The 57,296-nt window shown below is 56.7% G+C and carries 49 protein-coding genes, 3 tRNA genes, 1 other RNA gene and 1 pseudogene; 2 read left to right on the forward strand and 52 right to left on the reverse strand.

The features are described from left to right. The 32 genes and pseudogenes from VL688_04225 to VL688_04380 all read right to left on the reverse strand — a co-directional run. On the reverse strand, positions 1 to 3,698 hold a 3,698-nt coding region (locus VL688_04225; protein HTL47253.1), incomplete at its 3' end, for a hypothetical protein. Between the two features lie 376 nt (positions 3,699 to 4,074). After that, a tRNA-Leu gene (locus tag VL688_04230) sits at positions 4,075 to 4,162 on the reverse strand. A gap of 7 nt (positions 4,163 to 4,169) precedes the next feature. Beyond that, a tRNA-Cys gene (locus VL688_04235) sits at positions 4,170 to 4,244 on the reverse strand. Between the two features lie 85 nt (positions 4,245 to 4,329). Continuing rightward, positions 4,330 to 4,800 carry a glycine zipper domain-containing protein gene (locus tag VL688_04240; protein ID HTL47254.1) on the reverse strand — a complete coding sequence of 157 codons (471 nt, stop codon included), beginning with the start codon at positions 4,798 to 4,800 and terminating at the stop codon, positions 4,330 to 4,332. A 53-nt stretch (positions 4,801 to 4,853) separates the two neighbouring features. Next, positions 4,854 to 5,507 (reverse strand): phosphopantothenoylcysteine decarboxylase, encoded by a 654-nt coding sequence (locus VL688_04245; protein HTL47255.1) that lies wholly within the window; start codon positions 5,505 to 5,507, stop codon positions 4,854 to 4,856. Positions 5,508 to 5,518: 11 nt separating this feature from the next. Next, positions 5,519 to 6,103 carry a flavoprotein gene (locus VL688_04250; GenBank protein HTL47256.1) on the reverse strand — a complete coding sequence of 195 codons (585 nt, stop codon included), beginning with the start codon at positions 6,101 to 6,103 and terminating at the stop codon, positions 5,519 to 5,521. Continuing rightward, positions 6,054 to 6,284 (reverse strand): DNA-directed RNA polymerase subunit omega, encoded by a 231-nt coding sequence (rpoZ, locus tag VL688_04255; protein HTL47257.1) that lies wholly within the window; start codon positions 6,282 to 6,284, stop codon positions 6,054 to 6,056. Before rpoZ ends, VL688_04250 begins: the two co-directional genes overlap by 50 nt. After that, entirely contained in the window at positions 6,265 to 6,891 is a 627-nt protein-coding gene (gene gmk / locus VL688_04260; GenBank protein ID HTL47258.1) for a guanylate kinase, read from the reverse strand. Before gmk ends, rpoZ begins: the two co-directional genes overlap by 20 nt. Beyond that, positions 6,884 to 7,753, reverse strand: a complete 870-nt coding sequence (locus VL688_04265; GenBank protein ID HTL47259.1) for a YicC/YloC family endoribonuclease — start codon at positions 7,751 to 7,753, stop codon at positions 6,884 to 6,886. Before VL688_04265 ends, gmk begins: the two co-directional genes overlap by 8 nt. A gap of 184 nt (positions 7,754 to 7,937) precedes the next feature. Next, positions 7,938 to 8,486 carry a helix-turn-helix domain-containing protein gene (locus tag VL688_04270; GenBank protein ID HTL47260.1) on the reverse strand — a complete coding sequence of 183 codons (549 nt, stop codon included), beginning with the start codon at positions 8,484 to 8,486 and terminating at the stop codon, positions 7,938 to 7,940. 198 nt (positions 8,487 to 8,684) lie between these two features. Further along, positions 8,685 to 9,422 carry an orotidine-5'-phosphate decarboxylase gene (gene pyrF, locus VL688_04275; protein ID HTL47261.1) on the reverse strand — a complete coding sequence of 246 codons (738 nt, stop codon included), beginning with the start codon at positions 9,420 to 9,422 and terminating at the stop codon, positions 8,685 to 8,687. An 11-nt stretch (positions 9,423 to 9,433) separates the two neighbouring features. Next, positions 9,434 to 10,423, reverse strand: coding sequence for a dihydroorotate dehydrogenase (locus VL688_04280; GenBank protein HTL47262.1), 990 nt, complete (start codon positions 10,421 to 10,423; stop codon positions 9,434 to 9,436). Between the two features lie 11 nt (positions 10,424 to 10,434). Continuing rightward, positions 10,435 to 11,226, reverse strand: a complete 792-nt coding sequence (locus VL688_04285; GenBank protein HTL47263.1) for a dihydroorotate dehydrogenase electron transfer subunit — start codon at positions 11,224 to 11,226, stop codon at positions 10,435 to 10,437. Beyond that, positions 11,223 to 14,537: a carbamoyl-phosphate synthase large subunit gene (carB, locus tag VL688_04290; protein ID HTL47264.1), complete on the reverse strand. Its 3,315-nt coding sequence runs from the start codon at positions 14,535 to 14,537 to the stop codon at positions 11,223 to 11,225. The genes VL688_04285 and carB overlap by 4 nt, the downstream gene beginning before the upstream one ends. 18 nt (positions 14,538 to 14,555) lie before the next feature. Further along, positions 14,556 to 15,683, reverse strand: a complete 1,128-nt coding sequence (gene carA, locus VL688_04295; GenBank protein ID HTL47265.1) for a glutamine-hydrolyzing carbamoyl-phosphate synthase small subunit — start codon at positions 15,681 to 15,683, stop codon at positions 14,556 to 14,558. Positions 15,684 to 15,699: 16 nt separating this feature from the next. After that, entirely contained in the window at positions 15,700 to 16,974 is a 1,275-nt protein-coding gene (locus tag VL688_04300; GenBank protein ID HTL47266.1) for a dihydroorotase, read from the reverse strand. After that, positions 16,971 to 17,921, reverse strand: a complete 951-nt coding sequence (locus VL688_04305; GenBank protein HTL47267.1) for an aspartate carbamoyltransferase catalytic subunit — start codon at positions 17,919 to 17,921, stop codon at positions 16,971 to 16,973. The genes VL688_04300 and VL688_04305 overlap by 4 nt, the downstream gene beginning before the upstream one ends. Positions 17,922 to 17,923: 2 nt before the next feature. Beyond that, positions 17,924 to 18,469, reverse strand: coding sequence for a bifunctional pyr operon transcriptional regulator/uracil phosphoribosyltransferase PyrR (pyrR, locus tag VL688_04310; protein HTL47268.1), 546 nt, complete (start codon positions 18,467 to 18,469; stop codon positions 17,924 to 17,926). Positions 18,470 to 18,658: 189 nt separating this feature from the next. Further along, positions 18,659 to 19,040, reverse strand: an RNA gene (gene rnpB / locus VL688_04315) — RNase P RNA component class A. 85 nt (positions 19,041 to 19,125) lie between these two features. Further along, the gene (locus tag VL688_04320; protein ID HTL47269.1) at positions 19,126 to 19,482 is read right to left on the reverse strand and encodes a tetratricopeptide repeat protein; all 357 of its coding nucleotides are present in this window, start codon (positions 19,480 to 19,482) and stop codon (positions 19,126 to 19,128) included. A gap of 124 nt (positions 19,483 to 19,606) precedes the next feature. Further along, the gene (locus VL688_04325; protein ID HTL47270.1) at positions 19,607 to 20,797 is read right to left on the reverse strand and encodes an outer membrane beta-barrel protein; all 1,191 of its coding nucleotides are present in this window, start codon (positions 20,795 to 20,797) and stop codon (positions 19,607 to 19,609) included. A 439-nt stretch (positions 20,798 to 21,236) separates the two neighbouring features. Next, positions 21,237 to 21,311, reverse strand: a tRNA-Ile gene (locus VL688_04330). Positions 21,312 to 21,419: 108 nt separating this feature from the next. Further along, positions 21,420 to 23,165, reverse strand: a complete 1,746-nt coding sequence (rpoD, locus tag VL688_04335) for an RNA polymerase sigma factor RpoD (GenBank protein ID HTL47271.1) — start codon at positions 23,163 to 23,165, stop codon at positions 21,420 to 21,422. A gap of 55 nt (positions 23,166 to 23,220) precedes the next feature. Further along, positions 23,221 to 24,999, reverse strand: coding sequence for a DNA primase (dnaG, locus tag VL688_04340; protein HTL47272.1), 1,779 nt, complete (start codon positions 24,997 to 24,999; stop codon positions 23,221 to 23,223). A gap of 3 nt (positions 25,000 to 25,002) precedes the next feature. Next, complete coding sequence (locus tag VL688_04345; protein HTL47273.1) at positions 25,003 to 25,587, reverse strand: CvpA family protein; 585 nt, start codon at positions 25,585 to 25,587, stop codon at positions 25,003 to 25,005. 17 nt (positions 25,588 to 25,604) lie between these two features. Continuing rightward, on the reverse strand, positions 25,605 to 26,921 hold the full coding sequence (mtaB, locus tag VL688_04350) for a tRNA (N(6)-L-threonylcarbamoyladenosine(37)-C(2))-methylthiotransferase MtaB (protein HTL47274.1): 1,317 nt from the start codon (positions 26,919 to 26,921) through the stop codon (positions 25,605 to 25,607). Further along, positions 26,918 to 27,727: an RsmE family RNA methyltransferase gene (locus VL688_04355; GenBank protein ID HTL47275.1), complete on the reverse strand. Its 810-nt coding sequence runs from the start codon at positions 27,725 to 27,727 to the stop codon at positions 26,918 to 26,920. Before VL688_04355 ends, mtaB begins: the two co-directional genes overlap by 4 nt. 127 nt (positions 27,728 to 27,854) lie before the next feature. Next, positions 27,855 to 28,055, reverse strand: a pseudogene (locus VL688_04360) (cold shock domain-containing protein). Between the two features lie 118 nt (positions 28,056 to 28,173). Next, a complete protein-coding gene (locus tag VL688_04365) occupies positions 28,174 to 28,446 on the reverse strand; it encodes an HU family DNA-binding protein (protein HTL47276.1) in 273 nt (90 codons plus the stop codon). Between the two features lie 202 nt (positions 28,447 to 28,648). Continuing rightward, the gene (locus VL688_04370; protein ID HTL47277.1) at positions 28,649 to 32,098 is read right to left on the reverse strand and encodes a DNA polymerase III subunit alpha; all 3,450 of its coding nucleotides are present in this window, start codon (positions 32,096 to 32,098) and stop codon (positions 28,649 to 28,651) included. Between the two features lie 67 nt (positions 32,099 to 32,165). Continuing rightward, entirely contained in the window at positions 32,166 to 33,704 is a 1,539-nt protein-coding gene (gene guaA, locus VL688_04375) for a glutamine-hydrolyzing GMP synthase (GenBank protein ID HTL47278.1), read from the reverse strand. Positions 33,705 to 33,717: 13 nt separating this feature from the next. Then, the gene (locus VL688_04380) at positions 33,718 to 34,878 is read right to left on the reverse strand and encodes a GuaB3 family IMP dehydrogenase-related protein (protein HTL47279.1); all 1,161 of its coding nucleotides are present in this window, start codon (positions 34,876 to 34,878) and stop codon (positions 33,718 to 33,720) included. A 265-nt stretch (positions 34,879 to 35,143) separates the two neighbouring features. Between VL688_04380 and VL688_04385 the strand changes: the two genes are divergently transcribed. Further along, positions 35,144 to 36,097 (forward strand): peptidylprolyl isomerase, encoded by a 954-nt coding sequence (locus VL688_04385; protein HTL47280.1) that lies wholly within the window; start codon positions 35,144 to 35,146, stop codon positions 36,095 to 36,097. 75 nt (positions 36,098 to 36,172) lie between these two features. After that, on the forward strand, positions 36,173 to 36,493 hold the full coding sequence (locus VL688_04390; protein HTL47281.1) for a hypothetical protein: 321 nt from the start codon (positions 36,173 to 36,175) through the stop codon (positions 36,491 to 36,493). Between the two features lie 28 nt (positions 36,494 to 36,521). On the opposite strand, the gene VL688_04395 is transcribed toward VL688_04390, so the two are convergent. The 20 genes from VL688_04395 to VL688_04490 form a co-directional block, all read right to left on the reverse strand. Beyond that, the gene (locus VL688_04395; GenBank protein HTL47282.1) at positions 36,522 to 37,565 is read right to left on the reverse strand and encodes an SUF system NifU family Fe-S cluster assembly protein; all 1,044 of its coding nucleotides are present in this window, start codon (positions 37,563 to 37,565) and stop codon (positions 36,522 to 36,524) included. Then, the gene (locus VL688_04400; GenBank protein HTL47283.1) at positions 37,562 to 38,803 is read right to left on the reverse strand and encodes a cysteine desulfurase; all 1,242 of its coding nucleotides are present in this window, start codon (positions 38,801 to 38,803) and stop codon (positions 37,562 to 37,564) included. Before VL688_04400 ends, VL688_04395 begins: the two co-directional genes overlap by 4 nt. Before the next feature lie 3 nt (positions 38,804 to 38,806). Beyond that, complete coding sequence (locus VL688_04405) at positions 38,807 to 40,093, reverse strand: SufD family Fe-S cluster assembly protein (protein HTL47284.1); 1,287 nt, start codon at positions 40,091 to 40,093, stop codon at positions 38,807 to 38,809. A 12-nt stretch (positions 40,094 to 40,105) separates the two neighbouring features. Then, complete coding sequence (sufC, locus tag VL688_04410) at positions 40,106 to 40,864, reverse strand: Fe-S cluster assembly ATPase SufC (GenBank protein ID HTL47285.1); 759 nt, start codon at positions 40,862 to 40,864, stop codon at positions 40,106 to 40,108. A 22-nt stretch (positions 40,865 to 40,886) separates the two neighbouring features. Further along, positions 40,887 to 42,338, reverse strand: a complete 1,452-nt coding sequence (gene sufB, locus VL688_04415) for a Fe-S cluster assembly protein SufB (protein ID HTL47286.1) — start codon at positions 42,336 to 42,338, stop codon at positions 40,887 to 40,889. Between the two features lie 7 nt (positions 42,339 to 42,345). Further along, on the reverse strand, positions 42,346 to 42,792 hold the full coding sequence (locus VL688_04420; protein ID HTL47287.1) for an Rrf2 family transcriptional regulator: 447 nt from the start codon (positions 42,790 to 42,792) through the stop codon (positions 42,346 to 42,348). Positions 42,793 to 42,907: 115 nt separating this feature from the next. Beyond that, positions 42,908 to 43,309, reverse strand: coding sequence for a PilZ domain-containing protein (locus VL688_04425; protein ID HTL47288.1), 402 nt, complete (start codon positions 43,307 to 43,309; stop codon positions 42,908 to 42,910). Between the two features lie 52 nt (positions 43,310 to 43,361). Further along, the gene (locus VL688_04430) at positions 43,362 to 46,043 is read right to left on the reverse strand and encodes a pitrilysin family protein (protein ID HTL47289.1); all 2,682 of its coding nucleotides are present in this window, start codon (positions 46,041 to 46,043) and stop codon (positions 43,362 to 43,364) included. Further along, complete coding sequence (tsaE, locus tag VL688_04435) at positions 46,040 to 46,564, reverse strand: tRNA (adenosine(37)-N6)-threonylcarbamoyltransferase complex ATPase subunit type 1 TsaE (GenBank protein HTL47290.1); 525 nt, start codon at positions 46,562 to 46,564, stop codon at positions 46,040 to 46,042. The genes VL688_04430 and tsaE overlap by 4 nt, the downstream gene beginning before the upstream one ends. Next, entirely contained in the window at positions 46,506 to 47,429 is a 924-nt protein-coding gene (locus tag VL688_04440; GenBank protein HTL47291.1) for a thiamine-phosphate kinase, read from the reverse strand. The genes tsaE and VL688_04440 overlap by 59 nt, the downstream gene beginning before the upstream one ends. Beyond that, on the reverse strand, positions 47,426 to 48,046 hold the full coding sequence (locus VL688_04445) for a site-2 protease family protein (protein ID HTL47292.1): 621 nt from the start codon (positions 48,044 to 48,046) through the stop codon (positions 47,426 to 47,428). Before VL688_04445 ends, VL688_04440 begins: the two co-directional genes overlap by 4 nt. An 8-nt stretch (positions 48,047 to 48,054) precedes the next feature. Further along, complete coding sequence (locus tag VL688_04450) at positions 48,055 to 49,149, reverse strand: CPBP family intramembrane glutamic endopeptidase (protein ID HTL47293.1); 1,095 nt, start codon at positions 49,147 to 49,149, stop codon at positions 48,055 to 48,057. Further along, positions 49,146 to 49,913, reverse strand: a complete 768-nt coding sequence (locus tag VL688_04455) for a TatD family hydrolase (GenBank protein HTL47294.1) — start codon at positions 49,911 to 49,913, stop codon at positions 49,146 to 49,148. Before VL688_04455 ends, VL688_04450 begins: the two co-directional genes overlap by 4 nt. Before the next feature lies 1 nt (position 49,914). Beyond that, positions 49,915 to 51,483, reverse strand: coding sequence for a methionine--tRNA ligase (metG, locus tag VL688_04460; GenBank protein ID HTL47295.1), 1,569 nt, complete (start codon positions 51,481 to 51,483; stop codon positions 49,915 to 49,917). Beyond that, a complete protein-coding gene (locus VL688_04465) occupies positions 51,480 to 52,331 on the reverse strand; it encodes a hypothetical protein (protein HTL47296.1) in 852 nt (283 codons plus the stop codon). Before VL688_04465 ends, metG begins: the two co-directional genes overlap by 4 nt. Next, complete coding sequence (gene tmk, locus VL688_04470) at positions 52,321 to 52,935, reverse strand: dTMP kinase (protein ID HTL47297.1); 615 nt, start codon at positions 52,933 to 52,935, stop codon at positions 52,321 to 52,323. Before tmk ends, VL688_04465 begins: the two co-directional genes overlap by 11 nt. 19 nt (positions 52,936 to 52,954) lie before the next feature. Beyond that, positions 52,955 to 53,332, reverse strand: a complete 378-nt coding sequence (locus VL688_04475) for a DUF559 domain-containing protein (protein HTL47298.1) — start codon at positions 53,330 to 53,332, stop codon at positions 52,955 to 52,957. Positions 53,333 to 53,384: 52 nt separating this feature from the next. Further along, positions 53,385 to 54,821: a cysteine--tRNA ligase gene (gene cysS / locus VL688_04480; GenBank protein HTL47299.1), complete on the reverse strand. Its 1,437-nt coding sequence runs from the start codon at positions 54,819 to 54,821 to the stop codon at positions 53,385 to 53,387. A gap of 1 nt (position 54,822) precedes the next feature. Then, on the reverse strand, positions 54,823 to 56,454 hold the full coding sequence (locus VL688_04485) for a hypothetical protein (protein ID HTL47300.1): 1,632 nt from the start codon (positions 56,452 to 56,454) through the stop codon (positions 54,823 to 54,825). Continuing rightward, positions 56,451 to 57,296, reverse strand: an 846-nt coding sequence (locus VL688_04490) for a glutamate--tRNA ligase family protein (GenBank protein HTL47301.1), incomplete at its 5' end; no start/stop codon positions are given. The genes VL688_04485 and VL688_04490, both read right to left, overlap by 4 nt.

Below are 57,296 nucleotides of genomic sequence, written 5' to 3' on the forward strand. Positions count from 1 at the left end.
GCGTTGCCCTGGATGAGCCAGCGTTTGCCAAACGTATCCACCTGCACAAGACGCGCCGTATCTTTCTTGCCCGCGGCATCCGTCAGTTCCAAAAGGACGCTTGTCACATTCGGGCTATCGACCTGCAGCACAAGACCGCCCGGGAACGCCGTATTGAAATTGATCGCTTCAACTGTATTCGTCGTGTTCGGATTGTCGTAGGCAATGAAAGCGCCGCCAAAAGCCGTGGCGTTGGCGCCGTTGTAATTGACCGTCGCAAAGGTCTGGCCGAGATTTGTGATCGTCGCCGTAGACCCCGTCGACGAAAAAGCGTTGATCGAAGGTCTCTCTCCCGTCGAAAGAAGAGGAAGTTTCGTGATGTCCGCTTCTGTCTTCGTCGGATCAGGACCGATTTCTTTCGTTACATCAAAATCGCCCCACTGGAGGGTTAATTGGGAATTACTTTCCTGTCCCAGCACCACAAGCGACATCGTAACGATGTCCGCGGCGTTCACTTCGTCAAATTGCGAAGGCAAAACCTTCCAGCGTTGGCCGAAGCCCAGGATATTCGTGAGCTTCACGGAATCCACGTTCCCCTGCGAATCGGTGACTTCCATGACCACGTCCGTGATATTGGCGCCGGCGCTATCCAATTGAAAAATCAAACCATTCGGATACAGCGTATTCAGATTGATGGATTCGATGCTAAGCGTCGACGGATTATCGTAATTGACAAACATGCCGCCGAAAGAGTTGCCGTTGACGCCGTTGTAGGTCAGGCGCGCCAAAGTCTCGGAAAACATCTGGAGATTCGCCGTGCTGCCGTCGCCGCTGGCAAAAGCGGAAAGCGTCGGCCTGGCGCCGGTGCTCGTCAGCGGAAGTTTCGTAATATCTTGCGGCTGGGAATTGGGATCGGGCGGAACGTTTGGCGTAAACGCAAAATTTCCCCAATCCAAAGTCAGCTTCGCGTTGGTTTTCTGGCCGAGGATCACGAGCGAAATAATGGAAATCTTGGTGCGGTCGACTTCGTCAAACTGTGTTGGAAGAATTTTCCAGCGCTGTCCAAACCCAAGAATATTGGTGAGCTGGACGGAATCCACCTTGCCCGTGGCATCGGTCACTTCCAAAATAACATCGCTGATTCCCGTGCCGGGGCTGTCCAGCTGCAGGACAAGTCCGTTCGGAAAAAGCGTATTGAAGTTGACTCCCTCGACCGTACCGGTGCCGGGATTGTCATAGTTGATGTAAAGACCGCCGAAAGAGTTGGAGCCCGTGCCGTTATAGGTGACGCGGGAAAGCGTTTCAGAAAAAGTTTCGAGTGTGGAGGTGCTGCCGTCGGAGCTCGCGAACGTATTGAGCACCGGGCGCTTGCCCTGGCTATTTAAAGGAAGCTTCGTGATGTCCTGCGGCTGTGAGTTCGGATCTGGCGGAATCGGAGGCGTAAAGGCAAAATCGCCCCAGTCGAGCGTTAGCTGCGCATTGGACTTTTGCCCGTGAATCACGAGCGAAATGACGGAAATTTTAGTGCGGTCGACGTCATCAAACTGTGATGCCAGGATTTTCCAGCGCTGGCCGAAGCCCAGGATGTTCGTAAGCTTTACGGAATCGACATTGCCCAGGGAATCGCTGACTTCGAGCTCGATCTCGTTAATCCCGGTTCCCGGGCTGTCCAACTGGAAGATGATCCCATTCGGAAATGTCGTATTAAGATTGATGGTTTCGATGGCGCCCGTGGAAGAATCATCATAATTAATGAAGGCTCCGCCAAACGCGTCACCATTAATACCATTGTAAGTAATGCGGGAAAGGGTCTGGGAAAACTGCTGGAGCGTCGCAGTTGAACCGCCGCTCGCAAAAGTCGTAAGCGCCGGATGCTTGCCCTGGCTATTTAAAGGAAGCTTCGTAATGTCCTGCGGCTGCGAATTCGGATCGGGCGGGATCGAAGGAGTAAAAGCGAAATTACCCCATTTAACTTTGATGGCCTGATTGTTAGCCTGCCCTTTGACGACCAGGGAGAAAATTACGGCCTTGGTCGGATCAATCTTCTCGAATTGATTCGGCCGAGCGACCCAGCGCCGGGCCGTCCCATCGATGCTGACGAAATTCACGAAGTCGCGGTTGCCGTTAACGTCGGTGATTTCCAAATTAACCGAAGTAAGAGAGCCTCCGCTATTGTCCATCTCGAGGATTATTCCGTTCGGGAAAAGAGTGTTCAAATTGACGGTTTCAACGGTCCCGGTCGAAGGAAGGTCGTAGCTGAAGTACGCGCCGCCGAAAGAACCCGCGCCCGTTCCATTGTACTGGAGCGTCAAATCCTTAGACGAAGTGAGGACAACGTTAGCGGAAGAACCGTCACTGCTGGCAAACGTATTGAGAATGGGTTTGGTCGCGTCCGCTTTCGCAGGCACAGGGGTCACGTCATTGGTCGTTTTCGTGGGATCGGGCGCGAGGTTCGGCGTAAAGCTCATGCCGCCCGTCGTAATATCGAAATAACCCGTGCCCGGATGCGTGGGCTGCGTTTCGCCGATGAAAATAATTTCTTTGATCGCATTAAAATTAATGCCGGCCAATTCGGATTTGAGAATGGTGTAATCCTGGGGCGTCGAAGTGACGGCAATGACTTTGGAAGCCGAATTGTTGTTCGTGTCTTTGAATTCGATCTTGATCGTCGTAAAGCAGGAAGCGCTGCAGCAAAAACCGTCGCAGCGCGGATTCGTGCTCATGCGCCAGGTAAATTCCGTAAAACCGCTCAAATTCTGGGGGCCGTATTCGGAAGCGCCGAAATTTAAAACCGCGCCCTGGAAACCGCCGTTGGAAACGTCAAAATCAAAACGAAAATTGGAGGTTGATTGCGGCTGGTTGTTCCACTGCGACATGAACGGAGCTCCGCCGCCGTTGAAAAATCCAAGGACCGGAAATCCGGGAAAAACCGTCGGGCCCTGGGAGACGAGAGGCTCGGCATATTTTTTATCGAAATCGCGTTCGTTGTATTCGTCGACCGCCTTGATAAATTCGCTCAGGAGATTGCGCGTATCTTTCGTGGACTGGTCCGGCGAATAATACTTCTGGAACTGGCTGACAAGATAATCAAAACCAAAAGGCTCTTTTTCGTTCAGGACCGATTTGCCGTCGTACTGATAGGCAAATTCATTTCCCTTGGCATCGATGCCATAACTATAAAAAAGAATATCGCCTCCGAATTGTGCGGCAGCCTGGATGTCCTCTAATCCCGGCTTCGGATCCTGTCCGAGCGGATGGTTATGGGCAATCATCGCCACGCGGCCTTCGGCGGCCGCCTTCTTAAGCATGTCTTTGGCGGCTGGATTAAGGAGCACTTCGCCTTGCCTGCCGGTCGTCAGAATGACGGCTTCGCCATCGACCACAAGAATCGCGTGCTCGACGTTCAAGTTCGCCGCGGTCCTGAGATCACGGGCTTCGGGTGCTTTTGCAAGAATGTTTGCCGCAGCATAATCAGTCGTGACATCGCTCAGCGCTTCCTCCATGTCGATGCGCTGACCGTAGTCCCGATATTCCGTGTTCCCTTCACGCGCCGTCTTTTCCGGATACAGAAGAAGATCGCGGGAGAGAAAATCTTCCGTGGTTTCCTTATAATTAGCGCTGCTTTCAGGCTTGGAAGGCGCCGCGGAATCCGCGGTTTTGGTGGCTATGTTCTGCTGAGCCGTGAGATCATCGAGAGGTGTAGCAGCATAAACGGGCACAATCAGTTGCTGTGCGAAGAAAATGAAGGAAAGCGCGGCGGAAAGATATCTCTTCGATACTATATGAAGATGCCACCTTTGGAAGGGTTTACATCTCATATGATCTCCTGGATTACAAGGTTTTAAAATCCTTAAGATAAGCAGTTAAAAGAATTAGCCTGAAAGCGACAAAAGTATAACACTTAATTTTTTTTAAGTCAAACAACCTAAATTGATACGATTTAGGCAGTTACAACATATTTTCAAGAATATAATAACACACAACGCCTTTCTTGCCGTCGGGAGAAACCTGAAAAGAGCCCGGGATAGCGCTGGTAAAAAGAGGTTTCTTCTGTGGTAGAAACCCCGAGCGAGTCGGGAGAAGACTGAAAGAATATGCCCGGAGCCAGACTTGAACTGGCACGGGAGTTTAAATTCCCGACGGATTTTAAGTCCGTTGCGTCTGCCGATTCCGCCATCCGGGCATAAAAATGGAGGCGCGGGGCGGAATTGAACCGCCGTATATCGGTTTTGCAGACCGATGCATTACCACTTTGCTACCGCGCCGTTGAGAGCATGCGAAATGGAGGAAAAAACGGGGATCCAGACTCCCCGCTCGAAGCGTGCTTGCGCGCGCCGTGTTACCCGAGCGTTAACGGAGATACTGTAATTCCTCGCCGGTATTCGGATCAAATTTGTACCGGTCCGGAAACGTCTGGCCAGTCCGGGGATTATATTTGGTATGCATTTCCTGCGTGGCCTGAGCAGGCGCAGCTTGCTGTTGCATCGGTTGCTGCTGAGCACCATAAGGCTGGGGCGCGTACTGGCCTTGATACTGCTGCTGCATCATTTCCTGCCGCAATTCCCTTTTGGTCGCTTCTTTCTGGCGACGCGCAGTTTCACCTAAGAGGGCTCCACTCAATGCGCCCGCGCCAGCTCCGATTGCGGTCCCGACGCCGGCATGTCCCGTCTGGCTGCCGATAATGGCTCCTAAACCTGCGCCCAAGCCGCTGCCTAACAAGGCCCCGCTTTCGCGCTCTGTGACTCCGCCCGACTCCGAGGCACAACCAGCAAAAACAAAAAGGACCATCAGGATCGCAAAATGACTCTTAATCTTTCTCATGGAATGACTACCCTCCTAGTTCACATTTGAAGACGTTTCGGGCAACATTATATTCACTTTTGGATATTCAGGTATGACTTTTTTGCCTTGGCTTCGACCCATTCTATAAGGGCCTTGGCGATATGCGATTTAGGCTGTTTCCTATAGGTTTGGATCTGTCCGCCGGGAGAAAGGAACGCCGTATTGATCCGGCGGTCTCCGAACGGGATATGCGTTTTCGAATAATAATTTGCTACGATCCCATCGAGGTGTTTCCGCTTCAGTTTGGACCGCGCGTTACGGAGCCAATCTTCGGTCTCCAGGCAAAAGCCGATGACGATGCGGCCGCCTTTACGGCGCGCCAAGCCAGCCACGATATCGGGCGTCTGGACCAGCCGCACCTGCCTCATCTTCGTCCTGCGGATTTTATGCGCCTTCTTTTGCGGAAAGGTGAAATCGCATACGGCCGCGACCATGACCAAAACGTCGTGCCGGGGAAATGCCGTTTCGCATTTCTTTTTGAGCTCCGCCGCGCTGGTAATTGAAATAAACCGGGCACCGCGCGGCGCGGGCAATGCGGTAGGGCCGCTGATCAACGTAACATGGTGGCCTTTTTTCTGCGCCGCGCTGGCGAGAGCGTACCCCATCTCACCCGTGGAAACGTTGGAAAGAAAACGAACCGGATCGAGCATCTCTCTCGTGGGGCCGGCCGTGATGAGAACTTTCAAGGAAGAAGGTTTTATTTTTTGCCTGCGCATCGGGCGACGACTTCCAGAATCGCTTTCGTATCGGAAATATGGCCCATCGCGGTTCTGCCGCAAACAAGGTCGCCCTGGATGGGATCGACGATTTCATACCCCACTTCCCGCAAAGTCGCCAAATTCTTCTGCGTGAGGGTATGATAGTACATCTGGTCGTTCATGGCGGGAACGACGATCACCGGCTTCCGAGTGGCGAGCACAATGCAACTCGCCAGGTCATCGGCCATGCCTGCGGCAAGACGCGCGATGAAATTGGCTGAAGCAGGAGCAATGAGGACCGCGTCGGATTCTTCCGCCAGGGACGTATGGATCACATCGTACGGGGTATCCGCGGCGAAGAACTCCCCGTAAACAGGCTGTCCAGAAACGGCCCGCAAGGTCAAAGGGGTCACAAACTCCTGGGCCCCTTTAGTAAGCACACAAGTGACCTTGGCGCCAGCTTCGCGGAGTTCCTTGATCACGTCCCCCGACTTATAAGCGGCAATACTTCCCGAAAGAATCAGAAGAAGGTTTTTACCCTTCAGTTTTTTCGGATTTTTTACCGCGGGTCTTGGGTTCTTCATAGCGAACTTTTCCGCCTGCGATTTCCTGCAGAGCAATCACGGCAACCTTTTTGGAATCCGAAGCGACCAGTGTCTGTGCACCCTGGGTCAATTCGTTGGCGCGCTGTGCCGCCGCAAGTACGAGTTTATAAAAGCTGGGCTTTTCGTTCGTGACCAGCTTTTCAAGAGGAACGTATGGCATGATTTTCAGTTCTCCTTTCCTTTTTTTTTTGGGATACAAACCCTTCGATCTCTAAAACAGTCTGCTCCAAATTTTTATTCATGACGGTAAAGTCATAAAGACGAGCATCTTTGATCTCTTCCTGGGCTGCGGTGATGCGCCGTTCGATCTCCTCGAGGCTGTCGGTCTTCCGCCCTTCGAGCCTGTCCCGCAAAACCTTGATCGACGGAGGCAGCACGAAAATCGTGCAAAGCGGAACTCTTCCCTCCAGAACTTTTTTGATTTTGCGCATGCCCTGAACATCGATGGCCAGGACAAGCGTCTTTCCCTTTTTCAGGGAGTCGGTGATAAATTGTTTCGGCGTCCCATAGAAATAATCAAAAACCTTCGCCGATTCCAGAAGCTCCCCCCGCTCTTCCATGCCTTTAAAGGCTGCGGAGTCGACAAAAAAATAATCTTCGTCTTTCTTTTCGCCGGTACGGGGCGGGCGCGTCGTTGCCGAGATTGACCGGGACCAATCGGGATGCCTTTTGAGCAGGCGGTCAACGATCGTCGTCTTCCCGCATCCGGATGGGGCCGAAAGGATGATAAGGATGCCCTGCTGTTCGCTTCCCTTGGCCTTACTCAATGTTCTGCACCTGCTCCCGGATTTTCTCGAGCTCTTTCTTGATGAAAATCACGTCGGACGAAATTTCAAACACCTGGGATTTGGAACCGATAGTATTGACTTCCCGGTTGATTTCCTGGCATAGGAAATCAAGCTCGCGCCCCATTTCACCTTCGCTTTTAAGGCGATCACGAAAAACGTCCAGATGCGCCTTCAGCCTCACGATTTCTTCGGTAATGTCGCAGCGCTCCGCTAAAAAAGCCACTTCCCTGCTGACCCGCTCCTGGTCGAGATCTTTTTCTTCGATAAGCTGTGCAAGCCTGGCGGTGAGCTTGCTGTGAAGCCGCTTGCTGCTGCCGACAGACTGCTTTTCAATTTTACGCACCGTTTTGCCTATTTGATCGAGGCGCTGAACCATGTCGGCTGCCAGGACTTCCCCTTCGGTCTCTTTGGCCTTGAGCAAAGCCTTCCGCGTTTTGATCAGAACCGGTTCCAAACGCTTCCAGATTTGTTCCTGATCGGCGCTCTTCTTGTCGGGCGAAAAAACCTTCGGTAATGCCAAAACATCCCGCAAGGAAAGATCGTCCTGCAGGTGATATTTTTTTCCTAATTCCCTGGCGGCGTTCAAATAGAACTCGACGACGTTTTCATCAATATTCAGGACCTGTTCATTTTCGTCCTGATTCGCCTGGGAAATACAGACCGATACTTTCCCCCTCTGGATCTTTTCCTGAAAAAAATCCCGGATCCTCACTTCCAGAGGATAGATAAGCGATGGACTTTTAAGGGAAAATTCAAAAAAACGATGATTTAAGGAACGCGCTTCAACCAGCCAGTTTTCCTCTTCGCGCCCCGAACCGGTAATGCGCGCGAATGCTGTCATGCTTCTTATCATAGCGGGAAGTCCGTCGAGAACATGAACCAATGGCCAGATGAGGTTAGAAATTTTGATATTATAAGGACTTATGAAAATTTGTCAAGGTCATGGGGTTAACGACGGATAAGACAGGAGGGAGGACCAAAATCCTTAAGCCAACCTTAAACATCGAAAAGAACTGGCAAAACGGCTAATTTTTAGCAGCCGCCATTTCGAGCCCATGGGCTAATTCAGGGATGGGCTTGTTGAACTGGACCCCGAACCGGGTGCGGCCTACGATTTCCGTGCGGACAATGCGTCCTTCGACTTCATATTCGGTCTTGGCATCCGGATGAAGAAGGACGCGGAGTTTGATCGAAGCTTCTGGGTAGGCTCCCTCTTCGTAAAAAACGCCTTCTGACGCCTCAAAGAGCAATCCGTTTCCACTACAATTCAGGACCGTTCCATCCCCTATCCAGGCCCCTTCTTTTCCTCGAGGAATAATGGCAAAACCCTGGACCATGCAACTTTGCCGCGCGGCATGACGGCGATCCTTACCTTGATAGGTGCGGGAAACAGGAACGGCTTTTCCCAGATAACGATCAATTTCGTCTTTATTGTAGCGCCATTGCTTTCCCACTTTGACCGACATGAGTTTGCCGGCCCTTGTCAGATGATGAACCGTGGATAATGAGATCCTCAAATAATCGCTGACGTCATGGGCATTCATGAATTTTTTGCTTGGCTCACGCGTTTCCATACATTTCCCCTTTTGCCTCACTCACTAACTCCGGCATCCATCGACGGCCCGCGGTTACCGGATGCTTAAAATCCTGAGCGGCTTCATAAAAAACATAACACGTTTGTAACTCCGATACAATGTTCAAGATAGGATTATTTAAGGGATGAAATAAAGTGGGTAGAATAGTTATAAATTGATCAAGTTTGAACTATTATTTTACTGCCGCTGGGGAGGGGTGGCGACGGGTTTCATCGAGGCTAGAATCGTTTCCACCTCTTTGCGGGGGTCCGCAGCAGCGGTGATAGGCCGGCCGATCACCAGGTAATCCGAACCCGCTTGAAGGGCTTGGTTCGGGGTAAAGGTACGCTTTTGATCGCTTTTTTCACTCCCCTCGGGCCTTACTCCGGGGGTCACGATCACAAACTTTTCCGGGAACTTCTGCCTCAGCATCACGATTTCTTGGGGAGAACTGACGACGCCATCTAAACCCGACTCCTGAACTAATGCCGCGAGGCTCAGAACCTCTTCATTCAAGGACCTCATGATGCCCAGTTCTTTCGACAACTCTTGCTCGGAATGACTCGTCAAGACCGTCACTCCAATGACAATCGGACGTTTCTTTCCCGCCTGAACCTGTTGGTCCACGGTTTTGCGGGCGTTGACCATCATTTCTTTACCGCCCAAAGCATGGACGTTCACCATGTCGATCTCATGCTCGCAGACAACGGCCATAGTCTTGGCCACCGTATTGGGAATGTCATGCAGCTTCAAATCTAAAAATACCTTTCCCCCAAAACGGCGGATGATGTCAACAGCCGCCCAGCCATGCGCGGTAAAAAACTCGAAGCCTACCTTATAAAAGGAAATCAGCCCCTCGAGGTCTTTGATGAGCCGTTCGGCAAAATCCAGGCTCGGCGTGTCAAGCGCGACGATAATTTTATCGGCATTTTTCATAAGTGTTCCGTTTATTGCCAGCAGCTTTGGCGCGGAGGAACGTGAAAGGTTCCCCGAATTTGTGAAAGAGACATGATTCCCTGGTTCCGGCAAAACGTCTCGATCCCGCGCAGCACATCCATGGTCGCGGTCGGATTGACGAAATTGGCCGTTCCTAATGCAATGAGGTCGGCTCCCACGATGATGAACTCCATGGCATCGTCGGCCGTTAAAATTCCACCGGACGCGATCACTGGAACTTGGTAATTTTTTTTGACTTCATACACATAGCGCAGCGCCACGGGGCGTATCGCCGGCCCGCTCAAACCGCCGGTGACATTGGCAATCCGGGGCTGGCGCGTCCGGATATTAACGGCGAGCCCTTTGAGGGTATTGATAAGGCTGAGCCCGTCCGCCCCGGCCCGCAAGACTTCTCCCGCAATCTCGATCACGTCTCCCAGCTCCGGAGAAAGCTTGGCCACGATCGGCAGGTCGGTTTCGCCGCGTACCGTCTTGATGATTTTCTCGATCTTTTCCTTTTTCTTCATGCCGGAAACTCCGCCCGCTTCCACGTTCGGGCACGACAGATTGATTTCGAGGGCCTTCACGACCTTCTTGTGCGCATGCAGCGCTTTCACAAGGATTTCAAAGTCGTTCTCTTCTTCGCCGGCGATGTTCACGATAAGCGGCGTTTTGATGCCCGCGAAATAAGGAATTTTATTCTCGATGAAATCCTCGAGGCCTTTGTTCTGAAGGCCGATGGCATTCAGCATCCCGCTCGGCGTTTCGCAGATGCGCGGCATCGGATTTCCGCGGCGGGGCTTTACCGTGATGGTCTTCGTGATGACCGCGCCCAGCTTTTCATAATCCACGCAGGAAGTGTATTCGTCTTTGGTGCCGAACGTGCCGGAAGCCACCGTGACGGGATTTTTAAAAACAAGGTCCTTGATGCGGCAGGTCATGTCCACCGCGGCCGGAGTCTTGGCTTCCTTATTTTTTTGCTTCGGACGGTTCATCGTCATGGTCATACCGTTTACACCAGAGACTGGCGGATCGAATCGAATGCGAAAACAGGGCCTTCGACGCAGGAAGGCACGAGTCCTTTATCGGTCTCGACCATGCATCCCAGGCAAGCGCCGACGCCGCAGCCCATCGTCTCATCGATCGAGGCCTCGCCGGGAATTTCATATTTCCGGGCCAGATCGATGACGGCCTGCATCATCACTTTCGGACCGCAGGTCTGCACAAATAAATTGCGAGGATCCTCTTGCTGGTGGATCAATTCATCCAGAAGGACGGTGACGAAGCCTTTTTTTCCGTAGCTGCCGTCGTTGGTCGCATACAGGACTTTGCCGCTGACTTTCGAGAGCTCGGACTTCGGAAGGACTTCGGCTTTGGATTTACCCCCGATCAAGAGATAGTCCACTTTGTTTTTTTCCGCGAAAAAAACGAGCGGCGGCAGGCCGATGCCGCCCGCAACAAGGACCGTGGTCTTTTTTGCTTTAGGTTTGGAGAACGGATTACCCAGCGGCCCGAGAATCCGCACGCGGCTGCCCTTTCCCTTCTGGGAAAGAATGCCCGTGCCGCGCCCCAGGATTTCGTAAAGGACTTCGACGCGTTCGCCCTTGATGCGGTAATAGCTGAAGGGCCGGCGCAGGAGAGGATCGAACGTCGGCTGGATCTGGAGCTGCAGAAACTGGCCCGGGACTACGCCGCGGGACAACTTCTTCGATGCGAACGTCAGCTTGAAATACTTTTCGTTGATTTTGCGGTTGTCCAGAATGGTAACGACTTCGTCCTGCATCTTGCTCCTGGCCGAGCTCAAACGGTAACCGGCTTCGCCGAGGAAGACTTCAGCCGGCTGTGATAATCCTGGATCGCCCTGACTTCAAAACCATGCCCCCGCACACCTTCCAGGGCCTTGACCGCGGCGCGCGCGGCATTGATGGTGGTGATACAGGGCACATTGAAAGAAACCGCCAGCGAACGGATCTTGGCTTCGTCGAGAACCGGACCTTTCCCGCTCGGGGTGTTCACGACGAGCTTCACCTGGTGGTTGCGGATGAGGTCCGCGACGTTCGGATGGCCTTCGGCGATTTTCAAAATTACTTCCGAATGGATGCCGTTCTTCTTCAGGACTTCCGCCGTGCCGCGCGTGGCGGTGATGGTATACCCCATGTCCTGAAAACTTTTGGCCACGGGAATGATTTTTTCTTTGTCCTTGGCCTTCACGCTGATGAACACATTCCCCTCATGCGGAATGTGGCAGGACGCGCCGTCCTGCGATTTGTAGAACGCATGCGCAAAATCCTCGTCGATGCCCATGACTTCGCCCGTCGATTTCATTTCCGGCGACAAAATGATGTCGACGCCCGGAAACTTCACGAACGGGAACACGGATTCTTTCACGGCCGAATACGGGACGCTGACTTCCTGGGTGAATCCCAATTCCTTTAGCGTCTTGCCGCCCATGATTTTGGCCGCGAGTTTGGCCAAAGGCACGCCGATAGTCTTGCTCACGAATGGCACGGTGCGGGAAGCGCGCGGATTGACTTCCAGGCAATAAACTTCGCCCTGGAAAACGGCGTATTGCACGTTCATGAGCCCGACGATCTTGAGCTCCTTGGCGATCTGCTTGGTCTTCGTGGAAATCTCCTCGATCAGCTCTTTGCTGAGAGAGAACGGCGGAATGGCCGACGCGCTGTCCCCTGAATGGATGCCCGCCTCTTCCACGTGCTCCATCACCGAGCCGATCACGGAAGTCTCACCGTCCGAAATAAGGTCCACGTCAACTTCGATCGCGTCTTCCAGATACTTGTCGATCAGCACCGGATGCTCATCGCTCGCTTCGACCGCCGTGACCATGTACTTTTTCAGGAACGCTTCATCGTACACAATTTCCATGGCGCGGCCGCCGAGAACGTACGAAGGACGGATCACGATCGGGTATCCGATGTCTTTTGAAATGCGGATGGCGTCATTCAAATTATAGGCGATCCCGTTGGCCGGCTGCTTCAGCTTGATCTTTTCGAGCAGCTTCTTGAACTTGTCTCGGTCCTCGGCAATATCGATCGCTTCCGCCGAAGTGCCCAGGATTTTAATGCCATTGGCGGCAAGCCCCTTGGCGAGGTTCAGGGGAGTTTGTCCGCCGAGCTGCACGATGGCTCCCACCGGTTTTTCCCGCTCATAAATATTGAGCACGTCTTCCAGCGTCAGCGGCTCGAAGAAAAGTTTGTCGGAGGTATCGTAGTCCGTGCTCACGGTCTCGGGATTGGAATTGACCATGATCGTTTCGAACCCGAGCTCTTTGAGCGCGAAGGCCGCGTGCACGCAGCAATAATCGAACTCGATGCCCTGGCCGATACGGTTGGGTCCGCCTCCCAGGATCATGATTTTGGGCTTCGCGGACGGGATGGTTTCGTCCTCTTCTTCGTAAGTCGAGTAAAAGTACGGCGTGAACGCCTTGAATTCCGCGGCGCAGGTATCGACGAGCTTGAAAACCGCTTCCACCCCGAGTTTTTTGCGGAGCGCGCGGACTTCGTCTTCTTTCATGTTCCAGAGGAAAGCAAGCTGCCGGTCGGAAAACCCCATGCGCTTCGCATCGCGGAGGATTTCCGCCTGGGCCTGCGTTTTCCCCGTCGCCTCGACCAGCTCTTTTTCCATTTCCACGATTTGCTGCATCTGCGCGAGGAACCAGGGATCGACGAAAGAACGGCGGTAAATTTCGTCGATGGTGATGCCGGCCATCATGGCGTACTTGATGTAGAAAATCCGGTCTTCCATCGGCTTGCCGATGCGGTGCTGGATTTTTTCCATCAGGTCTTTCTTGGAAGGCAGCTCTTTGAAAAAGCTCAGGTATTCTTCCCGCGTCTTCAGCGCCGTGTCGAAAACCTTGTCCTTGCCGTCGGCGCCAAGCCCGAAGCGCTTGGTCTCGAGCGAACGGAGGCCCTTTTGCAGAGCTTCTTTAAACGTGCGGCCGATGGCCATGGCTTCGCCGACCGATTTCATCTGGGAATTGAGGTTCGCATCCACGCCTTCAAACTTTTCGAAAGCAAAGCGAGGCACTTTTACCACGCAATAATCGATCGACGGCTCGAACGACGCCGGCGTGTATTTCGTAATGTCGTTCGGGATTTCGTTCAGCGTATAGCCGACGGCAAGCTTCGCCGCGAACTTCGCGATCGGAAAGCCCGTGGCCTTGGAGGCAAGCGCGGAGGAACGCGACACGCGCGGGTTCATTTCAATGACGACAATCCTGCCGTCTTTGGGGTTGATGGCGAACTGGATGTTCGAGCCGCCGGTTTCGACGCCGATCTCAGAAATGATCTTGCGGCCGGCGTCACGCATGCGCTGGTATTCCTTGTCCGTCAGCGTCTGGGCCGGGGCCACTGTGATGGAATCGCCCGTGTGCACGCCGAGCGGGTCGAAGTTTTCGATGGAGCAGATGACGACATAGTTGTCCTTGATGTCGCGCATGACTTCGAGCTCGAATTCCTTCCAGCCGAGAATGGATTCTTCGACCAGGATCTCTTTCACCATGCTGTACTCGAGGCCGAGGCGCGACGTGCGTTCGAGTTCTTCGCGGTTGTAGCAGATGCCGCTGCCGGAGCCGCCGAGCGTAAAACTGGGCCTGACGATCACGGGATAGCCGATCTTGTCCGCGACGCGGAGGGCTTCGTCGACCGTGTAAGCGAAATCGCTGCGCGGAAGATCGAGGCCGATTTTCTGCATGGCCGTCTTGAACTGCTCGCGGTTCTCGGCCTTTTTGATGGCTTCGTATTTGGCGCCGATCAGCTCGACGCCGTATTTCTGGAAAATTCCTTTTTCATACGCCTGGACCGTGAGGTTCAGCGCGGTCTGGCCGCCCATCGTGGGCAGGCAGGCATCCGGACGCTCCTTGATGATGACTTTCTCGAGGAATTCCAGCCGGAGAGGCTCGATGTAAATGCGGTCCGCCGTCTCGGGGTCGGTCATGATGGTCGCCGGATTGGGATTGATGAGGACGACGCTGTAGCCTTCCTCGCGCAGGGCCTTGCAGGCCTGGGTTCCGGAATAGTCGAATTCGCAGGCCTGACCGATGATGATGGGGCCAGAGCCGATGATCAGGATCTTCTTGAGGTCTTCACGTTTTGGCATACCGTCTCCCGGCGAATTTTAGTGGGATTTATCCACGAGTTCATAAAAGCGTTCAAAGAGATAATCGCTGTCGTGCGGTCCCGGAGAATTTTCAGGGTGATACTGGACGGAGAAGACAGGGTGCTTTTTGTGGCGCATCCCTTCGACCGTCTTGTCGTTCAGGTTCACGTGGGTCAATTCGACTTCATCTTTCGGAAGCGACTCCAGGTCCACGACAAAACCGTGATTCTGCGACGTGATTTCCACGGTACCGGTCTTGAGGTCCATGACCGGATGATTGCCGCCGCGGTGTCCGAACTTCAGCTTGGAAGTCGTCCCGCCGAGCGCGAGCCCGAGAATCTGGTGCCCCAGGCAGATGCCGAAGACCGGCTTCTTGCCGATCAAGCCGCGTACGGTTTCCACGACATAGGGTACGGCCGAAGGATCGCCCGGGCCGTTCGAGAGGAAAACGCCGTCCGGATTTTTCGCGAGGATCTCCGATGCCTTGGTGGACGCGGGAACCACGTCGACCTCGAATCCATGCTGCACCAGCTTGCGCAGGATGTTCGTCTTGATGCCGCAGTCGAGCGCCACTACTTTATAGGCTTTGCGGCCCGCCGGATTCCCCCATTCGAAACCTTTGAGCGGCGGCTCGCGGAAGGAATACGGCTTCGGGCACGTCACATCCTTCACGAGATCGACGCCCACGATGCTGGGAGATTCTTTCGCCTTTTTGACAAGGCTTTCTTTGTTGGAATCGATCGTGGAAAGCACGCCTTTTTTGGCGCCGTGGTCGCGGAGATGCTTCACCAGCTTGCGCGTGTCGATTTCCTGGATGCCGATCTTGTTGTTCTTTTTCAGGTATTCATCAAGCGACATTTCCGAACGGTAATTGCTGAGCACCGGGCTGAGTTCCCGGATGATAAAGCCTTCAGCCCAGCAATGCGTGGATTCTTCGTCCGCCCGGTTGATACCGTAGTTGCCGATGTGCGGGTAGGTCATGGTGACGATCTGTCCTTTATAGGAAGGGTCGGTCAAGATTTCCTGATAGCCCGTCAGCGACGTGTTGAAAACGACCTCGCCGTAGATTTCGCCCTCGGCGCCAAACGCCTTTCCTTCGAAAACCAGTCCGTCTTCCAATGCCAAGAAGGCTTTTTTTGCTTTCATGATGACTCCTCTTAAATTAAAAACGCCACAATTTTCCGCCGCAGAACGTCATGGCAACGCGGCCTTTGAGCTGCTTCTTCATGAAGCAGGAATTTCTCGATTTGGAACGAAGCTCTTCCGGCAGCACGGTCCATCCCCGCTCCAGGTCCACAAGCGTCAGGTTGGCCGTCATGCCTTCGCGGACCCCGCCGAAGTCGGACTGGATGCCCAGGATTTCCGCCGGACGCGTGGACATCATCCGCACGATTTCCTTCAAGGTCCATTTTTCCTCGTGATAAAGCGTGGTGAGGACCACTCCAAGCGCGGTCTCGAGACCGATCGTGCCGAACGGCGCTTCGTCGAACTGCGCCATTTTTTCTTCCTGCGTGTGTGGCGCATGATCGGTGGAGATGCAGTCGATGGTGCCGTCTTTCAGCGCCTTGCGGATGACCTTCACGTCTTCTTCGGTCCGGAGCGGCGGATACATTTTGCAGTTCGTATTATAGCCCTCAAGCTCCTCGTCCGTGAGCGTTAAATTATGCGGCGTGACTTCGGTCGTCACCGGGATGCCTTCGGACTTGGCCCGCCGGATCAACTCCACGGAGCGGGCCGTGGAGACGTGACAGACGTGAAGACGAGCGCCGGTGTAACGCGCGAGCTCGATGTCGCGCGCCACGGCAATCTCTTCGCTGGCCGGCGGAATCCCGCGCAGCCCGAGCTTCGTCGAGCTCAGGCCTTCGTTCATGACGCCTTTGGCCGAAAGCCGGCGGTCTTCGCAGTGGCTCATGACGATGAGGCCCAGCATCGACGCGTATTCCATGGCCCGGCGCATGAGGAGCGAGTCCGCGACCCAGTCGCCGTCGTCGGTGACCGCCACGATGCCGGCGCGCTTTAAATCCGCCATTTCCGTCAGCTCTTTTCCGAGGCGGCCCTTGCTGATCGTGCCCGAAGGAAAGATGTGATACCCGACTTCGCGGGCCTTGCGCAGGATGTTATCCACCACGCTTTGCTGGTCGCAGGGCGGATCCGTGTTCGGCATGGAAACCGATGCGACATAACCGCCTTTCAGCGCGGCCATGGCTCCGGTTTGAATGGTTTCCTTGGCCTCAAAACCCGGCTCGCGGAAATGGGTGTGGAGGTCGATGAAGCCGGGAAACAAATGCTGCCCTTTGCCCTCGATCACTTCCGCCCCTTGGGCTTCGAGCGTCTTGGCGATCTTCACAATCTTTCCATTTTGGACCTGGATGTCCATCACGCCATCAAGTTTGGAAGCGGGATCCACCACGTGAGCGCCCCGGATCAGGAAGTTCATGCGGCCTCCTTAACGACGGGCTCAGCCGAAGCACCGCAGATCAGGTAGAGAATGGCCATGCGGACGGAAAGGCCGTTCGTGACCTGGTCCAGAATCACTGAATACGGCCCGTCCACAACCTCGCTTGTGATTTCGATACCACGGTTCACGGGGCCCGGATGCATGATCAGAACGTCGGGCTTGGCTTTCTTCAAAATCTCGCTGCTGATTTGATAGGCGGTCACGTATTCCCGGATGCTCGGGAAATAGGATTCCTCCTGGCGCTCGAGCTGGATCCGAAGCAGGTTGATCACGTCCGCGTCTTTGACCGCTTCCTGCAGGTTGGTCGTCGCGCGCACGCCGAGTTTTTCCACGTCGCGCGGCAGAAGTGTCTTCGGCGCGCAGACCGTGACTTCCGCGCCCAGCTTCGTGAGCCCCCAGATGTTGGAGCGCGCGACCCGGCTGTGCAGAATGTCGCCGATGAAGCTGATGCGGATGCCTTTGATTTTCTTTTTCTTTTCGAGCACGGTGAACATGTCGATCAGCGCCTGCGACGGATGCTCGTTGATGCCGTCTCCAGCGTTGATCACGTTCGCCTTGAGGTAATTGGCGATGCGGTGCGGCGCGCCGGAAGAAGGATGGCGCATGATAATGACGTCCACTTTAAGCGCTTCGATGTTTTTCGCGGCATCTTTCAGCGTCTCGCCTTTCACGAAGCTGGACGTCTGCGCCGCGATGTGCAGCGTGTCCGCGCTGAGGCGTTTTTCCGCCAGCTCAAACGAGATGCGGGTCCGCGTGCTCGGCTCAAAGAACAGATTGGCGATCGTTTTGCCCTGGAGCGCCGGCACCTTCTTGACCGAGCGCAGAGAAACTTCCTGGAAGGATTTCGCCGTGTCCAAGATGAGCTGGATCTCCGCGGCGCTCAGATCGCGCAGTCCGAGCAGGTCTTTTCTCTCCCATTTTTTCATGGTCATGCCTCTTTGCTCCTGACGATCACGTCGTCCAAGCCGTCCTTTTCACGCAGATGCAGGATCACTTCCTGCTCGCGCGAGGTCGGGATGTTTTTCCCCACGTAATCCGCCTTGATCGGCAGCTCGCGGTGCCCGCGGTCGATGAGAGCCGCAAGCTGGATGAGAAGAGGCCGCCCGTAATCGGTCAGCGCGTCGAGCGCGGCCCTGACGGTCCTGCCGGTATACAGCACGTCGTCCACCAGCACCACCTTTTGTCCGGTAATGTTGAAAGGAATTTCGGTTTGGCGCACTTCCGGGCGCGGGCCGATCTCCCGCAGGTCGTCACGGTAAAGGGTAATGTCCAGGAGGCCCAAGGGAAGCATCACGCCTTCGATGGTTTGAATCTGCTTTTGAAGGCGCTCGGCCAAGTGGACGCCGCGGGTGCGGATCCCGACGAGGGCCAGGTCCTGGGTGCCGTGATGGAATTCCAGGATTTCGTGGGCGATGCGGATGATGGCCCGCTGGATGCCTTCCGCGTCGAGAACAACTTTTTCAGTGGCGCTCATGGCTCACCCGCGGGCAAAAAAAAACCCCGCCCCGGCTGGGGAAGGGTTGAAGAGAAATTAAGTTTAAAGACTTCACTTAAGACTCCTTTTTTGATGTCTCAGCATCAATTTAAAAGGATTTCGACTGCCAAAATTTGTCGAAGTTTAGACAGTTTTGGGCAGGGTGTCAAGAAAGAATTGGGGCCCTCTCTATAAGCCGAGTTCTGTCCACCGGATATGACTCCGGATGGATGATCATCTATCTAGGACCTTGATTGCTCAAGGCCTCCTGCGGCCTACCCTGTGAAGCGCTGCCTTGCGGCGGCTGGAAGCGGGAACTTCCCCCGAAGGACTTCACTCTATTTGGCCTTTCTTCTCGTAGAGATTGCCGCGTTTCACCCCCGGGCACTTTCGCGCCCGAGACTCGTCTCTGTGGCTCTGATCCGTCCCCCGCCGTAAAAGGCGTTGGAGATGGGCGTTACCCATTACGATTCCCTGCGAAGCTCGGACTTTCCTCTCCGTTCCTTAGCCGAAAAAAAGCAACTCAAGACGACGACGAGTATTCGGCAGCGGTTTTCGGAGCGATCATCCGAGAGGGCCCCAATGTCAAAAAGCTAATCTAATCTTAAAGGAAAAAAAGGACGGGTTCAAGACGGGAAAAATCAGGGCTCAGCTTCTCAGGCTGCGGGAGCGGCCGTCTCCAGCTCTTTGAGCTGGGTATTCGAAAAATTCGCCCACACCAGGTCGGGATGCTTTTGGGCGATTTCCTGATAATACTTGCGGGCATCGTCTTTCTTGCCCAGGGCCTGATAGCTTTTAGCCATGTAATACTCGGCGATCACCGCGAGATTTCCCTCGGGGTTTTCGTCCCGGTAGGCCTGGTATTTCTCAATGGCCTTTTCGTATTGCCCTTTGCTATAAAGCCGTTCGGCTTCGGAGTAATTCCCGAAATAGAAGTTTTGCGCTTTGTGGGCGCAGGCAGCGGAGGAGGTCAGGAAGAACACTCCCAGGAGTAAAATTGCGTAACGTCGCATGCTGCCTGCCTTTCAGAGGATTTTTGAGGATTCAGTCTACTTGCCGAGGGGGGAATGTCAAGACAAAACCGCACTGGCCAGTCCAAGGGAGAAGGCGGCCAGTGCGGTTTTGTCTCGGTAAAACTTAGATCACGTACACCATTTCAGCTGAAATGGTCTGCATATCATTATTGGTGCCACCGCCGTACGGAGCCGGATCCTGCGCATGATCATAGCGGTATTCCGCGCGGGACAGGAGGTTGTCGCTCAGCTTGCGCTCATACGTAATCGTATGGCCCCAAAGCTTGCTGCTGATGCCCGAAATGAACGCGTCCGAATCGTGGAAAATCTCGAAACGATAAGCGAGCGCATCCTTCGGCGTAAGCTGGTAACGGCCGTAGAAGTTGTTCGAAACCCACGTGGCCTCGTCCGTAAGTGTCGCGCCGGCGATCTGATTGCCGATGTTGAGTTCGTACATGAACGCGAGCTTGTCCGTGGCTTCGAACTTCACCACGTTGCTGGAGAGAAAACGCGCTCCGCCAACACCATAACCTGTAGACGCATTTTCATTCCCCCAATAAAGGGAGTGGAAAACCGAGACCTTTTCGATGGGGCTGTAGCCGAGACCAAACTCCCAGGTCTTGGCGCTGTTGTTATCCACCGCGTTGCCCCAGCCGTTATTGACGCCGGCATAGACATCGAAGAAATCTTTCCACAGTTTAAAGTTGGTACGAACGCCCGTATGGACGAAAGGAATCGCCAGACCGAACGCGAACGAACGGCTGAGGTTCCAGTTGTCCTGCGGCTCGATCACTTCAGCACCCGCCAGCGTCACGAAACGGCCGGCCTTCAGGCTTACGGAGCTGGGAAGAACTTCGTTGCCTTCCCAAAAGCTGAGAGGCTGGACATATTCCAGATAGCCCTGCTGAAGATCGATGTTGTCTCCGGCAAAACCGTCGGCAGCAACCACGCCGGCATCTTCGCCCATGGACAGGTCCACGCGGAAGCCCGCGCCGCCTTCGGGATTGGCGTCATGACGGAAATTGAGCTCCGCCTGATTGAGGGTGAAGGACTGGCGGTCGGTATCAAAAATACGGCCCGTATTGCCGCCCGTGATCGCATTGTCTCTGCGCGTCAGGTTCTGGTTATACTGCACGTCGATTTGTCCGCCGACCTGAATATCTTCGGCAGCTTTCAAGAGCCCGTTGCCCTGCGCGGCAGCCGGAGCCACGTAGCCGGACTGCTGAGCACCCACGGAGCCGCTGGCAATGGCATCCGAAAGTTTCTTTTCAACATCAGCAAGCTGCTGATTGAGCGTGCGGATCTGATCCTGCATCGCGTTGAAAGCTCCATCATCAGCGAATGACGTACCCGTTACGGAAAAGAGCACCGCTAAGAACAGCGCTCCTGCTTTTATCCTCGTCATAGTTCCTCCCTTTTGGGTGATGTTAAAAAAGAAAACTTTAAAGTTGTTTCCCATTTTACAAATTACGTGCCAACGTTTTCAGCGTTGAACGTGGATAGAATATTAGGAAAATTAAAAAATTTAAAGTTTTTTTTGTACAGAAATGTACTACAGACACAAAAATGTTGTCGGGCCGAATGGAAAACCAGCTCTGTTAGATTCGGCTTTTCGCGAAAAATCCTGAAGTTTTTTTTGCATCGATCTAGACTCGTCTTGACGGGTGTGGGTTTTCGCCGGACCCGGCTTCCTTATAAAGGAGCCTCACAGGAGGTTCAGAGCGGAGGGTTTAAGTTCAGACAGGAATAAGTATTGGGCCTGCCTGGACTTGAACCAGGGACCAAGCGATTATGAGTCGCCTGCTCTAACCAGACTGAGCTACAGGCCCGGAATAAAAAAAGGGATGAAAAAAAGAGACGGGTGGATTCTAAGGAGTTGCGCGATTGATTGCAATATCAATAGAAGAGACGGGACCGCGCGGCCCCGGAGAGAAATCTTAATCGCTGAGCTTGAGCTCAAGGAAGTTTTTCAACTTCCGGGCGCGCGTCGGATGACGCAGTTTACGGAGGGCTTTGGCCTCGATCTGGCGGACGCGCTCGCGCGTCACGTTGAAGATCTGGCCCACTTCTTCGAGCGTGCGGGGATAACCGTCGCCGATGCCGAAGCGGAGGCGGAGAACTTTCTCTTCACGCTCCGTCAGCGTCATGAGCACGTCGTCCATCTGCTCTTTGAGCATGGTGTAAGCCGTGGCATTCGCAGGCGAAACCGCGGATTTGTCTTCGATGAAGTCGCCGAAGCTGGTATCGCCTTCGTCGCCGATCGGCGTCTGCAGGCTGATGGGCTCCTGAGCGATCTTCAAGATGCCCTTCACCTTTTCGACGGGCATCTTCATCACGCGCGCCACTTCTTCCGGCGTGGGCTCACGGCCCGTTTCCTGCACCAGGTGGCGCGACGCGCGGAAAAATTTGTTGATGGTCTCGATCATGTGCACCGGGATGCGGATCGTGCGCGCCTGGTCAGCGATCGAGCGCGTGATAGCCTGACGGATCCACCAGGTAGCATACGTTGAAAACTTATAGCCGCGCTTGTATTCGAACTTGTCCACGGCCTTCATCAGGCCGATGTTGCCTTCCTGGATCAAGTCGAGGAAGGACAAGCCGCGGTTGGTGTATTTTTTCGCGATACTGACGACAAGACGCAGGTTCGCGGCAACGAGGGCTTTCTTCGACTTGGAAAGCTCCTTCTCTTTTTTCTGGATGATCTTGAAGCGCTCGAGGAGTTTCTTCTCAGGCTCGCCCAGTTCTTTCAGGATGCGGCGGTCTTCCTCTTCAATTTTGCCGATCTCGCCGCGCACGTTTTTTTTGCGGAGCTTCGCGATTTCTTCTTCATGGCGGCGCAGGGTCGCGAGCTTTTCGCGGACGTTCGCGATGCACTGTTCGATGATCGCAATGTTCAGCTTGAGATCGGAAAGGATCGGCGCCAGCCCCGCGTTGGTCTTCATGGACTGGAGTTTACGCGCGAGGTTTTTGAGCTTCTTCTTGGTCAGCTCAATCTTGGCTTCCTGGTCCGTTTCGATCATGGATTCCAGGTTGACTTCGTCGGTCAGAATTTTCTGGATGAGTTCGAGCACTTCGAACTTCGCAGCCTTGGTTTCGAAAAAGGCGAGCATGACTTCCTGCTCCGCGTCTTCGATTTTTTTCGCGAGCGCGATTTCCTCGTCACGCGTCAAAAGAGGAATCTGCCCCATCTGGCGCAGGTACATGCGGACGGGATCGTCCATGCGGACGCGGCCGTAATCTTCCGAGATGACCTCTTTGCCTTCTTTTTCTTCCTTGTCCTCTTTGTCGTCCTTGTCGTCATGCATGCTCTTGTCGCGCATGTCGGAGCTGCGGCTGCCATTGTCGGCGCGTCCGCCTTCGGGCTTCGACGTGACCGTAATCTCATTGTCCTTCAGCACGGCGGTGATTTCTTTCATGATGCGGGGCTTGGAAAGGTCCTGCGGAACGAGCTTTTGGATCTGCTGTTCCGTCAAGTGGCCCTGCTTTTTGCCCAAGGCCAGCAGCTTGTCGACAGTCGTGCTCTGGAGCTTCTTCAGCTTCACGGCCATTTCCCCTTTGGACAGCTTGGCTTCCGGCTTCGACGACAGGGCCGAAGCAGAGGACGGACGGGCCTGCCTTTTGGCTTTAACAGCCGGGCGAGCCTGCGCAGAGTTGGGCTTGGAGAAAGATTTTGATTTTTTCATAAAGTTGCTATTATAGCAATGGAAACGAAAGATGCCAGGGAAACTTTTTATTTTCTTATCTCGTTTGCTGTAAAAGGGTTTGATACTCCTTGGTACAGGCCAGAACGCGCTGCTGGTCCCCCTTTTTCTCCGCTTCGACGATTTCCCGCCGCAAGTGTTCCATTTTCCGGGCCGCCGTCTTCTTTTTGATGGAGCGCAGGCAATCCTGGAGCGCCTTTTCTTTTTCCGCATCGCTCCATTCCGCCGAGGCCACTTCCGTAAATTTGCGGCGTGTTTCCGGATCTTCCAGGCGCGTGAGGATTTGCGGGAGCGAAAGATGCTGTCTGCTCGAAAGAGCTCCCGTGATTTGGCGGAAAAGGGCGCGGGAAGCCTCGCTGCCGAAATCCTCTTCCGAGAGTTCTGCCGCGGCGGCAGGCGCGTCTGCGGGATTTTCGAAAAGCAGCGCCAAAAGCATCATCTCGTCGTTTGCCAGCACCGTAACCGGCCTTGCCGGAACTTCCGCGGCGGGCTTCTTGCCCTGGAATGCCGGCGTGGTTTTATTTTTTAATTTTCTCAATTCCGTGCGGAGGGAATTTTCGTCCACACCCAGCGCTTCTGAAAGCCGCCTGAAGTAACGGTCGAGCAGAATCGTGTTCTGCACTTTGAGAAGCGTTTCGAGGCATTCGTTGATGATTTTGACGAGCCCCATGGAATCGGAACGGTTGTAGCGGCGCATGAGGACGGACAATTTGTAATCAAAGAAATCCTGAGCGGAATCGACAAGCTTCTGAAAGGCCTCTTTGCCGAACTGCTTGAGATAATCGTCCGGGTCGTGGCCTTCCGGCATGCGCACGAGCTTCACGTTCATGCCGCCTTCCAGCATGACTTCCAGCCCTCGCAGCGAAGCGGCTTCCCCGGCCTTGTCACCGTCATAGACCACGACCACTTCTTCGCAAAAGCGTTTGAGAATCGTCACATGGTCTTCGGTCAATGACGTGCCGAGCGTGGCGACGGACGCCTTGAAGCCTTCTTCGTAGAGCCGCAGGAAATCGAGATAGCCTTCGCATACGAAGATGCGCGGAAAATCGCGGTCGGTAAAACGCTTGGCAAGATGCAGCCCGAACAATTCGCGCCTTTTCTGAAAGACGGGATTCTCGGGCGAATTCAGATATTTGGGGCCGTCTTCGCCGGCAAGGACGCGCCCGCCGAAGGCGATGATCTTGCCCTGCAGGTTGTGAATGGGAAACATCAGGCGCCCGCGGAAAACGTCGTAGCACGTCCCCTTTTCCGACTTGTTGATCAAGCGGCTTTTGAGCAGCAAGGATTCGGGCACGCCTTTTCGAGCGAGATATTCATACAATCCTTTCCAGCCCGCGGCCGCCCAGCCCAGGCCGAATTCCTGCGCGGATTCGAGGCGGAATCCCCGTTTGACGAGATAATCCCGCGCCGCCTTTCCTTCCTGCGGGTGCTGAAACAGCTTTCGATAATAGTCCGCGGCCAGCCCGTAGATCTCGTAAATCTTCTCGTTTTCCGAGCGGTCTTTTCTCTCGTGGGAAGTGCCTCTTTCGGGCAGCGTGATGTTCGCCCTCTCGGCCAGGCGCCGCAAAGCCTCGGGAAAGCTCAGGTTTTCGTACTGCATCAGAAAACCGAAGACGTTGCCGCCCGCGCCGCAGCCGAAGCAATGATAAATCTGTTTTTCGGAGTTCACCATGAAAGACGGCGTCTTTTCCTGATGGAAGGGGCAGCAGGCCTTGAAATTGCGTCCGGATTTTTTGAGCGGCACGTACTGGCCGATGACGTCCACGATGTTGCTGACGCCCTGCACCTGGTCGATGACGTTGTCTTCGTAGCGCATGGGTTATTTGTCTTCCTTCATGGCCTCGACGGGCTTATAGATCATGTCATGAATCTTTGGGGCGAGCTCCGCCACGTATTTTCCCGAATACGACGTCCCGGCCGGCGTCAGAGGCTTTTTCAAATGCGGAAACGGCAGCAGCAGGATGGCCTGGCAAAAAAGGCTGAAGATCATGAGAAGATGAACGCCGCCCAAAAGCGCTCCGCCCGCGAGCTTGACCGGCGCGGGCATCTGGGTATGGAAAAATTTGCTGAGATATTTATAAAGGAAAGCCAGCGGCACCCAGACCATCAGGATGGCGACGATAAAGCAAACGCCGGGCACGTATTCGGGGGGGAACACGCCTTGGGAATGATGGAGGACAAAGTCGGCTAATTTGTCGTAATGGCCGAGAACGACAAAAATCACAATCATGATCTGGGCGATTTCCGCGATCTCGGCGATAAAACCGTTCTGCAGGCCGTAGATGATTCCCAGAATGATGAAGAGAGCCGCAAACCAATCGACCCATTGCACATGATCGAGAACGACTTTCAGCGCGACGTTCTGCGTGATCTTGTCGAAAAATTGAAAAACGGATTCCAGCATTTTGGCCTCGTCTCAGGTTAAAGGGCGTCGCCGCAGCGGCGCCCCAAAAAGGAATCGGCTTCGAGATCGAGCAGCTCCACAGGAACGATGCTGCCCACGTTCTCTTCCCGGCCCTGAAAAAAAACTTTCAGATAATGCGGGGTCAGGCCCTGAACAAGACCGCCCGCAGCCTTTTTTTCCACGAGCACGGGAAAAGTTCTTCCGACGTACGCCAGCCTTTCCCGGCGGCCCAGCTCCTCGCCAAGCGCGATCAGGAATTTCACCCGTTCGTGCACCGTGGCGGGCGGCAGGTCGGAATAGGCCGCGGCCCGCGTGCCGTCGCGGCGGCTGTAGGGAAACACGTGACACTTGAGCGGCCTGACGTCACGCAGAAGCGCGCGCGTGTTCTCAAAAGATTCTTCAGTTTCCCCGGGAAAACCGGCCATGACGTCCAGCGTCAGTGAAAAATCCGTCAGCTTCGCCTTCAATTCGCGCACGAGATCGATATAAAAATCGCGGCCGTATCGGCGGTTCATGCCGGCAAGCACCGCGTCATCGCCGCTTTGGAGCGGAATGTGGAGATGAGGGCAGCATTTCGGAAGCGCGCGCAGGGTTTCGATGAGCTCGGGCCTGACATCCGTCGGTTCGATGGAGCTGAGCCGCAGCCTCTCGATGCCTTCGATTTCCGAGCACTCTTCGAGCACTTCGCACAAAGCGTTCTGCTTGCCCTGATCAAGGCCGTAAGCGCCGAGCTGGATGCCCGCGAAAACGATTTCGCGGTAGCCCGCATCGCGCAGGCGCCGCGCCTCTTCCACCACGTCGGCAAGCTCGCGGCTGCGCGAACGGCCGCGCACGAGCACGACCTTGCAGAAAGAGCATGCATGATTGCATCCGTCCTGGATTTTGAGAAAGGCGCGGCCCTTGCCCTGGAATGAGGAGATCTTGAGAGGCGTGAACGTTCGCCGCTTCAAACGGACGGCTTCGGCGTCCTGCGCCGCGGGCGCGCCGCAGCCGGCGGAAAGCCGGTCCGCGATTTCGTCTTTGTCGTAATTCGAAAGCACGAGATCGACTTCCGGCATCGCTTCGATCTCGGAGCGGTTTTTTTCCACGTAGCAGCCGGTGACGACGATCCGGGCTTCCGGATTTTCCCGCCGCATGCGGCGGATCCAGTACCGGTTTTCGCGGTCCGCTCCGGAGGTCACGGTGCAGGTATTGATCACCACGAAATCGCAGCCGCTTTCCTGCGTCTCAAGGAAGCCGCGCGCGTCGAGGGCTTCGCGCATGCCCTGGGTCTCGTATTGGTTGACCTTGCAGCCGAGCGTGACGAATTTGACTCTTTTCGATGTCGGGATCATGAATCCTTTTCTTCTTGGGCCCCGGAACTCAGCACGAGCCTGAGCGCCGCGGCCGCGGCAATAAAGGCTGTGTCGCTTTTCAAAATCGTATCCCCAAGGCCCACCATCGCGAAAATCCAGCCCCGGTTTTGGGCCTCGCGCTCCAGGCGCGAAACCTCTTTTTCCGAAAATCCGCCTTCCGGCCCCAGGAAAAGATGCAGGGGTCCGCCGTCTTGATCCTCGCGATAGGCATCGAGCCAGCGGCGGAAAGGGACGGCCTTTTTATGGGGATGAAACAAGAGAACGATTCCGCCGGCCGGGATCAGGCGTTCCGCCTCTTCCAGCGTGACCGGTGGTTTTATTTCGGTAAGCCGCAGGACTCCGGATTGCTTGGCCGCTTCGGCGGCTATTTTATGCCATCGCGCCAGTTTTGAGGACTTCTTTTTTTCCTCGATTTTGACGACGGTGCGTTCGCTGTGGAGCGGGACGAGTTCCTGGACGCCGAGCTCCTGCGCCTTCTGGATGATGTCTTCGAATTTGTCATGGCGAGGAAGCGCTTGGAACACTTTGAGGACGGGGTGAAGTCCGTCGGAAACGGCCAGAGATTTTTCCACGACCAGCCGGGCGCTGCCGTCCGGCGGGAAAACCTCGACGCGGGCCACAGCCTCTTTTCCCGTGCCGTCCGCCACGAGGCAGGAATCTCCCTCTTTGAGACGGATGATGGTTTTGAGATGGCGGGCTTCGTCAGGCGGAATAGAGAAAGACGCCCCGCTGGCGGGTAAGGGAGCGGAAGAAAAAAAACGACGCAAGCGCCGTTTCGACTTCATGGGGAATGCTTTCCGAAATCACGAGCAGCTTGTTGAAAATCGAAGAGCGGGAAGCTCAGGCTTTTTTGGCCGGTTCTTTACCCGGCGCTGCGCCCTGTCCTTCGGCCGCGGCTTTGGGCTTTTTAGTGCGGACGAGATTGGCGGCCTGCGGGCCCCGTTCACCCTCAACGACATCAAAGGTAACTTCTTCGCCCTGCTCTAAGGTTTTGTAACCTTCGGACTGGATGGCGGAATAATGAATGAAGATGTCCTTATCGCCGCCATCTTTTTCCAGAAATCCGTACCCCTTCACATTGGAGAACCACTTCACTTTACCTTTTTCCGGCATTACTTCCTCCCTGTGTTGCCCGCGGCATGGCTAGCCGCCTTGGGTCCGGATTCAAAGCAAACCCGGAGAAACGATGTTAACGCTAAATCCCCGGGATTTCAAGCGCCAATCGGGTCGCTTATTTCACTTTGCTTTTTAAAATCAAACCCGGTTTAAAAACAACGACGCTTTTTTCAGGCACGGTCACTTCTTCGCCGGTCCGCGGATTGCGTCCCACGCGTCCCCGCCTGTTCTTCACCTTGAAGACGCCGAAGTTCCTGAGCTCGACGGTTTCACCGCGCTCGAGACTCTCGACGATCACGTCCAAAGTGCGCTGGACAATTTTTTTTACATCAATCTGGGTGAGATTGGTCTCATTCGAGACTTTCATCACGATATCTTTTTTTGTCACGCCTCACCTCCTGTTGGGCCCGGTATTTTCTGCATCCTTAAATGTTTGCTAATATTGCAGATGCGCAAAAAAGCTAACAGATGCGCCGGGGTGTGTCAAGAAATTTCGAGATATAACTTATGGTACGGCACTAAGTTATATAAATTGAGGAGAACTTTTGGGAAGGCCTGAAGCGGGAAATTGCTTTTCGTAAGTCATTATTCTATCTAATCTTAACTGCACCTTCACCCACCAGGCGATGCAGTTCTGTGAACAGTTCCTCGGAGGTTTCGACCTTCAGTTCTTCGCCCGAATGAAGAACCGCCATTTGTCCCTTGGGATCGCGGAACCGCAAGTATACCGGTGTCATGCCTTTATGGCGCATGAGAAGGAGTTTGATGTCTTTCAGCGTCTCGGGTTCGAGTCCCGTCGTCACCAAATCGATGGAAACCATTTTCGTGAAACGCTTTTGCACTTCGTTGAGCGAAACAATTTCTTCGGCAAGGATCTTGGGCGTATCGTCCCGCAGGTTGATCTTGCCCCGCACAAAAATCGCCGCGTCTTTATTGATGAGGCTCTGCGAATTTTTGTAAGTTTCGGGAAACACAACCACTTCGCAGGAACCGCTCAGATCCTGCATGTTCACGAATGCCATTTTGTCGCCCTTTTTCGTCAGGATTTCCTTGATGGAATCGACAATGCCGCCGAGCGTGACTTCTTCCTGGTCTTTGAACTGGCTCAGATTTTCCGTGGAAGCCGTCGCGTACGTGTCGAGCTGCTTCGCGTACTTCGAAAGCGGATGGGCGGTGACGTAAAAGCCCAGCAGTTCCCGTTCGTAGGCCAGCATCTGCGCTTCCGGCCATTCCGGAATGTCGGGCACGTCGTTCACCTGCTGTTCGAAATTCCCGTTTTCCTGCGCCCCGCCCGCCCCCGCCTGAAAAAAGGAAAGCTGGCCGAGAGTCTTGTCTTTTTGCGCGCTGGATCCCATTTGCAGGGCCCTGTCAATCAGCGCCATGAGCTGGGAACGTTTAAGCTTCCAGGCATCGAACGCGCCGGATTTGATCAGGCTTTCAAGCACCTTGCGGTTGCAGACGCGCAAATCGACGCGGCCCGTGAAATCAAAAAAGTTTTTGAACGGTCCGTCCTTTTCGCGGGCCGCGACGACGGAATCAATCGCGGTGGCGCCCACGTTCTTGACGGCCGCCAGCCCGAAGCGGATGTACGTCCCCGCGCAGGTGAATTCCGACCGGCTTTCATTCACCGACGGCGGCAGCACGCTGATGCCCATTTTTTTACATTCCTCGATATAGCGCACGACCTTGTCCGTGTTGCCCATTTCCGAAGTAAGCAGCGCGGTCATGAATTCCACGGGATAATGCGCCTTGAGGTACGCGGTCTGGTAAGAAATCAGCGCATACGCCGTCGAGTGGGATTTGTTGAAGCCGTAACCGGAAAAGTAATCGATCAGGTTCCAGATTTTTTCCGCGATAGGTTTTTTGACGTCATGCTTCATCGCGCCTTCCAAAAAACCCTGTTTTTCCTTTTCCATGACCTCGGGAATCTTCTTACCGATGGCGCGGCGCAGGCTGTCGGCTTGCGCCAGCGAGAACCCGGCCATGTCGCTCACGATTTTCATGACCTGTTCCTGGTAAAGGATGACGCCGTAGGTCTCTTTCAGCGCGGACTCGAGAAGCGGATGGTCGTATTTGATGAGCGACGGCTTGTGCATGCGCTGGATGAAATCGTCCACCATGCCGCTGCCCAGAGGACCGGGACGGTAGAGCGCCAAAAGCGCAACGATATGATCGAAGCAGGACGGCTTCATTTTTTTGAGCAGATCGCGCATGCCTGAACTTTCAAGCTGGAACACGCCCGCGGAAGTCGCCCGGCACAGCATCTCGTAGGTTTCCTTGTCGTCCCAGGAAAGCTCTTCGATCTTGAGCTCGATGCCGCGGGTCCTTTTCAAAATCTTGATGGTCTGGTCGATCATGGTCAGCGTTTTCAGGCCGAGGAAGTCCATTTTGAGCAGGCCGATCTTTTCCAGATCTTTCATCGTGAATTGCGTGGAGACCTGCTCGTTGGCCTTGAAAAGCGGCACGTATTCGGTCAGGGGCCGGTCCGAGATGACGACGCCGGCCGCATGAGTCGACGCATGGCGGGCCAGGCCTTCGAGAGCCTTGGAGGTTTCGATCAGCTGATTCACGCGGCTGTCGGTTTCCATGAGCTCTTTGAGCTTGGGTTCTTTCTGGATGGCCTGGTTCAGCGTGATGTTGAGTTCCATGGGGATGAGCTTCGCGATCTTGTCCGTATCGGGAAAAGAAAATCCCATCACGCGGCCCACGTCGCGGACGGCAGCTTTTGCCGCCATGGTTCCGAACGTGATGATCTGCGCGACGTTGTCCGAGCCGTAACGGCGGCGCACGTAGTCGATGACCTCGTCGCGGCGCTCGTAGCAGAAGTCGATGTCGATATCGGGCATGCTGACGCGGTCGGGATTCAGGAAGCGCTCGAAGATCAGCCCGTTCTGGATGGGATCGACGTCCGTAATGCCGAGCACGTAGGCCACGAGGCTTCCCGCGGCCGATCCGCGGCCCGGGCCCACGGGAATGCCGTGATCTTTGGCGAAACGGATAAAGTCCCACACGATCAGGAAGTAGCCCGTATAGCCCATCTTGTTGATGACGCCCAGCTCATAGACCAGGCGGGCTTCATAACCGTCCGGGATTTTGCCGCCCGTGCGTTTGACGAGAAATTCCGCGCACAGTTCCTTTAAATAGCCTTCCAGCGTCTTTCCGTCCGGCGGCTGGAAATGCGGCAGGTGGATTTTTTTGAAATCCAGCTCCAGGTTGCAGCGGTTGGCGATCTCGACCGTGTTCCTCAGCGCTTCGGGCATGTCCTTGAACAGCTTTTCCATTTCCTGTTCGGTTTTCAGGTAATACTGGTCGCCGGGATAGCGGAAACGGTTCGGCTCTTCGAGCGTGGCGCCGATGCCGATGCAGATCAGCGCGTCGTGGGCGCCGGCATCCTGGCGGTTGACGTAGTGGACTTCGTTGGTGGCCACAATGCCGATCTCCATGGCCTTGGATAATTTCTGGTAGGCGGGCGCGAGCCGGAGCTCCGGGTCGAGGTTGTGGTTCATGAGCTCGAGAAAGAAATTTTCTTTTCCGAAAATGTCGCGGTATTCGCCGATTGCACGCGCAGCCTCGTCCGGCTGCTCATGCAGCACATAATGCGCGATTTCGCCGCGCAGGCCGCCGCTTAAGCCGATGAGGCCTTTGGAATGCTGCGCGAGCACGTCCTTGTCAATGCGGGGGCGGTAGTAAAAGCCTTCGAGGTAACCAATGCTGGAAAGTTTGAGAAGGTTTTTATAGCCTTCCATGTCGCGCGCAAGAAGCGTCAGAAAAAAGGAAGCTTCCTTGATGCCGTGCGTCTGTTTTTCGAAGCGGGACCCGGGCGCGACGTAGCCCGCCATGCCGATGACAGGCTTGACGCCCTGCTTCATGCACTGCGAATAAAAGTCGATGGCGCCGAAGAGGTTGCCGTTGTCGGTCATGGCCAGCGCGGGAAATTTCAGCTCCACGGCGCGGTGGACGAGGTCCGAGACCTTGCAGGTGGAATCCAGGAGGCTGTATTGCGTGTGGCAGTTTAAATGGACGAAATTCGCGTGCGGCATAAAGCTCCGCTAAGGTCTGGATTTTTTGGAACTTACCTCAAGAGCCGGCGATTAGGATGGCCGGGGCTTACTCCCACTCGATCGTGGCCGGGGGTTTGCTCGAGATATCATAACACACCCGGTTGATGCCGCGCACCTCGTTGATGATGCCGTTGGAGATGCGGGTCAAGACGTTGTCCGGCAGGCGCGCCCAATCCGCGGTCATGCCGTCCAGCGAGGTCACGGCGCGGACGGCCGCGACGTTCTCATACGTGCGCTCGTCCCCCATCACGCCGACGCTCTTGATGGGAAGGAGGACAGCGAAAGCCTGCCAGGTCTTGCGGTAAAGCCCGGCACGCTTGATCTCGTCCATGACGATGCGGTCGGCCTGGCGCAGGACGTCGAGCCTTTCTTTCGTGACGTCACCGATGATGCGCACGGCAAGGCCGGGCCCGGGAAACGGCTGACGGTCCACGATTTCGGACTGCAGGCCGAGCGCGCGCCCGACTTCTCTCACTTCGTCTTTGAAGAGTTCGCGCAGCGGCTCGACAAGCTTGAACTTCATGTTGAGCGGAAGCCCGCCCACGTTGTGATGGCTCTTGATCATGCTGGTCGGGCCGCCGTGCACGGAAACGGATTCGATGACGTCCGGATACAACGTGCCCTGCGCGAGGAATGGCACCTTGCCCAGCTTCCTGGCTTCCTTCTGGAAAACCTCGATGAACACGCGGCCGATGATCTTGCGCTTTTTTTCCGGGTCTTCGATGCCTGCGAGTTCGTTCAAGAAAGGCTTGGTCGCGTCCACGAAATGCAGGTTCATCTTGAAATGCTTCTGGAACGTATCGCGCACGCGCTGGGCCTCGCCCATGCGCAAGAGGCCATTGTCCACGAAGATACAGGTCAGCTGCTTGCCGATGGCCTTGTGGATGAGCACCGCGGCGACAGAAGAATCCACGCCGCCGGAAAGGCCGAGCACCACGCGCTCCTTGCCTACCTGCTGGCGGATGCGCGCGACGGACGACTTGATAAATGATTCCGCGGTCCAATCGCCTTTGAATTTGCAGATGCGGAAAAGGAAATTGGCCAGGAGCTTGGAGCCGAGCGGCGTATGCACGACTTCGGGATGAAACTGAACGCCGTAAATCTTGCGCTGCGGGTTCGCGATGGCCGCGATCGGCGCGCTGGAGGTATGCGCGACGCGCACGAAATCCTTGGGAAGCCTGTCCAGCTTGTCGCCGTGGCTCATCCAGCAGGTCATCTTCTTCGGAAGCCCGTGGAAGAAATCTCCTTTGGAATCGATCGTGAGCTCGGCAAAACCGTATTCGCGCTTGGTCGACTTATGGACCTTCCCCTTCAACAGATGCGCGATGAGCTGCAGCCCGTAGCAAATGCCGAGGATCGGAATGCCGCCGTCAAAAATACGCGGGTCCGGCAGCGGCGCGTCCTTGGCATAAACGTTTGAAGGCGAGCCCGAAAGGATGATCGCGACGGGCTGATGGGAAAAGATCTGCTCGTACGAGGCGTGATACGGCAGGATGATGCAGAACACCTTGAGCTCGCGCACGCGGCGCGCAATGAGCTGGGTGTACTGCGAGCCAAAATCGAGGATGATCAGCGTCTGGTTCATCGATTCGGTAAAACTATTTGCCCATGCCCACGCGCTGCGCGGCCTGGAAGAGCTTGCCTTCGGTCCGGATCGCGGGGGCGATGACGATTTCGGTTAACTGCATTTCGCGGATATTGTGAGCGCCGACATTGCCCATGCACGTGCGAAGGGCGCCGACGAGGTTCTGCGTGCCGTCATCCAGTTTCGCAGGACCGTAAAGAATTTCTTCGAGCGAGCCCGTCGTGCCGACCCGGATGCGCGTCCCGCGCGGCAGGTTGGCGTGCGGCGTGGCCATGCCCCAGTGGAAACCCTTGCCCGGAGCTTCCTTGGCGCGCGCAAAAGCGGAACCGACCATGACGGCGTCCGCGCCGCAGGCGAACGATTTGCAGATGTCGCCGCCGGTGGACATACCGCCGTCACCGATGATAGCGACGTAGCGGCGGGTCTTTTTAAAGTAAACTTCGCGGGCCGCCGCGCAGTCCGCAATGGAAGTGACCTGCGGGATGCCGAGGCCGAGCACGCCGCGGGAAGTGCATGCGGAACCGGGCCCAAGGCCGACGAGAATGCCCGCGCAGCCCGTTTCCATGAGTTCCAACGCCACGGTATACGTCACGCAGTTCCCGAGGATGACGGGAATCTTCATATATTTGCAGAACTTCTTGAAATCGATCGTCTTGTAGGCCTTGGATTCGTGCTTGGTGGTGGTCACGGTGGACTGCACCACGAAGATGTCCGCGCCTGAGTCCATGGCGATCTTGCCGTACTCTTCCGCGCGCTGTGGAATGCTGCTTACGACGCACGGGACTTTCGCCTTTTTGATTTCCTTGATGCGCTTGGAGATCAGATCTTTTTTAATCGGCTCGACATAGAGCTTCTGCACGAGGCGCGTGGCTTCTTCCGGCGAGGCCTTGGCGATGTTCGCCAGAATTTTTTCGCAGTTCTCGTAGCGCACGTAAATGCCTTCGAGGTTCAGCACCGCGATGCCGCCGAGCTTGCCCATGGCGACCGCGAACTTGGGGTCCACGACGCCGTCCATGGCCGAAGCGAAGAAAGGAATTTCGAATTTGCGGTCTCCCAGCTTGAAGCTGATGTCCACTTCGTCGGGATTGATGGTGAGGTCCCCGGGGACAAGGGCGATTTCGTCAAACCCGTAAGCGCGGCGGGCTTTGCGGTCGCGGCCAATAAAGACAGACATGCCTTACTCCTTTTCTAAAATGGGTTGAAGCGTGTTGACGGGAGCATGCGGTTGAATGCGGGGGAGAAGGGCCCCGAAAACTTCAGAAACGGGGCTGCAAAAAGTGCTTTTTCGAACCGAAGGTGTTTCCATTGCCGTATATTACAGAAACACTTTTTGCGTGTCAATCCCGCAGACAAGCGGATTTCGGCCGGGTTCGAGCCCGCAGTTGAGACTTGAGACGGGAAGGTTTTCGTGCTAGCTTAGGCGCCTCGAAAGGTGGCTCATGCTCGACATTTTACGGAAAAATACCAAGTCCATCATCTGGGTCGTGGTCGGCTCGTTCGTCCTCTGGGGCGCTTTCTCCGTCGGTTCCCAGTTCAGCAAGAAAGGCCGTTACGCGGGCCAGGTCTTCGGCAAGTCCGTCAGTTTCCAGGAGTTCAATTCCTTTTTCCAGGCCGCCCAGACCTTCTCGTATTCCGAAGACCGCAGCCAGGATCCGGAGGTCCTCCGTCACAAGGCCTGGCAGAACCTCATTTATTCGCGCGAGGCCAAGCGCGAGCACATCAGCGTTTCCGATGATGAAGTGCGCCAGGAGCTCCAGCAGCTGCTCGCGGTGCACGGCCTGCAGAATCCTACCCCGCAGATGTACCGCCGCTGGCTCAAGGCCACGCTGCGCCTCGAGCCCCGTCAGTTCGAAAGCCAGCTGCGCGAAATGATCCGCGTCCAGAAACTGGTCAGCCGCGTCATGCAGCAGCCGGTCAAAGAGCCTTCGGAACAGGACCTGCACGACCTATACCTCATGGACGAGCAGCACCTGACGGGCGAAGCCGTTCTTTTCAACACGCTCGAAGAAGCCCAGACTTTCCAATCCCAGGCCGTGGACGAGACGGGCTGGCAGAAAGTCGTGAAGGACCATTCGTACGTCGTGGTGCCCGCCAAAAACCTGCCGCTCACCGAGCTCAACCGCCTGTGGCAGATTCCGAAAGAAAATGTCCTGGCGCTTTTCGCCCTTCCCAAAGGAAGCGTTTCCGATCCCCTTCCGGTGGAAGGCAAGTATGCGGTTTTCCTGGTTCAGGACAAAGTCGCCGTGGATCCTTCGGCCCTGACGCCGGAAAAGCAGGCCGAAACCAAAGAGAAGGCCCTGAAGATCCTGAAAAAGCAGGTTTTTTTCGCGTGGCACCTGAACCTCATGCAGCGGGCCAAGCTCCGGGATTTCGCTCACGACGAAACGGAATAACCGTTAAGTTCGCGTCCGCCGGGCCGATCTTAAACAAAAATTATTTATCCGATCTGCCAACGTTGAGGAGTCCTCATGAGACTATTCGCCCTTCTTCTCTGCGTCCTTCTAACTGTCGCGGGCTGCGGTAAAACCAAAGAAAACCATCCGGACAACGGCGTCAAGACCACGTACTTCTTCAAAGGCGGGCCCATGAAGTCCGAACAGACTTATAAAAACGGACAGCTGAACGGCGTGAGCACCACGTATTACAAATCGGGTGTCGTGCGAAGCGAGACGGAATACAAAGATGGGCAGATCCACGGGACCGTCAAGCGGTATGCGGTCAATGGACAATTGGCCGGAGAGGCCAAGTGGGAAAACGGCAAGCAGGTTTCTGAGAAACGTTACCAGTAGGGGGCAGCAAGCTTCGCTTGTCCCCTGTTTAAATCGAAATCACTTCCCTGATTTCGGGAATGACTTGTTTCAGGCGATTCTCGATCCCCATCTTCAGCGTCATGATCGAGCTGGGACATGAGCTGCACGCGCCCCGAAGCAAAAGCCTGACCACCCCATTGTCGTAGCTGTCGAAAACAATATCCCCGCCGTCGCGCGCGACCGCCGGACGGATTTCGTCGTCGATGATCTGCTTGATCTTCTGGTCGATCTCGCTGCCCGCGCCCGGACCAAAAGTTTCGGCCGCGGCCGAAGGCTCGACGATCTCGCGCCCGGAAGCCAGGAAGGCCTTGAACGTGTCCACGACTTTCGGGACCAGCGGCGGCCATTCGTCTTCGGCTTTCTTCGTGACCGTGATGAAATTCTTGCCGATCAAAACTCCCGCGACACCCTGACCAAAAAGCTCGGCGGCCAGTTTGGAATGCTTGGCGCTGTCCGGCGTGGAAAAGTTGTAAGTCCCCTCGTCCACCAGCTCGCGGCTCACGAGAAACTGCAGCGAGTTCGGGTTGGGCGTCACCTGCACGGAAATATGCAGGTCATGATCGTCCATCGTGGTCTTCACGCCTTTGAACGACGTCTTCCCTCCCTGCTCCGCGTCTTTCAGCGCGTCCTGCAGCGCGTGCCAGATCAGCGTGGCGCATTTGACGCGCACGGGAAATTCCTTCACGCCTTCGAAAATGCTCATGCGGTCCACGCTCTTGCGCAGCGTGTCACCCACGCGGTCCTGCGTCATGAGGGCGAGAAAGTTATCCGCCAGCTGCTGGACCTCTTCCATGGCTTTGCCCTTGACGAGCGTCGTCATGATCGAGGCGCTGGATTTCGAAATGGCGCAGCCCGCGCCGACAAAACCCAGGTCCTGCACGATGCCGTCCGCGTCCATTTTCAGGTAGAGATGATAATCGTCGCCGCAAAGCGGGTTCACGCCGTGCGAATACTGCGTGGCGTCCGGGACTTCGCGGAAATTTCTCGGACGGCGGTTGTGGTCCAGGATGACTTCCTGATACAGCCCCTGAAGCTTCGGTTCCGGAATCATTTAAAGACCTCCCTGACTTTTTCGAGCGCGGCCGCCAGCTTGCGGACTTCGCCGTGAGTATTGTAAAAGGCAAGCGACGCACGCGCTGTCGCCGGCACGCTGAAACGCTTCATGACCGGCTGGGCGCAGTGATGGCCCGTGCGGATTGCGATGCCCTGCTGGTCCAGAATCGTGCCCATGTCGTGCGGGTGCACGCCGTCCATGACGAATGAAATGACCGCGGCTTTTTCCGCGGCCGTGCCGATGATGTGGACGCCGGGGACCGCCGAAAGCGCCTGGGTGGCCGTATCCAGCAATTCCTTTTCGTAGGCGTGGATTTTATCGAGGCCGGTTTTCTCGAGATACTCCAGCGCCGCGCCGAGGCCCACGATTTCCGCAATGGCCGGAGTGCCCGCCTCGAATTTATAGGGCGGCTTTGCGAACGTCGTTTTTTCGTAGGTCACCGATTCGATCATGTCCCCGCCCGTCATGAACGGATCCATGGCTTCCAGATGCCGTGACTTGCCGTACAGCACGCCAATGCCCGTGGGCCCATAGATCTTATGGCTCGAGAAGCAGTAGAAATCGCAGCCGAGGTCGTGCACGTCCACTTTTCCATGCACCACACCCTGCGCGCCGTCGACCAAAACGACCGCGCCGGCCTCGTGCGCCCACTGGGTGATCTGTTTCACGGGATTGACCGTGCCGAGCACGTTCGAAATGTGCGTGACGGCCACGATCTTCGTCCTGTCTGAAAGCATTTTGCGGTATTCTTCCAAGATCAATTCGCCGCGGTCGTTGACCGGTACCACCCGGAGCACCAGGCCCTTTTCCTCGCAGAGCCGCTGCCACGGCACCGTGTTCGCATGATGCTCGAGCTGCGTGATGATGACCTCGTCTTCGGCCTGGCAGAATTTCCGGCCGTAGGCGAACGCCACGAGATTGATGGCCTCGGTGGCGCCGCGCACGAAGACGATCTCCGCGGATTTTTTCGCATTGAGGAAACGGCGGCATTTTTCCCGCACCTTCTCGCATTCGGACGTGGCCGTCTGGCTCAGCGTGTACACGCCGCGGTGCACGTTCGCGTATTCCTCGCGGTAGAAACGGTCCATGCGCTCGATGACGGCCAGCGGTTTCTGAGCCGTTGCCGCATTGTCCAGATAAACGAGGGGATGCCCGTTCATCTTCGTCCCGAGGATGGGAAAGTCTTTCCTGATTTTTTCCACGTCAAATGACGCCGCCGCCACAAGAGGCTCCATTTCTTAATCCACCATCTTTTGCAATTCGCGCCGCAGGTCGCGCCCGATCTCGCCGCCCGCCGCGGGCATGTCCGCTTTGTCCAAAACCTCGCGGGCAAAACCTTCGGCCAGCATGAGCCGCGCGGCTTTGGGGTCCAGGCCGCGGCTGCGCAGATAAAACAGCTCCCGCTCCTGCGTGGGCCCGTTCGCGGACCCGTGATTGGCCGACACGTCGTCGGTATAAATCTTCAGCTTCGGCCGGGAATACACGCGCGCGTCGTCGGACAAAAGCAGGTTCTTGTTGAGCTGCTGCGTGTCGGACTTCACGGCGTCGCGGAAAACGTACGAAAGGCTGTTGAACTCCGCCTGCGCTTCATCATCAAGGATGTTCTTGTAAAACTGGCGGCTCAGCGTCAGCGGCGCGCGGTGGTTCACGGTGAGCTCATGAAACGCCTGCGCTGCGCCTCCCAGGATGGAAAGGCCGTTCAGCCGGCAGGTCGCGCCCTCGCCTTCCAGCTCCACGCGCGTGTCGAGCTTGGTCATTTTTCCGCCGCGGCAGTAAACAAGCTGTTCGGCCGAGCTGCCTGCTTTCAGATAAAAACGCGCCGCCGCGAAAGGATAATGCGGGCCGTCCTGCAAAATCACCTGCGCCAGCTTGAGCGAAGCGCCCTGTTCGAGAAAAACTTCGAACACGGCATTGGTCACCGACCCCTGGCCCGCGCCTCCCAGCATGCGGCACACGACCTGGGCCTTAGCGCCCTCTTCGAGGATGATCGAAACGCGCGGCATGGCCAGCGAAGGCGCGCCGCCCGCGTCCAGGAAAAGCAGATTCAAAGGCTGGTGGTTGTCCCAGGATTTCGGAACGCGGAGCAGCAGCCCTTCGGTAAAGGAAAACGTGTTGATCAGGACGAACGGATTTTCCTCGCTGTCCAGGTCCCGCGCGAAAAAAGCAAGCGGCGCCGTTTCCGAAGCCAGGGCGGTCATGAGCGGCTTGGCTTCGAGTCCCGAGCCCGGCTTGGACGAAAGGTCGGACAGGTAATAACCGCCCGAGAAAACCCACTGGAGCGCGTCCCGGGACAATTTCTGCGTTCGCGCGGACTCGAGCGCGGCTTCGCGTTGGGCCTGGTGAAAAGGCGCGTCCAGCACCGGAAACAGGTTCATGTACTTCCACGCTTCCCATTGCCGCGTGGGAAATCCCATGGACTGGAAACGCGAGAACGCTTTTTCACGGACAGGCGCGAGCCATGCCGGCCCTTGCGAGGCCATGCTTGCTTTGTCCGCCAGTTTTTCCCGCATCGCAATCGCGGCCATGGAATCTCTCTCCTATTTCCGAAGGCCCTGGCCTTCGGTGAGCCAGTCGTAGCCTTTTTCCTCGACTTCGAGCGCCAGGTCTTTTCCGCCCGAACGCACGATGCGCCCGCCGGAAAGGATGTGCACGTAATCGGGAACAATGTAATTGAGAAGACGCTGATAATGCGTGACGAGAATCATGGCATTGTCCGGTCTTTTCAGCCGGGTCACGCCGGTCGCCACGATGCGGAGCGCGTCCACGTCGAGGCCGGAATCGGTTTCGTCGAGCACGGCAAGGCGGGGTTCCAGAACGGCCATCTGCAGGATCTCGTTGCGCTTTTTCTCGCCGCCGGAAAATCCCTGGTTCACGGAGCGGTTCAGGAAATCCTCGGGAATTTCCACGACCTTCCTTTTTTCCTGGAGAATGGCGTCGAATTCCAGCGGGTCGACCTCGTCTTTTTTCTGCGCCTTGCGCTTGGCGTTGTAGGCCATTCTTAGAAAAGCCGCGTTGTTCACGCCCGGGATTTCCACGGGATACTGGAACGCCATGAAGACGCCCGCGAGCGCGCGCTCTTCCGGCGGCAGCTCCATCAGGTTTTTGCCCTCGAACAGCACTTCCCCGCCCGTCACTTCGGCCACGGGATCGCCGGCCAGGACTTTGGCCAGCGTGCTTTTCCCGGAACCGTTCGGCCCCATGATCGCATGCACTTCTCCGGCTTTGACTTCCAGATCAATGCCTTTCAGGATGTCGTTGCCCGCGATCCGCGCTTTCAATTGTTTGATTTTCAACATCGAATTTCTCCCTCGCTTTGAATTAACCCACGGCGCCTTCGAGCTTGAGCCCGAGAAGCTGCGTGGCCTCCACGGCAAATTCGCCGGGCAGCTCGCGGAACACTTCCTTGCAGAAGCCGTTGATGATGGAGCTCATGGCGTCTTCGGTGGAAATGCCGCGGGAACGGAAATAAAAAAGCTGGTCGTCGCTCACGCGCGAGATCGAGGCTTCGTGCTCGGCCTGCGACGACGCGTTCTGCAGGTCCACGTATGGAAACGTGTTCGCGTTGCATTTCTTCCCGATCAGCAGCGAATCGCATTGCGTGAAGTTGCGGCTGTTGGACGCGCCCTTGGTCATCTGCACCAGGCCGCGGTAATTGTTGTTCGACTCTCCGGCGGAAATGCCCTTGGAAATGATCGTGCTGCGCGTGTTCTTGCCGATGTGAATCATCTTCGTTCCCGTGTCGGCCTGCTGTTTTCCCGCGGTGAGCGCCACGGAATAAAATTCGCCCACGGAGTTGTCGCCGATCAAAAGGCAGCTCGGGTACTTCCAGGTGATGGCCGAACCGGTTTCCACCTGCGTCCACGAAATCTTGGAATTTTTGCCCTGGCATTTGCCGCGCTTGGTCACAAAATTGTAAATGCCGCCCTTGCCCGTCTTCGGGTCGCCCGCGTACCAGTTCTGCACGGTCGAATATTTGATTTCCGCATTGTCCAGCGCGACCAGCTCGACAACCGCCGCGTGAAGCTGGTTCGTGTCGAACTTCGGCGCGGTGCAGCCTTCGAGGTAACTCACGTAGCTGTTGTCTTCGCAGATGATGAGCGTGCGCTCGAACTGGCCCGAATTTTCCGTGTTGATACGGAAATAGCTGGAAAGCTCCATGGGGCAGCGCGTGTTTTTCGGGATGTAAACGAACGAACCATCCGTGAACACCGCGGAATTGAGCGCCGCGAAAAAGTTGTCGCCGATGGGCACGACGGACGCGAGGTACTTCTCGATCAGCTCCGGATGCTCCTGCACGGCTTCGGAAAACGAGCAGAAGATCACGCCGGCTTCGCGCAGCTTCTCTTTGAACGTCGTAGCCACGGACACACTGTCGAAGATGGCATCGACCGCGACGCCCGCGAGTTTTTTCTGTTCGGTCAGCGGAATGCCGAGTTTTTCGAACGTCCGCAGCAGCTCGGGATCGACTTCTTCGAGGCTTTTCAGCTTTTTCTGCGCGGCCTTGGGCTCGGAGTAATAAATGATGTTCTGGTAATCGATCTTGTTATAAAAGACATGCGCCCATGCCGGCTCTTTCATCTTCTGCCACTGGCGGTAGGCCTTGAGGCGAAACTCCAGCATGAACGGCGGCTCTTTTTTGTGCGCGGAGATCAGCCGGATCGTGTCCTCGTTCAGGCCGGACACAGTCATCCCCGGCTCCAGTTCGGTCTTGAAACCGTACTGGTATTCGCGGTTGACCAGATCCTCGATGCGGATCGTTTTCTCGTTCATGGTTTCCTTACGACGCCTGCGAAAGCGCCGGGCCTAATTTATTATTCGCGATCATTTCGAGCGTGATGCCCTGGTACAGATGGTCGAGCATGCCCTTGGTTTTTTCCCACACGGGTTTGACGCCGCACATGGGAAAATGGGTGCAGATGATCTCTTCGCGCACGCCCGGCGCGCAAAAGATCTCGAACGTGCTGCCTTCCAGCGCCTCGACGATTTCCTTGAGCGTGATTTGGGAGGGACCGCGCGCCAGCGAATAGCCCCCCTGATTGCCGTGCTGCGCGCGGACAATGTCCGCATTCCTCAGGCTTTGCATGATCTTTTCCGTGTACGCCTGGGAAAACTGCTCGGCCCGGACCAGCTCTTTAATGGTAATGGGGTCAAATTTCATTTCCGAGTGCTTGGCCATATAAATGAGGCAGACCAGGCCGTACTCGGTTTTGGTTGTAAATCTCATAACTCTCCTGTCTGCTTATAATTGTAACTAATCAGACTAAAATGGTCTAGTTTAAATTTTAAATGAAATCTCGAGCTTAACCTTAGGAAATAAAAGGGGTTACAGCAGAGGGCGGTTAATCTTTGCGGCTGCGGCTTCGCGCCTGGACCATCTCCCGGATCAATTCCCGGTTTTCATCGGAAATGTCCAGGTACTGCACGCCGGCCAGGTAAACACCGCGGCGCATTTTGTCTTTCCGCACCCAGACCAGCTTTCCCTTCACCGGGACTTCCTTATTCGCGTGGGGAATGCTGATCAGCATGCGGATCATTTGATCGGGCAGGAGATGTTCGTAACAGGTAAATTGAAGGCCGCTTTCCGAGATGTTGACCACGTTGGAAAGGCTTTCGTACTGCGTGCCGTCTGAGAGCGTGAACTTGATGAGGTTAAAGGCCTTGAGGCGCGGGTGCTTGCGCGAGCCCATATCCCCTTTGGACTTGCCGAATCCCAGATATTGGAGCAGCGATTTTTTAGCCATGGCTTTCGGTATCTTTGAAATCTTAACCCGTCCCCGCCCAAAACGCAAAAGGTCAGGCGACGTCGCCCGCCACCACGCATTGCAGGCCGTCAGGATTATAGTAACGGCGGATGGCCTGGTTTACTTGATCAAGGCTGAGGCTGCCGATGAGCTTGGAATAATCGTCCAGATAGCCGTACCCCAGCCCCAGTTCCTCGCAATGCCGGATCTGGTCCGCGAGCCCGAGCGTCGTGGCCAACCCCACTTTGAATTTGCCCGCGGCCATTTTCTTGCGCTCTTCCAGTTCCTTGGCGGAAATGCCTTCCCGAAAGAAAAGATCCAGCTGCTCGCGCGTTTTTTCCAGGCCCTTTTCCAAGAGCGGCGGATTCACGATCATGTGGACCATCCACGCGCCGTAGACATCCTGCGTCACGCCCGCGAGGCCGGAACGGATGCCGTAGGTCAGGCCATGGATGTCACGCACGGTCATGGAAAGCCGCGCGGAAAAATCCCCGCCCAGAATCGTGTTGGCCATGGCCGCGGCAAGATAGTTGGGATCGCTGCGCAGCAGCGGAAACGCGCGGCCGAGCAGCACGTCCATCTTCACCTTGCCCGGCACCTTTACGGGCACGCGCCGGTTGACCGGGGCCGGCACCGGCGGCACCGCGGGCCTCGACACTTCTTTCACGGGCCAATCGCCGAACGCCTTGCGCATCGCGTCTTCGATTTCCGCCGGGTCGAAATCTCCGGCTGTCACGATCAAAAGCCCTTTGGCCCCATAATGGCGTTCATGAAAATTCCGGAGATCGTCCGCGCGGGTTTTTTCGAGCCACGTCATCTGGTCTTCGAAGCGCGGCGCCGCGTGCGGGTGGCCTTCCGGGAACGCGGCGCGAAAAAAAGCGTTGAAGCCCATGCTGCCGGTATTGGTCATGGCGTAGCGCAGGTTCACGGTTTCCTGTTTGACGAGCGTTTGGAATTCGCCATCGTCGAAACGGGGCTCGCGGATCTGCTCCGCCAGAAGTCCGGCCACGAAAGCCGCATCTTTTTTCAGGCAGCGCGCGTGAAAGCGGAGGTATTCGTGATCCACACCGAAATGAATCTGCGCGCCCCGGTCTTCCAGGAGCGACGCGATCTCGAGCTTGGTGCGGCGCGCCGTGCCCTTGTCCAGCATCTGCCCCGCGAGACGCGCCACGGTCGTATTTCCCGCGTAGGCCGTACCGGCCCCGCGCAGCGAGCCGGAAATCGTGACCACATCCTGCACCCGGGTCTTCAGCGTAAGCAGTTTGAAATTCTTCGCATCCGAGACGCGCACCCGTTCCCGGTAACCCGGCCCCGCAGCTGCCGTGACCGGCGGCTCCAAAAGCTGCCGGACTTTTTCGGGCAGCGCTACGGCTCCCGGAGGAGGCGGCTCGCTCGTGCGGCCATGCGTTCCGGCCGCGCTTCCCGCGGCGTCTCGCCCGGCCCCGGCGGCCGAGGATACGACAAGGCCCGTCGTCATGGCGCTTTCCGTAAAATAGCGCCGCGCAATTTGCCTCAGCTCTTCAGGTTTGTAACTTTCCATCCTTTCGACATGGTCCGCGAAATAAGTCCAATCGCCCATGGCGATCGCATGCGCGATTTCGCTGGCCATGGAAAGCGCGCCGTCGCGCGAGTACGCGCTGTCCGCGCGGATCTGGGTGAGCGTCCTGTCCAACTCTTCCTGCGTCACGCCGTTTTGGGCGACCTCTTCATAGACCTCGAGGACTTTGCGTTTCACGTCTTCGTGTTTGACCTGCGGCCCGAGCGTGACCGCGGTGGTAAAAAGCCCCGGGTCCCGGGTCCCGGACGTACCCGCGCCCACATCCACGGCCAATCCGGTTTGCACGAGAGCCTGATAAAGCCGGCTCGTCTTGCCGTGGCTCAGGATGCCGGACAAAAGTTCGAGGCCGAGCGCGTCCCGGTGCAGGCCTTCGGGAATCTTATGCGCCAGCATCAGGAATTCGGCGCCGGTCGTCCTCTCCAGCTTCACGGATTTCGGGCCCTGCTGCGGGGGTTCCTTTTCCCGGATGGCCGGCGGCGCGGAGGGCGCGGCAGGCACGCGCGAAAATTTTTCCGCCACCAGTTTCAGCACGTCCGCCGAATCAAAATCGCCGATGAGTGTCAGCGTGGCATTGCCCGGCCAATAATAAAGATCGTAGAACTCCTTCAACTTCGCCGCGGGCATGCCGCGCACGTCGTCGCGCCATCCGATGACCGGATGATGGTAAGGATGCTCGGAAAACGCCGTCTCCCAGACCGCCTGGCTGAGCGAGGCTTCGGACGAATCGTAAAAGCGTTCCAGCTCGTTCAGGACCACGTTTTTTTCCGCCTCGAACTCCGCCTCTTCGAGCAGCGCGCCGCGCATGCGCTCGGATTCGATGTCCAGCGCCAGCGCGAGCCTGTCGGACGGAAGCAGCTCGTAATAATTCGTGCCGTCCTGACCGGTGTTCGCGTTGAGCTGCGCGCCCGCGCTTTCGAGCAGAAAGAAGATCGGCGTGCCGCGGCGTTTGTGGTAAGTCTCTGTGCCCTTGAACAGCATGTGCTCGAGCATGTGCGCGAGGCCCGTATGCCCCGGCTTTTCGTTGCGGCCGCCCACGCCGTAGCTCACCATGACCGCGGCAACGGGCGCGGACCGGTCTTCCATAATGAGGACACGCAGTCCGTTCGCATCCAGACGGTATTCGTGGATGCCGCCTTTTTCTTTCACGTACGTGAATCCCGGCGCCGCGATTTTCATGCCTTGCTCCGCGCGCCCTTTTGGGAGGGCTCAGAACTGCCCTGCGTGATCGTGATCTTGCGCGCCGTGTCTCCGGAAAAAAGGATCTGCACACGATAGCTCGCCTTGGGGAAAAAATCTTCGGCTCGCTCGGCCCATTCCACGCAGGAAATGGCGCCGGGATCGTTCATGAAGTCCTCGAACCCGATGGCCGCGATTTCCCCCGCGCCTTCGAGCCGGTAAAGATCGAAGTGATACAGCGGGATGCGGCAGGGATAAATGTGCATGATGACAAAAGTCGGGCTTTTGACGTCGTCCTGGTCCGCAAGGCCGAGTCCCGAGGCCAGGCCTTTGACGAAAGTCGTCTTGCCCGCGCCCAGGTCGCCTTCGAGCCGCACGACGTCGCCGGCCTTCAACTTGCCGGCGAAGGCTTTGGCAATGCGGATCGTATCTTTCGGGCTTTTGCTTGGAAACGTTTCAGCTTCAGAAATGGCGGTACCCTTCCTTTTCGAGCCGGAATCCCGGCAGCGGTTTTCCCTCACGCCGCCACTCGATTCCGGATTTTTTTCTTCTTTTGACGATGCGGCCGATCCACGAAAGGCGCGTGCGCGGGAAAAGCCGCTTCCATTTTTTTTCGAGGTTCCGTTTTCCCGCGCCGGAAACCGTGAACACCAGCTCAAAGTCTTCGCCGTCGGACAGCGCGCGCATAAGCGCCTTGCCGCGGTTTCCTTTCGCAAGCTTCAGCGCGTCGCGCGACACCGGAATTTTATCAAGCTCCACGGCCGCGGAAACGCGCGAGGCTTTGAGCACGTGGCCCAGGTCCTGCGCCAGCCCGTCCGAAACGTCGATCATGGCCTTCGCGCCGAGCCTTGCCAGCGCGGCGCCTTCACTCAAGCGCGGCTCGAATTCATGATGATGGCGCAGGATCGAGCCGCCCAGATTTCCCGTGACGCCGATCCAATGGCCCGGCCTTGCGCCGCTGCGCGGGACAGGCCTTGCCGCGCGGCCCCAAAGCGTCACCGAAGCGAAGAATTGCCGCGCGCGGCTCACATCCCCGCCCACGCAGATCACGCCATGACGCCGCGCCAAAGCCAGCATGCCGTCGTAAAACCGGTTGAGCCAGGCCTCGCGTACGTCCGCGGGAATGCCGAGCGTCACGACAAAAGATTCGGGCCGTCCGCCCATAGCCGCGATATCGCTGAGATTCACGGCCAGGGCCTTGCGTCCGATTTTTTCGGGCGTGAGCCGGGCGAGATAAAAATCCACGCCGTCCACGATGGCGTCCGTCGTGCACAGGATTTTGCCGCGGCCCGCGGGAAATACGGCCGCATCGTCGCCGATGCCGACTGTTCCCGGCTTACGCGGCACTTTTCGTTTCAACGACTCGATCCACCGGAACTCGTTCATGTGCTCCACGCGATCACGTCTCTCAGCCGCGGCAGGCCGAGCAAATGGCAGAACAGGTCCATGCCGGGGATCACCCAGTATACCAGAACGCCGGACAGGTAGAGCGCAAACACAATCCAGATGCCCGCCCTTTCGAGAGACATGTAGACCCGCGCCGCGGAAACCGGCAGCAGGCCCGCCGCCACGCGCGAGCCGTCCAGCGGCGGCACGGGAAGCAGATTGAAAACCGCGACGCCGAGATTGAAATAGATGGCCAGCAGCGCGATCTCGCTGCCGGTCGCCTTCCACACGGCTCTCAGGACCGCGGCCAGGACTAAATTCGCGGCCGGGCCGGCCAGCGCCACCCCGATCATGCCGCGGCGCGGATAGCGCAGGCGGTTGAAATTGACGGGCACGGGTTTGGCCATGCCGAACGCAAACCGGCCGTGCGTGGAAAAGAAAAGCAGCGCGGGAAAGAGCACGGTCCAGAAAAGGTCCACATGCTTCAGCGGATTGAGCGTCAGGCGGCCGGCATCGCGCGCGGTCGTGTCACCCAGCGCCAGCGCTGCCAGGCCGTGGCAGACCTCATGAAAAATGACGGTGACGAGAAAGATCGTGATCCACACGGCCCATTCCATGAGACGCCTCAGACGCTGACGAGAGCCTGCTTGGCCAGGAAGAAATACCCGATGAAAATCGTGTTGTGGATGAGATGGAGCGTCATGGGCGCGATGAGGGATCGCCGTTTCTCGTACATGTACGCCAGCGCCATGCCCAGGACGAAGATCGGCCAGAACGCGAAGGTGTTGTTGTGAATGATCGCGAAAAACGAAGACGTGATGATCATGCCCGCGTTCTTGCCCCATTTCTTTTTGAAGATCGGGTAACAGAAGCCTCGAAAAAAAATCTCTTCCAGGATCGGCGCGATGAACGTGGCCAGAAGCACCGAGTAGACCACGATCCACGGCGAGCGCTGTTCCTCTTCCAGCAGCACGTTCACGATCGGATGCGCGGGCGGCTCGTAGTGGAACAGATGCGCGATGAAGACGAGAAAGATCAGGATACCGATGAAGATCGGGAACACGCCCATATAGCCGACGATGCCCATGACGACTTCGGAAAAAAAGCCGCGCGGCGGCACACGCAGTCCGATGTCCTTCAAACCGCCGCCGTGCCGGCGCACGATCAGGAAGATGAAATAGACGCAGAGAATGTCCGCGCCGGTGGTCTGGAACAGCAGCCAGAAATTCACGGGGACAGACCTCAGGACGTAATTACCGAGCGCGCCCAGGACAAGGCTGAGTCCAAAGCTCGCGGCCACGAAAAGCAGCGCCACTTTGAAGATCATGGACGGTTTCCAGTCGGTCTTGTCCTTGTCGAAGGGCTCCATGGCCCAGCTCTGCCGCCAGGCGGGATTGAACATGAAGGCGATCAGGATCACGATGCCCAGGCTGAACATTCCGGACACGAAAAACAGAATGAACGTGAACGCGCCGGCGAATTCCGGCTTGTCCTTCAGAAAGTTCTGAAGCGAGCCTGCCTGCTCCACGCTTTGCACCACCCGGCTTTCCGCGTCTTCGAGATTTTGCAGGGCCTCGGCCGCGGCCGGTGAAGCCGTCTGTTCTTTCTGAGGCGCACGGCGCTCATAAAACTGGATGGCCCCGAACGCCAGGATCAGGCCGAGGAACAAAGCCGTGTATTTTTTCTCTTTGACGAAGAATTGAAGGATGTCGTGGATCATAGGGAAAACAGCGCCTTTGCGTTGGCCGTCGTTTGCTCGCCGAGCGCCTGCACGCTCAGGCTGTGAAGGCCCGCGGCCACGCCCGCGGTTTCGAGCATGTAAGCGGGCTCGTTGCGTTTTCCCCGCACGGATTGCGGCGGGAGAAACGGCGCGTCGGTTTCGAGCAGCAGCCGGTCTTTCGGGCATTGCCGGCACGCGTCGCGCAGCTCGTCGTTTTTCTTGTACGTCAGCGGCCCGGCAAAGGAAATGTAAAAGCCCAGGTCGAGAAGCCTCTTCATGCGGGGCGCGTCCGAAGAAAAGCAGTGGATGACGCCGCGGTAGGGCGCGCCGCCTTCTTCCGCGAAAAGCTGCGCCAGGTCTTCGTAGGCATCGCGGCAGTGGATGATGAGCGGCCGGCCGACTTCCCTGGCCAGGCGCACGAAAGCGCGCAGGACTTCCTTCTGCTTTTCATGCGGCGAATGGTCGCGAAAAAAATCCAGGCCCACTTCCCCCACGGCCACCATTTTCTTTTCCGAAAAAAGTTTGCGGATCTCCGCGATCACGGCCTCGTCCGCGTCTTTGGCGTCGTGCGGGTGCACGCCGGCCGAGGCGTAAATGTTGTCGTGAGCCTTGGCCAGCTCCAGGCATTTGCGCGAGCTCTCCAGGTCGGTCCCCACGTTGATGAAAGTTTCCAGGCCCGCTTCGGAGGCGCGGCGCATCACGTCGGCGCGGTCTTGGTCGTAATCCGGGAAGTGAAGGTGCGCGTGCGTGTCGATGAATCCCATGTCATCCCTTCGCGGCCGGGGCGGAGGGAGCTTTTTCCTCGTCTTCGAGTCTGGGGAACAGCGCTTCCCCGCGGTCGACAAGCGTCCCCGGCTTGAGCCACGCCGTGCGGAAAAACGCGGCTTCGGAAAAATTCGTCTGGGGGGAAAGCTTGAGGCGTTCGAGGATCTTCCGCGCGGTGTCCGGCAGGAACGGCAGCAGGATGGCCCCGATGTGCGCGAGCACCTCCGACAGCACCGCGAGCGCGCGCGCCAGCTCCGGCCGCTTTTGCGGGTCCTTGGCCAGCACCCACGGCTTTTTTTCTTCCACGAACTGGTTGGAGGCCACGATGACAGCCCAAATCGCGTCCAGCGCCGTGCGCGGGTCATAGCGGTTCATAGGCACGCTGACTTTTTCGAGCAGGGCAAACGCCTGCTGCAGGAGATTCTCCGATTCGACGCCCTGCGCTTCGGGCACGGCGCCGTCAAAATACTTTTCCAGCATGGACGCCATGCGGAACCACAGGTTGCCCAGGTCGTTGGCCAGATCGCTCGTGTAGCGTTCGCGCAAAAGATCTTCCGAGTACGCGCCGTCGAGTCCCAGCGTCACTTCCCGGAGGAGAAAATAACGGAACGCGTCCACGCTGTAGACTTTCGCGAGCACGGCCGGGTCCACGATGTTGCCGCGGGACTTGGAGACTTTCGCGCCGCCCAGCGTCCACCAGCCGTGCGCGAGGACAGTCTTGGGCATTTCCACGCCGCAGGCTTTCAGCATGATGGGCCAGTACACCGCGTGCTGGCGCAGGATGTCTTTCCCTACCAGGTGAAGGTCCGCGGGCCAGTACGTGAGAAATTTTTTGTGGTCGACCGTCATGCCGATCGCGCTGACGTAATTGATCAGCGCGTCGAACCACACATAGACCACGTGGTCTTTCGAATTGGGGTACTCGATGCCCCAGGAAAGCCGCGACTTGGGCCGCGTGATGGAAAGGTCTTCGAGCGGCTCTTTCAAAAAAGCCAGGATTTCGTTGCGCCGCATTTCCGGCCGGACGAAATCCGGGTGCTCGTTGATGTACTGAATGAGCCAGTCCTGGTATTTGGACAGCTTGAAAAAGTAATTGTCCTCGGAAAGCTCCTGCACTTCGCGGCCGCAGTCCGGGCATTTGCCCTGCGCGAGCTGCAATTTCGTCCAGAACGATTCGCACGGCGTGCAGTACCAGCCCGTGTAGCTGGATTTGTAGATGTCGCCTTCGGCTTCAAGCTTGAGCAGCACGTTCTGCACGATCTTCTTGTGTTCTTCGTCGGTCGTGCGGATGAAATAATCGTACTGGATGCCGAGCACGCGCCACAATTCCTTGAACTGCGGCACCATGCGGTCCACGTAATCGCGCGGCTCTTCTTTGTGCTCGCGCGCGGTCTTCTCGATTTTCGTGCCATGCTCGTCGGTGCCGGTCAAAAAGAAAACTTTCTTGCCGTGCCAGCGGAAAAACCGCGTGAACGTGTCGCAGAGGATATTCGTGTACGCGTGTCCGATGTGAGGCTTGGCGTTGACGTAATACAAAGGCGTGGTGATGTAAAGGAAGTTTTCGCTCATGCTGTTACCGCTTCGGGCTCCGGGGGTTTGATCATCTGCACGCTCGGCAAAAGCCGTTTCAGATGCATGGCCAGCCGCGTGAGCGCCAGTTTCTGGTTGGCGTTCGCGTCCAGCGCGTCTTTGGTTTCGTAAAAAAGAGCAATCGCTCTCAGCCATTCCTGGCGGTACGCTTTGATTTCCGGTTTCGCCGCGCTTTCCTTCAACAGGTCGCGGAAATAGGCCATGAGCTCGTCCATGAAGACCAGCGTCTCGAACCGCGACGCGCTTTGATAATCTTCCAGCAGGTCTTCCCATTTTTTCTGTCCCACGCCTTCGGGCGGCCGCAGTTCTTCAGGGACGGCTTCGTCCGGGCTCATCCTTATATGGAAGGCGCGCGAGCGGATGGTTTCGAGCAGGTTGTCCGTGCTTTCCACCAGCAGGCAGAACAGCGTTTGCGCGGGCGGTTCCTCGAGCGTCTTCAGGAAGGCGTTCTGCGCGTCCACGGTCAGGCGCTCCGCGCCTTCGACGATCACCACTTTCCACGGGCCTTCGTACGGCTTCAGCGCGCACCAGGAAATCACTTCCCGGACTTCCGCGATTTTCAGCGAGCGGACCTTCTCGTCTTCGCCGAGCCACAGCACGTCCGGATGATTACGGTCGCGGATCCTCTTCGCGGTCCGCGTTTCCATGTCGCCCATTTTCGCGTTCGCGTCGCCGTTGAGCAGCGCGGCAAAACAGAGCGCGAGCGAAGCCTGCGCGCGCGGCGAAGAGCCGGAAAAAAGATACGTGTGCGCGAGCCGGCCCCGGCGCACGTGCGCTTCGAGCACACGCAGCGAAAATTCCTGTTTTTTCAATTCGTCAGGCAACACGTCCGAGCCTTTCCCTGATTTGTTTCGCGGTCAATTCCCAGTCCTGCCTCGTGTTGATCACGAGATAGCGGCGCGGTTCGCGCTTGGCCAGCGCCAGGAACCCCCGCCTCACCTTGCGGTGGAAGACAAGCGACTGCTTTTCCATCCTGTCGTGCCGTCCGCCGCGCTTCAGGCCGAGGGCCGGGTCCACGTCCAGGAGAATCGTAAGCCGGGGTTTCAACGTTCCGCGCACGAGTTTTTGGCTGACCGCCTCGATGTCCTTCATGGAAAACCCGCGTCCGTACCCTTGGTAAGCCAGGGTCGAATCCTCGAAGCGGTCGCAAATGACGATCGTGCCCGCTTTCAGCGCCGGAAGGATTTTCTCGTTCACGATCTGGGCCCGGGCCGCGAGATACAGCAGGAGTTCCGCCGAAGGCGCCATGGCCGCATGTTTATTGTCCAGCAGCACGTTACGGATGGCTTCCCCGACTCCCGTGCCTCCGGGTTCCCGGAGAATTAAAACACGCCGCCCCTTTTTCCGCAAGAACGAAGCCGCCCGCTTGATTTGCGTGCTTTTCCCGCTGCCTTCCGTGCCTTCGAAGGTAATGAAAATTCCTTTTTTCATCGGACGAGTCCTCTTCCCCTCACCCCTCCCTCTCCCCGCGATGCGGGGAGAGGGTAAGGGAGAGGGGCTGTGTTTTTTCACATTCAGTCAGTATTTGTTGCATCACCGCATCAATCGACGCAAGCGCTTCATGGTTCCAAAATCTAAGGACCCGCCAACCGCGTTTCCCAAGCTCCCGGGAACGATGCTCATCTTCGTTTTTCCGCGCGGCGTGCTGGCCGCCGTCGATTTCAATCGCAAGTTTTAATTGAGGACATGCAAAATCCAGAATCCAAACGTCAACAGGATGCTGCCGTCTAAATTTAAAACCATTTAGGCGGTTAGCTCGAAGGTTGTTCCATAATAGCTTTTCAGCATCCGTCACATTTTTTCTCAATATCTTGGCTCTATCGTTCATATTACCCCTCACCCTTCCCTCTCCCCGCAAGCGAGGAGAGGGTAAAAAGGGATCAATCCCACTTCCGTCTTTTTTTCTTCAACGTTGAGAGCTCGCCGGGCTTGCCGTCTTTGACCAGCCAGCCGAGTTTCTGGATTTCGTCGCGCAGCGCGTCGGATTTCGCCCAGAGGCTTTTGTCGTTTTTCACCTGCAGGCGGACTTCCGAACGCTGCTTCATGAGGAATTGCACTTCCGCCGGAACCTGGTCCACGGCAGTCACGTCAAATCCGAACAGGCGGTCGATGCTTTTCAAAAACTGGACGAAAGCGCGCAAGCCTTCGTCTTTCGCCTGGGCCGCGTCTTTGTTGATTTCCGTAACGGCGCCGGAAAGTTCCGCCAGGGCGCCCGAAACGTTCAGGTCGTCGGCCAGCCAAGCGGTCATCTTATCCAGCGACTTGTCGAGCTTTTCGCGCGCGGCTGTTTCGTCTTTTCCCTGCGGCTGCTGCCCGAGCCGCGTGGCGCAGTTCCAATAGCATTCGTCCAGCTTTTTGATGACCTCCGACGCCTCTTTCAAATGCTCCATCGTGAAATTCATCTGCTGGCGGTAATGCACGGAAAGCAGCGCGTAGCGGATGGCCATGGGATCGTGGCCTTTGGCGATGAGGTCGCGCAGGGTGTAGAAATTGCCTTTGGACTTGGACATTTTCTCGCCGTCGACAAGCAGGTGCTTGGAATGCAGCCAGTATTTTACAAAGAGCTGCCCCGTCGCGGCTTCGGATTGGGCGATTTCGTTTTCGTGATGCGGGAAAATCAGGTCTTCGCCGCCCGCATGAATGTCGAAAGTGTCGCCGAGGTAGCGGAGGCTCATGGCCGAGCACTCAATGTGCCAGCCCGGACGGCCGTTCCCCCACGGTGAAGACCAGAACGGTTCGCCTTCCTTGGCGCCTTTCCAGAGCACGAAATCCGTGACTTCCTCTTTGTCGTATTCGTCCGCGTCCACGCGCTCAGACGCGCCGGCGATGTTCATGTGCAGTTTTTTCTTGGACAGCTTGCCGTAGCCGGGAAATTTCGAGACGCGGTAATAGACCGAGCCTTCGCTTTGATACGCGATGCCTTTGTCCAGCAGCTTCTGGATCAGCGCCAGCATGCCGTCGATTTCCTTCGTGGCGCGCGGCTGGCGCGTGGGCGCGAGGCAGTTCAGCGCCGCCATGTCCTCGTTGAAGGCCTGCGTGAATTTTTCCGTGTATTCGAGGAGCGGTTTTTTTTCGCGCACGGCGCCGGCAATGGTCTTGTCGTCCACGTCCGTGATGTTCATGACGTGCTCGACCTTCAGCCCCGAGAATTCCAGGAAGCGGCGCAGCAAATCCTCGAAGACGAACGTCCGGAAGTTGCCGATGTGCGCGTAATCGTAAACTGTGGGCCCGCAGGTGTAGAGCTGAGCCTCGCCCGCCTTGCGCGGCACGAAAGGCTCCTGTTTTCCCGAAAGCGTGTTAAAAAATTGGATGACCATGTCAGCTCTTCTGATTAAAAATCGTAAGCTTCAATTCTCTCAGCACCGGCACCAGGCGCCGCACGTGCGGCCTGTGCCTGTAATACAACTTGTCGATGGCATTGTCATCGAGATAAGGCGCGGTAATGTCCACGCTGCGGACACTTTCCCCGACCTTCTTGAGCTCCCGCAGGCCGGCCCAGGACTCCCGCGCCGCGCTGACGAGGAAAAGGCCCAGGGCTCCCGCGGCCGCGGCCTTGACCAAGGCGCCGCGAAAATCGGCCCAAGACTGCTCCTGCCCCACCAAAACAACGAGCCCCGTAAGGCCCGCCCAGAAAAAATAAGTCAGGATGACGTACTGATAATTCAGCGCGGTCCCGATCCCGAAGAAGGCGCGGTTCACCGAAATCATGAACGCGGCTCCCAGCCCCCAAAGGCAAAGCCCGGAAAAAAAGACCGCCAGAGGGCGAGATCTCCGGCTCAATCCATAGGCCGCGAGGCCGGGAAACAAAAGAACTCCGGCCGCGCCTTTGAGAACCGCGGTCGGCTCCGTGTCCAGGAGCCCGCCGAGCGCGGCGAGAAACGATTCCAGCATCCGGCCCGGATGCTGCCGGGCAAAAGGCGCGTATGTCGTTTCATAATCAAGCCAGTAAACAAAATTGGCGGCCGCGCACGCTGCGGCCCAAATCGCGAACGCCGCGATTTTCTGTGACGGACTTTCGTAACGCAGAAACGCCAGCATCCAGAATCCCACGGCCCAGGCCAGGGTCCCGGCCGCAAAGGAATAATGCGAAACAAGCGCGGCCGCGAGCGCTCCCGCGAAAATTTTCCAGCGGAAGTCCGGGCCCTTCAAAAGCCTTAGGCAGACGGCCGCGGCAAAAACGCTCATGTAATTGCACGTCTTTTCTCCCCAGATCCAGGCGGCCTGCTGGCGCCCGGAAAAAACGATCAGCGCAAAAAGAGGCAGAAAAAAAAACGCGGTGCGTCCCGGAAGCAAATCCCGATGCTTGAAAACCGCGGTTACCAGCGCCGCGCACGTTCCGAGCGAAAAAAGAAAATTGACCGCCACTTCCCAGCGCATGTTCCAATGCGTGAGCCTCGCCAGGATCACCATGACGAGCCGCGGAAAAGGGCTGTGGTGGTCGCCGATCCGCAGCCACAAATCTCCCCACGTCAGGGTGCCGTGAAAAACTTTCTGGATGCGCCAGACCTGGACCCATTCATCCTGGTACGGCACCAGGATCGCGTAGCGCATGGCATGATAAAAAATCACGGCCGCCGGAACCGCGGCCAATATCCCGCAAAGCCATCCGGCCTGCGCGTCCGTCACGCGCGGCAGAACCGGCGCCGGCAACGACGCGGCCTTATGCGCCAGAAAAGCCATGAGAAAGACCGCATTGATGAATGCCACGGCGGACCAGAAATAAAGGTCCGCGACGCTTTCATAATAAGAAACCGGAAAAGCGCCGCGCCAATGCAGGCACGCATTGAGCCAGGGCCAGGCCCGCTCATCGTACATGGCCCGAAGAAGCGCATGGCCCCAGGCGGCGTAGGCCAGAAGCGCCGCCGCATTCACCGCCCCTAAAAAAAGCGCGGCTTTGACCGCGGCCGGATTTTTTCTTCCAGCCTTTTGCTGGAGCAAAGCTTGATTCAACCCAGCGTCCTCTGAAAGCGCCGCTTGATGCGGTCCATGCCCAGCGCCGGAAAAAGACGCTTCAGCTCCGGCCCATGCTCGCGGCCTGTCAGCGCCACGCGCAGCGGCATGAAAAGGTTTTTGCCTTTGGCTTTCACGCGCGGCTTCAGGGCGTTCAGGAAATTATCGTAGAGCGTTTCCGCCGCGCCCGTGACGCCGGGCAGGACTTGCAGCGCCTGCTCGAAAATCTCGCGCGCTTCCGCGCTTTTCACAAGACCTTCGTTCTCGTAACCAAAATCATCTTTCAGGAACGTCAGCCGGTCGCCGAGCTGCTCGAATCGCTCGATGTTGTCCTGCAGCACCGGTAAAATCGCGAGGACCAGCTTCTCATCCAGGCCTTCCATCATCTTCTGTTCCTTGAGGTAGGCAAAGGCGCGTTTCACGAATTCTTCCGTCGGCATATGGCGGAAATGCTGGCCGTTCACCCAGTCGAGTTTCTGATCGTCGTAATTGGAGGACGACTTGCTCACGCGAGAGATGTCGAAAATTTTCTGCAATTCGTCCCAGCCCACGATCTCGCGGTTCTCGCCCGGCGACCAGCCGAGCAGCGCGATGTAGTTGGCGAGCGCCTCGGGCATGTAACCGCGGCGGCGGAACATGTGAATGGAAATGGAATCCAGGCGCTTGGAAAGCGGCTCCCCGCCCTTTCCGTGAACAAGCGACAGATGCCCGTACTGCGGCGGCGTGTAGCCCATGGCTTTGAGCAGGAGGATGTGCTTGGGGGTATTGGAAAGATGGTCTTCGCCGCGCACGACATGCGTGACCTTCATGAGCGCGTCGTCCACGCACACGGCCAGATGGAA

It is taken from the genome of Verrucomicrobiia bacterium, from assembly GCA_035495615.1.
GTDB lineage: Bacteria > Omnitrophota > Omnitrophia > Omnitrophales > Aquincolibacteriaceae > DATJFP01.

Coding starts and splice junctions, on each gene's coding strand:
- VL688_04240 (HTL47254.1), bottom strand. CDS start 4,800: ATGAGAAAGATTAAGAGTCATTTTGCGATCCTGATGGTCCTTTTTGTT.
- VL688_04250 (HTL47256.1), bottom strand. CDS start 6,103: ATGAAGAACCCAAGACCCGCGGTAAAAAATCCGAAAAAACTGAAGGGT.
- rpoZ (HTL47257.1), bottom strand. CDS start 6,284: ATGCCATACGTTCCTCTTGAAAAGCTGGTCACGAACGAAAAGCCCAGC.
- VL688_04265 (HTL47259.1), bottom strand. CDS start 7,753: ATGACAGCATTCGCGCGCATTACCGGTTCGGGGCGCGAAGAGGAAAAC.
- VL688_04270 (HTL47260.1), bottom strand. CDS start 8,486: ATGGAAACGCGTGAGCCAAGCAAAAAATTCATGAATGCCCATGACGTC.
- pyrF (HTL47261.1), bottom strand. CDS start 9,422: ATGAAAAATGCCGATAAAATTATCGTCGCGCTTGACACGCCGAGCCTG.
- VL688_04280 (HTL47262.1), bottom strand. CDS start 10,423: ATGACGATGAACCGTCCGAAGCAAAAAAATAAGGAAGCCAAGACTCCG.
- carB (HTL47264.1), bottom strand. CDS start 14,537: ATGCCAAAACGTGAAGACCTCAAGAAGATCCTGATCATCGGCTCTGGC.
- carA (HTL47265.1), bottom strand. CDS start 15,683: ATGAAAGCAAAAAAAGCCTTCTTGGCATTGGAAGACGGACTGGTTTTC.
- VL688_04300 (HTL47266.1), bottom strand. CDS start 16,974: ATGAACTTCCTGATCCGGGGCGCTCACGTGGTGGATCCCGCTTCCAAA.
- VL688_04305 (HTL47267.1), bottom strand. CDS start 17,921: ATGAAAAAATGGGAGAGAAAAGACCTGCTCGGACTGCGCGATCTGAGC.
- pyrR (HTL47268.1), bottom strand. CDS start 18,469: ATGAGCGCCACTGAAAAAGTTGTTCTCGACGCGGAAGGCATCCAGCGG.
- VL688_04320 (HTL47269.1), bottom strand. CDS start 19,482: ATGCGACGTTACGCAATTTTACTCCTGGGAGTGTTCTTCCTGACCTCC.
- VL688_04325 (HTL47270.1), bottom strand. CDS start 20,797: ATGCAGGATCAGATCCGCACGCTCAATCAGCAGCTTGCTGATGTTGAA.
- rpoD (HTL47271.1), bottom strand. CDS start 23,165: ATGAAAAAATCAAAATCTTTCTCCAAGCCCAACTCTGCGCAGGCTCGC.
- dnaG (HTL47272.1), bottom strand. CDS start 24,999: ATGCGCTACGAAGACAACGTCATCGACCAGGTGCAGGGCGTCAGCAAC.
- VL688_04345 (HTL47273.1), bottom strand. CDS start 25,587: ATGCTGGAATCCGTTTTTCAATTTTTCGACAAGATCACGCAGAACGTC.
- mtaB (HTL47274.1), bottom strand. CDS start 26,921: ATGATCCCGACATCGAAAAGAGTCAAATTCGTCACGCTCGGCTGCAAG.
- VL688_04355 (HTL47275.1), bottom strand. CDS start 27,727: ATGAAGTCGAAACGGCGCTTGCGTCGTTTTTTTTCTTCCGCTCCCTTA.
- VL688_04370 (HTL47277.1), bottom strand. CDS start 32,098: ATGCCGCACGCGAATTTCGTCCATTTAAACTGCCACACGCAATACAGC.
- guaA (HTL47278.1), bottom strand. CDS start 33,704: ATGAACCAGACGCTGATCATCCTCGATTTTGGCTCGCAGTACACCCAG.
- VL688_04380 (HTL47279.1), bottom strand. CDS start 34,878: ATGTCTGTCTTTATTGGCCGCGACCGCAAAGCCCGCCGCGCTTACGGG.
- VL688_04385 (HTL47280.1), top strand. CDS start 35,144: ATGCTCGACATTTTACGGAAAAATACCAAGTCCATCATCTGGGTCGTG.
- VL688_04390 (HTL47281.1), top strand. CDS start 36,173: ATGAGACTATTCGCCCTTCTTCTCTGCGTCCTTCTAACTGTCGCGGGC.
- VL688_04395 (HTL47282.1), bottom strand. CDS start 37,565: ATGATTCCGGAACCGAAGCTTCAGGGGCTGTATCAGGAAGTCATCCTG.
- VL688_04400 (HTL47283.1), bottom strand. CDS start 38,803: ATGGAGCCTCTTGTGGCGGCGGCGTCATTTGACGTGGAAAAAATCAGG.
- VL688_04405 (HTL47284.1), bottom strand. CDS start 40,093: ATGGCCGCGATTGCGATGCGGGAAAAACTGGCGGACAAAGCAAGCATG.
- sufC (HTL47285.1), bottom strand. CDS start 40,864: ATGTTGAAAATCAAACAATTGAAAGCGCGGATCGCGGGCAACGACATC.
- sufB (HTL47286.1), bottom strand. CDS start 42,338: ATGAACGAGAAAACGATCCGCATCGAGGATCTGGTCAACCGCGAATAC.
- VL688_04420 (HTL47287.1), bottom strand. CDS start 42,792: ATGAGATTTACAACCAAAACCGAGTACGGCCTGGTCTGCCTCATTTAT.
- VL688_04425 (HTL47288.1), bottom strand. CDS start 43,309: ATGGCTAAAAAATCGCTGCTCCAATATCTGGGATTCGGCAAGTCCAAA.
- VL688_04430 (HTL47289.1), bottom strand. CDS start 46,043: ATGAAAATCGCGGCGCCGGGATTCACGTACGTGAAAGAAAAAGGCGGC.
- VL688_04440 (HTL47291.1), bottom strand. CDS start 47,429: ATGAACGAGTTCCGGTGGATCGAGTCGTTGAAACGAAAAGTGCCGCGT.
- VL688_04445 (HTL47292.1), bottom strand. CDS start 48,046: ATGGAATGGGCCGTGTGGATCACGATCTTTCTCGTCACCGTCATTTTT.
- VL688_04450 (HTL47293.1), bottom strand. CDS start 49,149: ATGATCCACGACATCCTTCAATTCTTCGTCAAAGAGAAAAAATACACG.
- VL688_04455 (HTL47294.1), bottom strand. CDS start 49,913: ATGGGATTCATCGACACGCACGCGCACCTTCACTTCCCGGATTACGAC.
- metG (HTL47295.1), bottom strand. CDS start 51,483: ATGAGCGAAAACTTCCTTTACATCACCACGCCTTTGTATTACGTCAAC.
- tmk (HTL47297.1), bottom strand. CDS start 52,935: ATGAAAAAAGGAATTTTCATTACCTTCGAAGGCACGGAAGGCAGCGGG.
- VL688_04475 (HTL47298.1), bottom strand. CDS start 53,332: ATGAACGATAGAGCCAAGATATTGAGAAAAAATGTGACGGATGCTGAA.
- cysS (HTL47299.1), bottom strand. CDS start 54,821: ATGGTCATCCAATTTTTTAACACGCTTTCGGGAAAACAGGAGCCTTTC.